This window comes from Sulfitobacter sp. TCYB15, assembly GCF_040435955.1.
GTDB classification, from domain to species: Bacteria; Pseudomonadota; Alphaproteobacteria; order Rhodobacterales; family Rhodobacteraceae; genus Sulfitobacter; species Sulfitobacter pontiacus.
In genome coordinates this window covers 2,899,775-2,956,329 of the sequence record NZ_CP159193.1, presented here as the reverse complement: position 1 = coordinate 2,956,329, position 56,555 = coordinate 2,899,775, and the positions used below count along the sequence as shown (strand labels likewise).

Genomic DNA, 56,555 nt, shown 5'->3' with positions numbered 1-56,555 from the left:
CGGCAAATGCCACGACGACATATTCGTTGTGCGCTCCGCTCCGAATCTGACAGATTTTACGCCCGGGCCAGGGTCGCAGAGATACCGGCGCGAGGGAGAGACGCTGCTTGGGTATGTCGGCGTGATCGGACAGCAGGAGGGAATGGATCTGTTGCTTTCCGCGGCGCATCACCTTGTGACCTCGGGCACGCGCGATATCCACTTTTTGATTATCGGCTTTGGTCCCTCATTGCCTGACATGAAACGTCAGGTCGGCGACCTTGGGCTGACGGGTTACTTTACGTTCACCGGCGCACTTTATGGCCGCGCTTTGGTGGACGCTTTGAACACGATAGACATGGGGCTTGCGCCAGATCCCTGCAATGCGATGAACGACATATCATCAATGAACAAGGTGGTTGAATACATGGCGCTGGGCAAACCTGTCGTTCAGTTCGACCTGACCGAAGGACGGCGCACCGCCGAAACGGCCTCCCTCTACGCGGCTTCAAATGATCCGATCCGATTTGCCGATTGCATTAAACAGCTCATCGACGACCCGTCATTAAGAGCGGCGATGGGGAAGGCCGGGCGCGAGAGGGTCGTGAATGCGCTGGCATGGTCTTCGTCAGAGCCGCATCTCTTGGCGGCATATACGCGACTTTGCGACGAGCGCCTGCGCTGAGTGGCCGGCGCAAACCATAATTTACCCTAAATTACATCATGCAGTGGAACGGGTTCATAGCCGTCTTCGTGGTTGGAACGCGTCATGATGAACGGCTTTTCTACACAGTCATTCAAATTGGATGTTTTTCCTTAACCCCGTAGTAAGCCTGTCCCCATAACCATTGATGCATCGACCTTTCCCCGGGCCTGAGCCGAAGAAGGAGTTTCCGGTGCATCATACAAATGTCTTTAAACGCCAAGCCCATCCACGCGTGAACACCCTGCGGCGAAGCGATCTGCATCGGGAGCTTTATCGTCTATATGGGAAGCGCTGTTTTGACATCGTCTTTTGCATTTTATCTGCACCGATCGTGGTTCTCGTGATCTGCCTTCTTGCCTGTCTTGTGTCAGCAACTGGGCAGTCTCCGTTCTTCAGCCAAGAACGCGTCGGCAAAGATGGGCGGGTCTTCAAGATGTGGAAGCTGCGAACAATGCATCCCCATGATCCGCACTCGTTAAGAGACTATTTAGCACAAAATCCAAAGGCCAGGGATGAATGGCGACAAAACCAGAAGCTGCGCCACGATCCCCGTGTCACAACGGTGGGCCGGTTCTTGCGGTGCACGTCACTGGATGAACTGCCCCAGTTCGTCAACGTGCTGAGAGGAGAGATGAGTCTCGTCGGGCCCCGACCCATGTTGGTGTCTCAAAGGGGGCTTTATCAGGGTGACCACTACGAAAGAATGCGGCCGGGGATCAGTGGGAACTGGCAGGTTTCATCCCGGAACAGAGCAAGGTTTTCAGAGCGCGCAGAGTTCGACACGCACTACTTCAGCGTCCTGTCACTGTCCGAGGATCTGCGAATACTAAAGGCAACCGTGGGTGTCGTGTTGCGGGCGACGGGGTGCTGAAGCTGGCGACGGTTGATTGCGGGGCTGCCCTTAGTGTCGTGATCGTCAGCTACAACACGCGGGACTTGACGCTTAGGGCGATAGAAACGCTGTATGAACATACGCAGTTGACTCAATTTGAGTGTATTGTTTGGGATAACGCCTCCTCTGACGGTTCGGCTGACGCGATAGCTGCTGCGTTTCCGCAGGTCCGGCTGGTCCGCTCGGCGCAGAATTTGGGCTTCGCGCGCGCGAATAATCTTGCCGCGCAGCAGTGTTGTTCCGATTATCTACTGTTGCTGAACCCTGATACCGAACTTCATACCGATGCGGTCGATCAACTCATCGCCTTTGCGCGCGAAAATCCGCAGGCGGGGATATGGGGTGGGCGCACCATTTTTGCTGACGGGTCGCTTAATATCGCGTCTTGTTGGGCGCGGCCCACCGTGGCCAGCCTGTTGTTCAAAGCGATCGGGCTCAGCACTGCTTTTCCGCGCAGCGCGGTGTTTAACCCCGAAGCCTACGGGCGCTGGCCGCGGAATTCTGTGCGCCCTGTCGATATCGTTGTGGGGTGTTTTCTGTTGATCGACCGTTCCTTGTGGCATCAACTGGGCGGCTTTTCGGAGAAATATTTCATGTATGGCGAGGATGCCGATCTTTGCCTGCGCGCGATTCACTTAGGGTATCAGCCGCTGATCACGCCGAAGGCGCAGATCGTGCATCATGTCGGGGCCTCTACCGCGGTGACAGAGGCAAAGGCGATCGCGGTGATGACATCGCGTGCGTCATTGGTCCGCGATCACTGGCCGGCGTGGCAACAGGGGGCGGGGGTCTTTCTGATGTGGCTTTGGTCGGCGCTTCGGTATTTGGCCACGCGGCCGTTCGTGGCTTCGCGCAAGGCGCAAAGACGGGCGCGGGCGGCGCATTGGGCGGCGGTCTGGGCCGCCCGCAAAACATGGTTGCGGGGGTATGATCAAGCATAGCGTTGCAACAGTTCCTTCGCCCAAAGCGTCGGAGAATACCGTTCGACATCGTGGATACGCGCAGGGGCAAAACGCCCCAGGTAGCCAGAGGTGACAGAGAAGGTCGAGCGGCGGGAATAGATCAGGTGATCACAACGCGACAATTGCCACATGTCGATCAGGGCATTTTCCGCCTCTTGCAGCGGGTTGCATGTTGTATCCGGCCCATGCAAACGCGCGCCGGCAGGGCCTAGCCGTTTGGGATGGGTTATGACCTTGTCGAACGCACGCTTCAAACGATCCTCTATCTCGGCACTGTCCGTCGCAAGAAAGATGGTCGCGGTCGGATGGCGGGCCTTTAGCTGCTCCAGGGTCTTTAGCACCGGGCGGAGTGGGATTTTTCGATCGGTGAACCTGATATGAACCCCGATGCTGGGCAGTTTTGCCGTGGGGCGCATGTGCGATAGCGCATGGCGGACCCGTGCGTTGGGGGTAAAATAGCGGCCGAGATAATCGGCGAAAATCTCGCGCTCCCCCCGTTTAGCAAAGCGTGCATCCCGGCGCAGGTGTTGTCGCATGCGGCCCAGCTTTGGCAGGTAAGACCAATAGACCGCCACCGCCTGAGACTGGTCCAACCGCTTGAGATCCACGCAAAGCCGCCGATAGCCCCACGGGTTTGAGTGTGACCGCGGCATATAGGTGTCGATCATGTCTTGGGGCTGGCGATGCAGATTGCCAGCCCAGATCGCGGGGCAAACATCGGCCCCGTCATCCATTGTGGCACCCCCAATCGCTTCGTCCCCGATCGGAGACTGGAACAGCAGCGGATAAGCGTTTTCACCAAGCGGCGCATAGCTGCCGTCGCGCCAGTCGATCACGGGCTTGCGGTCGGAGAGATCAGCGTAAACCAGACCCGAGATCGCAGACAGGATGCGGTTGCCCAATCCGCCCTTTCCCTTGATCACCAGTGTTTTTGATTGCATCCGTCGATACACACCCTCCGCTCATCGTTTGACGCTCACCATCCCGCAGATATCTTTCCAAAGTCTTAACCGGCCTAAGGCAGACACCGGAATCCGCATCGAAATCGAATAAAATCCATATCACCGCTTGACCTTCCATTAACTGGAAGCCCTATCTGAGGGGCAAGACACCCCAAGGAGACGACTGATGGGCGATGTAGTTGCGATAAATTTTGGAATTGGCGGTATGAATTGCGCCTCTTGCGTGGGGCGGGTCGAGACCGCGCTTGGACGCGTGGAGGGTGTGCAGGACGCCCGCGTGAACCTCGCCTCGGAAACGGCGTCGCTGCAGGTGGCATCGGGTTTCGACCCCAAGGATGCCGTCGCCGCACTTGCGACCGCAGGCTACCCCGCCACCGTACAAACGCGGCGCTATGCCATTGAAAACATGTCCTGTGCATCCTGCGTCGGGCGGGTCGAACGCGCCTTGGCGGCCGTGCCGGGTGTGGTCGATGTCAGCGTCAACCTCGCCCGGGAAGAGGCCGTGGTGCAGTCGCTTACCGCAGAGCCGGATGCCGCCATTGTGCAGGCTGCGCAAGCCGCGGGCTACCCCGCCACCCCTGTGACGGACACCGCATCTTCCCCCGCACCGGACCGCAAGGTTGAAGAAGCCGCGCATCTTAAACGTATGACGCTGCTCGCCGCGGCGCTGACCCTGCCGGTGTTTGTGCTCGAGATGGGCGGCCATATGATCCCCGCGTTCCATCATTGGGTGATGTCGACGCTGGGGCAGCAGCTGAGCTGGTCGATCCAGTTCGTACTGACCACCATCGTTCTGGCATGGCCCGGGCGGCGCTTTTTTGTCACCGGCGTGCCAGCGCTGTTGAAACGCACGCCTGACATGAACTCTCTGGTGTTTCTGGGGGCCACGGCGGCATGGGGCTTTTCCACCGTGGCGCTGTTCTTGCCACAGTTGCTGCCCGCCGGTGCGCAAGCGGTCTATTTCGAAGCCGCCGCGATGATCGTCACGCTAATCCTGCTGGGGCGCACGCTAGAGGCGCGGGCCAAGGGCCAAACCGGGCAAGCGATCCGCAAACTGGTCGGGCTGCGCCCTAAAACCGCGCGGGTAGAGCGAGACGGCAACGTGTCAGAGGTTGCGATCGACGCGATCACCGTCGGCGATCTGATCCATGCGCGCCCCGGTGAAAAGATCGCCGTAGACGGGACCGTGACACGTGGCAGTTCCTATGTCGATGAAAGCATGATCACCGGCGAACCCGTGCCCGTCGAAAAGCTGCCCGACACGCGTGTGGTCGGGGGGACGGTGAATGGCACCGGTGCGCTGGTTTACCGCGCGACCCATGTGGGCGCGGACACGACCCTGTCGCAGATCGTGCGCATGGTCGAGGACGCCCAAGGCGCCAAGCTGCCGGTGCAGGATATGGTCAACCGCATCACCATGTGGTTCGTGCCCGTCGTCATGGCGATTGCCGCGGCCACCTTCCTTGTCTGGCTGGCGTTCGGTCCGCAGCCGTCCTTGGGGCACGCTCTGGTGGCAAGCGTCGCGGTGCTGATCATCGCCTGCCCCTGTGCGATGGGGCTGGCCACGCCGACCTCTATCATGGTGGGCACGGGGCGAGGGGCCGAGATGGGCGTGCTGTTCCGCAAGGGGGACGCGCTGCAGGTCTTGGCCGAGGTCGATACCATCGCGCTTGATAAAACCGGCACGCTGACCGCCGGGCGGCCCGAGGTGACGGATCTGGATGTCTTCAACGGCTGGTCGCAGGCCGATGCGTTGCGGCTCGTTGCGTCGGTCGAGGCACAGTCAGAGCACCCGATTGCCAGCGCCATCCTGCGCCATGCCGAAACACAGGGGCTGTCGCTGGCAGCGGTAACCTCTTTTGCCTCGCAAACCGGCCACGGTGTACGCGCCGAAGTCGAAGGGCATCGCGTGCTTGTCGGGGCGGACCGTTTCATGCAGGCCGAAGGGGTCTCTCTCGCCGCGGCAGAGGGGCGGTCGGCAGCATGGGGGGCAGAGGGCAAGACACCGCTTTTCGCCGCCGTGGATGGGGCGCTTGTCGCGATGATCGGCGTCGCCGACCCGATCAAGGAAACGACGCCCCAAGCGTTGGAGGCACTGCACGAAGCGGGGCTGAAAATCGCGATGATCACCGGTGACAACAAGGCGACGGCACACGCGATTGCCGACCGTTTGGGGATCGATACCGTGGTCGCCGAAGTGCTGCCCGACGGCAAGGTCGCCGCGCTGGAGGACCTGCAACAGGCGGGCCACAAGGTCGCCTTTGTCGGGGACGGGATCAATGATGCGCCCGCGCTGGCGGGGGTCGACGTGGGTATCGCCATCGGTACCGGAACGGATGTCGCCATCGAAGCGGCCGACGTGGTGTTGATGTCGGGCGATCTGCAAGGGGTGGTGAACGCCCTGCACATCAGCCAGCACACCATGCGCAATATCCGGCAGAACCTCTTCTGGGCCTTTGGCTATAACGCGCTGCTGATCCCCGTTGCAGCCGGTGTGCTCTATCCGCTGTTCGGCGTGCTGCTGTCGCCCGTGCTTGCCGCCGCCGCCATGGCATTGTCGAGCGTCTTTGTCCTGTTCAACGCCCTGCGCCTGCGGTGGATCGCCGCCGCAGCAACCGCCTAATTCAACGAAAGGAGACGTCTATGAACATCGGTGACGTGTCGAAAAGCGCAGGTCTGCCTGCCAAGACCATCCGCTACTACGAAGACATCGGTCTGATCACGCCCGCGCGTGACACCAACGGGTATCGCAGCTTTTGCGACAGCGACGTGCACAAGCTGACGTTTCTGGGCCGTGCGCGGGCCTTGGGCTTCACGATCGAGAATTGCCGCGACCTGCTGGCGCTTTGGGATGATCAGGATCGCGCCAGCGCCGATGTCCGTGCCATCGCCCAGCAACATTTGGCGCAGATCGAAAGCAAGATCGCGGACCTGCAAGATATTCGTCAGACCTTGACCCATCTGGTGCATGAATGCGCTGGCGATGACCGCCCCGACTGCCCGATCTTGCAACGGCTCGAAAAGCTGTAGTGCGCGTGTCTACCGGCGCAGCAGGTAGATATCCATGATCCAGCCATGGGCGGCGCGGGCCTCTGCCCGTGTTGCGATGATGCGGTCGCAGACCTGATCCAGCGGGCCTGCGATGCGACGCTCGTTCGGCATGCCGGCATAGGCGGTCCACCAGATGTGTATGTCGCTGTGCTGCCGCAACACCTCGAAGGCGCAGGTGCCGTCCAGCATGACGGCAATCGTATCCACACCCTGCGGCCAACCATGATCGCGCAGCTGCCGTCCGGTGGTGATCGTGACGGGATTGCCGATGGTGTTCAGCGGGATCGCATGGCCCGCCGTCAGTACCTGAAGCGAGGTAATCCCCGGCACGACATCGACGGTGAGTGTGACGACCTTTTGCAACCGCTCCGCAATGCGCAGGGTGCTGTCATACAGCGATGGATCCCCCCAAACGAGAAAGCCGACACGGCCGCCTTGGGGCAGGGTGCGCTGCATCTCGGCCAGCCAGACCTGTGCAATGGCATCATGCCAATCGTGGACGCCCGCGTGATAATCAGGGTTGGCGGCGTCGCGTTTGGGCAGGGTGAATTCGTGAATTTCAGGCCCGTCCGACCGCAGCACCTGGGCGCAAATCTCGTGCCGCAGGCCAGCCAGATCATCCTTGCCCGCGCCCTTGGACGGGATCAGGATCACATCGCAGGCATTCAGCGCGTCGATGGCTTGTAATGTCAGGTGTTTGGGATTGCCGGACCCGATGCCGATCAGTGAAAGCGTAAACATCTTGAGGCTCCGGCAGGGGGTGACGCGGCCCGCAGAGTAGGGGGCCGCGTCGGGTCTTGGATTATTCAGCGGCAGTCTGTGTCAGACGTTTGGTGAACAGCGCGCTGCCTGCGAAATCGCGCAGGGTTTTCGCGGCGGCGAGCACGGCCAGATCCACCAGCGGCTCGATCAGGATGACCATCATATAGGCCCCGCCAAAGCTGGCTACAGCGGCGATGTTGCTGGCGGCAAAGCCCTGACCGTAGATGGCCCAGAACGCCACCCAGCCCACAACGCCCGCCTGAAACGCGGTCGACAGCTTGAGCGCTTGAACATAGGTCAGATCAACATAGGCGGTGTTGGGCGCAATGATGCGTTTGGCCAGCGCCGAGACCATGAACAAGGGCACCAGCAGCGTGGTGACGTTCATCGTGTATTGCGGCAGGTCGATGGGGGCAAAGAACACGCCCTGCGCCAGCAGACCAAGCGCCAGACCGGCAGCCGCAGGGGCCACGCCGAACAGCAGGAACAGGGTCGACCCTAGGATCAGGTGCACTTCGCTCACGCCCACGGGGAAATGCGGGAAGACCTGAAAAAAGACAAAGGTCAGCGCGGTGGCCACCATGGCCCCGCCAGCAAAAGGCACGACGCCTTTCTCACGGACAGAGTCCATTGCGGTTTTCGCGGTATAGGCCGCAGCACCGGCGGCGGTGCCATAGGACAGGACCAGCTTGGCGCCGGTCACGACTTCGGGTTCGATATGCATATTCAGGTCTCCTTACCGTCTTCCCCGACGGCATAATGTGAAAGCCGCCCCGGGGGGGCAGCCAGTTGGATCGGGGATCATCCCCATGACGGCAGGTCTCCTGACTTTGTGCGTCCATGCGTGCCGCGCCTTCCCAGGCGGTCTGGCCCAGTGGCAATGCGGGTTGCTCTTCACTTACAGGTGCGGGGGCAGTTCCGGATTTGGCACCTTTGCTTTGGCACCGCACCGTATTCCCTTTTCACCCCGATTGCCCGAAGGCGCACGGGGAACCGTCCGGAATAGGTGGTCATTTTCGGGCCGGTTTTGTCAAGTCATCTATTCGGTCAAAGGCCCGTAAAGGATCAGCGCAGGCGCTGACGTTGCGGGATCTAGCGGCAGATGGGCAAGGCTTTCCACGGTGTGGCGGCTCAGCTTTTGATCGGGGGTCGATACCGCCTCTGCCAGCAGGGCAGGGGTCGAGGGGGGCAAGCCCGCCTCGATCAGCCGCGCGGCGAAATCCGCAAAGGTGCGCCGCCCCATGTAGACGACCGTGGTCGCCGTAGGGTCGGCCAGCGCCGCCATATTCAGATCTTCGGGCAAGGCACCCGATTCGCCGTGGCCGGTGATGAATTGCACCCGCCGCGCGGTCAGCCGCCGGGTCAGCGGGATCATCGCCGCCGCCGCCGCCGAAGACGCCGCCGTGACGCCGGGGATGATCTCGAAGGCGACGCCTGCCGCTTTCAGCGCGGTCAGCTCTTCTTCAAGCCGGCCAAACACGCCCGCGTCCCCGCTTTTGAGCCGCACCACCCGCGCGCCGGTCAATGCGTGTTCGACCAGCAGGCGGCTCACGTGATCCTGCTTCGGAGACAGCCGTCCGGCGCGTTTGCCCACCCCGATCAGATCCGCCTCGGGCGAGACATGTTCAAGGATAGGACCCGCCGACAGATCGTCGAACAGCACGACTTCGGCCTCTTGCAACCGCTTTACCGCCTTCACGGTCAGCAGTTCAGGATCACCTGGACCGGAGGATACGAAAGAGACAAAACCGCTCATGACGCCCCCGCAATCAGGTGAAAGAACGTGCCGGTGGCATGGCCGCGGCGCGAGCCTGTCTCGGGCACTTCGGCCCCATTGGCATCGACCACCCGCGCCAGCGGCGTATCTGGTTGCGACAGGATCGTAGAATAGTGGAATTCATGCCCGCGCAACCGCGCGCCCGCGTCATAGCCGGGGCCGGGTTCGTTCAGCGTGGCAAGCCGGTAGCCCAGATGCATCTTGCGCTTCTCATAGCTGGTTTCCAGCCCCAGCAGCCCCGCCATCTGGTGCCGCACGCCTTCCTTGTCGACCAACCCGGCCCCCATCGCCATATAGCCCCCGCATTCCCCATGCACCGGGCGCGTCGTGGCGAACTGTTGCAGGCTGTCGCGGAACTGCGCGGCAGCGGCAAGGCGTCCGGCATGCAGCTCGGGATAGCCACCGGGCAGCCAGCAGATGTCGGCGCTGTCGTCCGGTGCCTCATCCGCCAGCGGCGAGAAGGGCAACACCTGCGCACCCGCGGCGATCCAGTGGTCCAGCAAATGCGGATAGATGAACGAAAACGCGGCGTCCTTGGCCAAAGCGATCCGTTGACCGGGGGGCGGGGGCAACACATCTGGCCCGTCGGGGATACTGCGCCCTTGGGCGGCAGAGACGATCAGATCAAGATCGATATGCTGCGCGATGAAGTCACCTGCCGCATCCAGCAGCTTCATCAGCTCGGGCTGTTCCTCGGCCTGCACCAGACCCAAGTGACGTTCCGGCAGCGTGACCGATCCCTGTCGGGGCAGCGCGCCCAGAACGGGGATGCCGACCTGCTCCATCCCCAGACGCAGCAGCGCCTCGTGGCGGGGGCTGGCGACCTTGTTCAGCACCACACCCGCGACATGCACATCCGGGCGCATCGTCTTGAACCCAAGGGCGGTGGCCGCAGCCGATTGCGCCTGACCCGATACATCCAGCAGCAACACCACCGGCCAGCCCGTCATGGCAGAGATATCCGCGCTCGCCCCGTTCGAGGTTTCCCCCGGTTGCGCCACACCATCGAACAGCCCCATTGACCCTTCGATCAGGGCCAGATCGCCGCCATGGGCGGTGCCGATCAGATTGCACAACACGCCCGAGCCCATGGCCCAGCTATCGATATTATAGGACGACCGCCCGCAGGCCGCGCGGTGGAAACCGGGGTCGATGTAATCCGGCCCGCTCTTGAACGGGCGCACGTCGACGCCGCGACGGCTGAGCGCGTTGAGCAGGCCCAGCATCAAGGTGGTCTTGCCCGTGCCCGACGCCGGGGCCGAGATCATCAGGCCCTTGGGCAGTTGCGTTGTCTCGATCATTCTGTGCCCTCTGGAAAGCGCGGCTCTGTGCCCACGGGGCGGAAACGGCGGTCGTAATCGCCAGCGTACAGACAGCTTTCGCGGAACTCCTCTGCCGTCAGCGCGCGGCCGACAAGGATCAGCGCCGTGCGCCCGCGTTCGCCGTCGGTGGCGTCAATCACGCTGCCCAAGGTCGCCCGCACCACCCGTTGATCCGGCCAGCTTGCGCGCCAGACGATGGCGACGGGGCAGTCTTCTCCGTAATGAGGGGTGAGCCGCGCGACCACATCATCCAGCACATGTACCGACAGGTGGATCGCCAGCGTGGCACCCGTGGCGGCGAAATTCTCGAGCGTTTCACCCTCGGGCATGGCCGAGGCCCGCCCCGAGGTCCGCGTCAACACCAGCGACTGCGCCACACCGGGCAGCGTCAGCTCGTTCCCCAAAGCGGCGGCGGCAGCGGCAAAGGCGGGCACGCCGGGGGTGATGTCATAGTCGATGTCCAACTCGCGCAAGCGGCGCAGCTGCTCGCCCATGGCGGACCAGACCGACAGATCACCCGAATGAAGCCGCGCCACATCCTGCCCCGCATCATCGGCGGCCTTGATCTCTGCCATGATCTCGTCCAGCGACAGCGACGCGGTGTTCACGATCTTCGCATCCGCAGGGCAGTAGGACAGCAGCTCAGACGGGATCAGCGATCCGGCATACAGACACACAGGGCAGGCCGCGATCAGGTCGCGCCCCCGCAGGGTCAGCAGATCAGGGGCACCGGGGCCCGCGCCGATAAAGTGAACAGTCATGGGGCAATTCCTTCCGCGATAGCTACGGTGGCCATGCCATTGGGGCTGGTCACACGCAAGGTCGTCAATTTGGCACCGCGACCGGCAACGCGCAATGCGGCGGCCTCGGCAAGTGATCCGGTCCCGAACCGCGCCTGCACGCGCGGCGACACGGTACGCGTCGGGATGTCTGCGATATCGGCTTCCGACAGTTCGATCAGCGGCAATCCCAGACTGTCGGCAAAGCGCCGTAGCGCCGGCGTCACCTTGATCGCGAGGGTCGCGAGCGTGTCCGGCCTGCGCCGTGTCAGCGCAAGGGCCGCGCGTAAATCCACCTCGGTCGCTTCAGCGCGCAATCCTATGCCCGCGACGATCATCGGGTCACGCTCCATTGCAGTTGCGGGCGGCTGGGGTGCCAGCCCTGCATGGTCCCCAAGGGGGCCGCCTGTGCCAGATCGATCCGCAGCAATTGCCCGCCGTGGATCCCTTGCCAGCGGATCAGCAAGGCTTGGGTTTCAAGCGCCACCGCATTCGCCACCAGCCGCGTGCCCGGCGTGATCCTGTCCCAGATCGCCTGCAAGACATCCTCTGACGCGCCACCCCCCAGAAAGACCGCAGCGGGCAGGGGCAGATCGGCCAGCGCATCGGGCGCCGTGCCCTGCACGCAGCGCATCCGACCCCCCAGCCCAAAGCGGCGGGCGTTCTCGGTGATATTATCGCAGCGGCTTTCGCGCGGCTCGATTGCGATGGACTGCGCGTGCGGCGCGGCCAGACACCATTCAACAGAGACAGAGCCCGACCCGCCCCCCACATCCCACAGCAGCTCCCCCGCGCGGGGGGCCAGCGCGGCCAGCGTCAACGCGCGCATCGGGGATTTGGTGATCTGGCTGTCATGGGCAAAAAGCGCCTCGGGCCGTCCGGGCGCGTGGCTGATCCCAGCCCCCCCCGACACCGCAATCGCCACCACCACAGGGGCGGCGACGCCGTCCAGGTCAAACGTCGCAGCATCGGCCGCGCGCGCGATTTCACGCGGACCGCCAAGCGCCTCCATCACCGTCAGGCGGGACGCGCCGAAACCCTGCGCGGTCAGATAGTCTGCCAGCGCCGCAGGGGCCGCACCATCGCGCAACGTGCAGATCAGCCGCGCACCGTCGGCCAGATGGGGCAACAACACCTCGAACGGGGCAGCATGCAGGCCAAGGGTCGTGACCTCCTCCAACCGCCAGCCAAGCCGCGCAGCGGCGAGCGTCATGCAGGACGGCGCGGGAAAGCAGCGCCATTCCGACGGGTCCAGCACCTGCGCCAGCGTACCGCCCACGCCGTGCCAGAACGGATCACCCGATGCGAGCACCACAACCGCACGCCCGCGATGTTCCAACACCGGCGCTACACTGAACGGCAGCGGCCATTCCCGCCCCCGCGCGCCCGCGTCACAAAGCGCCAGATGCCGCGCTCCGCCAAAGATCACATCGGCCTCTGCCAGCGCCTTTCGGCTTGCATCGGTCAGCCCAGCAAGGCCATCTTCGCCCAGACCGATCAGGGTCACCCAGGCAGCAACAGGATCAGCCATGACGCGCACCCTCATTCTTGGCGGCACGACAGAGGCGTCGAACCTCGCACGCGCGCTGGCCGACCGTGGCGATGATGCGCTGTTCAGCTATGCCGGACGCACGGCCGCCCCCGTGGCGCAGCCGCTGCCCACCCGCGTGGGTGGCTTTGGCGGCGTGGCCGGATTGCTCGATTTCATCGCACAAAATAACATCACCCGCGTGATCGACGCGACCCATCCCTTCGCCGCGCAGATGAGCCGTAACGCCCATGCCGCCAGCACGCAGGCAGGCATCCCGCTGGCCGCGTTTGAACGTGCCCCGTGGGCCGAGACTGCCGCCGACAATTGGACCCATCTGCCAAGTATCGAAGCCGCCGCCGCATCCCTGCCGCAGGTGCCGACGCGGGTCTTTCTGGCCATCGGCAAGCAGGCGCTGTCCGTCTTTGCCAACCATCCGCAGCACCATTATCTGCTGCGGCTGGTGGACCAGCCCGACGCGCCGCTGCCCTTGCCGCATACGACCGTGACCCTCGCCCGCGGACCCTTCGACGTGGCCGGAGACATCGCCCTGCTGCGTGACCACGGGACCAAGCTGATCATCGCCAAGAACGCCGGCGGCACGGGGGCCGAGGCCAAGCTTATCGCCGCGCGCGAACTGGGGCTGCGCGTGCTGATGATCCAGCGCCCCGCGGTGCCCCCTCGCACCACATTTGCGCGGCTCGACGATATCCTGGCGTGGCTTGATCATACGACGGACCGTGGCGTGTAGATATGTGTCCCGACGCGGCGGGTATCGGCGTTACCGACGATCACGACCGTGCGCATATCGGCCATCTCCGGCGTCGCTTCGGCCAGCGTGACGGTGCGCAATGTCTCGTCCGGGTGGCTGACGTTGCGCGCGAAAGAGATCAAGGTCTCCGGCCCGCAGGCCTCGCGCAGAATATCAAGCGCGGTGGCGAACTGATGCGGCCGCGAGGCCGAGCGCGGGTTGTAGAACGCCATGGCAAACCCCGCTTCCCCCGCCAGCCGCAGTCGTTTTTCGATCAGCGACCAGGGCTTCAGATTGTCCGACAGGTTGATCGCGCAGAAATCATGCCCCAACGGTGCCCCCAACCGCGCCGCCGCCGCGAGCATCGCGGTGATGCCGGGCAGGACGCGAATATCGATTGCCAGCCAGTCGTTCGGGCCTTTCTCCAACGCCTCGAACAGGGCAGAGGCCATGGCAAAAACCCCCGGATCGCCCGAAGACACCACCACAACGCGCCGCCCCGCCGCCGCCATTTCAAGCGCATGTGCGGCGCGGTCCAGCTCTACCCGGTTGTCGCTTTCATGCAGGGTCAGCCCGTCGCGCGGGGCAATCCGGCGCACATAAGGGATGTAGCCGACAATATCGGTCGCCGCGTCCACGGTGGCGCGCACCTCTGGCGTGACCAGCGCCTCGTCTCCGGGGCCAAGGCCGACAACGCGCACCCAGCCGGTCATGGCCGCCGTCCCTGACCATGCACGATCGCGATCGAGAAATAGGGCACGTCGGCCGGGACTTCCGTCAGCTTTTGCACCGTCTGCCCCGCCATCGTGCCTTTCTCCACCAGCCATGCGTCCTGCAAACGGCCCGCCTTGGTCAAAGCGCGCTTCAACTTATCGAGGTTGCGCCCGATCTTCATCACCACTAGCGCATCGGTATTGGCGGCCCGCGTGGCCAGCTCTTCCTCGTCCAGCGTGGCCATGAGCACGGTCAGCACATCATCGCCCCAGGTGATCGGATGCCCTGTCGCGGTCCAGCAGCCCGACATGCCGGTGATGCCGGGCACGATCTCGACCTCGGCGCGGCCCTGAAGGCGGCTGTGCAGATGCATGAACGACCCGTAAAAGAACGGATCCCCTTCACAAAGCACGATCACATCTTCGGTCTGGGCAAGGTCGGTCAAACGGTCAGCCCAATCGTCGTAGAAGGTCGACAGCAGACGGTTGTACTCAGGATCGCTGAAGTGGATCTCTGTCGTGACGGGGTATTCCATCGCATGTTCCACCGTCGTCTCGGCCATGATGCCGTCCACGATGGTGCGGGCCTGTCCGCGCCGTCCGGGTTTGCGGAAAAACGCGACGTGCTGCGCGCCAGTTAGCAGGCGATGCGCCTTGACGCTCATCAATTCGGGATCGCCGGGGCCAAGCCCGATGCAAATGACCTTGCCCATCGTTATTCCTTCCACGTGGCCAGCGCGTTCACCGCCGCCACTGTAATCGCCGAACCGCCCAAACGCCCCTGCACGATCATCGACGGCACGGGCAAATCCTGCATCAACGCCTCTTTCGATTCCGCCGCGCCGACAAAGCCGACGGGGCAGCCGATGATCGCCGCAGGGCGCGGGCAGTCGGGATCTTCGAGCATATTGAGCAGGTGGAACAGCGCCGTTGGCGCGTTGCCGATGGCCACCAAAGCCCCCGCCAGATGTGGCCGCCACAGTTCGAGCGCCGCGGCAGAGCGTGTGTTGCCCATCTGCTGCGCCAGCTCTGGCACCTTGGGGTCGCGCAGGGTGCAGATGATCTGGTTGTCAGCGGGCAAGCGCGTGCGGGTGATCCCTTCGGACACCATATGCGCATCACATAAGATCGGCGCACCGTCCGCCAGCGCCGCCCGTGCAATCTGCGCCATGTTTTCAGAAAACTGTACGTGCTTTTCCAACCCGACCAGACCGGCGGCGTGGATCATCCGAACGGCGACACGTTCCTCATCGGGGGTGAACCGCGCCAGATCGGCCTCGGCGCGGATGGTGGCAAAGCTTTCCAGATAGATCGCGGCACCGTTGGTCTCGTAGGTGTGGGGCACTCAAAGCCTCCTGTCTTGAATTTGGGTCACTGTCAGCGGCGCGCTTTGCGGCGGATCGCCTGCGCGCCCGTGGCGGATAAGGGTGAAATGCCCGTCATAGCTGGCGGTCAGCGTGACGGGGGCAGGGGCGGGATGGGCGCAGCCTTTGGCACAGCCCGAGATATGGATCGTGTCGTCGCTGTCTGGCGAGAGATGCGCGGCAATGGCGCGGGCGGCATCGCGTGTGTCCGACAAAGCCTGACGACAGCCGGGGGCACCGGTGCAGACCTGCACACGGCGGCGCGGATCGCGGGCGTCGGTGATGAAATCGGGCAGCGGAGCCGAGGGGGCGGCCCCTTCGATCAACACCATGCGCCAAGGAGTCAGCCGCAGGGCACCAAGCTCCGCCAGCTGTGCAAAGCTTTCCGCCGTGGTCTGGCCAAAGGCAAACCCGAGAAGCGTGCCTTGCGGGGTCACACCCGGCTCGGGGACGGGCGCAGTGGGCAGGGGGGCGGTATCAGAGCCAACAGGAGCCCCCCGCGTCGCGATATGCGCCGCCGTGCGCCCCCGCCCGTCGGTCACGCCACCGGTGTCCAGAAACCAGCGGGCCAGCGTCAGTGCGGCATCTGCGGCAGTCTCAACGCGCACCGACTGCCCCACCTCTGCCCCGTCCGCCCGGCAGATCAGGCCAGCGGCGCTGCGTTCGATCCGGATGTCGGCAGAGGTGCGCGTCAGCACAGGCCGCGCCCCGCAATCGATCGCAAAGCCAAACTTGCTGGGCAGGTCGGGTGCGCCATCATCGGAAAGCGCATGGGCCAGAGCTTGCGCCACGCGGTGGCTGTCGTCCCCATCCTGCCAGAACGGCGTCACGGTGATATTGCGCCGCGCCTCTGCCGCCAGATCGGCATCGACAAGGCCAATCTCGCGCAGCCCGTCGACCAATGCGGCATGGCTATCCGTTGTCACCCCGCGCAGCTGCAGGTTCGCGCGGGCCGACAGGTCGATCATCCCGTTGCCATGGGTGCGCGCCAGCGTGGCAACGCGGCGGATTTGGACAGGGCTCAGCCGCCCCATCGGCACACGCAGCCGCACCACCAGCCCGTCGCCCGACATCATCGGCCGCAGCGCACCGGGGCACCAGCCAAAGACCTGCGGCGCGCTCATGCGGGGGTGCCCAATTCGGCAAGGACAGAGTTGCGGCGCGACGTCCAAAGCCCCGCCCGGTGCAGCGCATCAAACCGCGCGCGCAACGCAGCAAGTGCTTGCGGGTTGGCGTCCTGCATAAAGTCGACCAGATCATCGCGCCCCAACGTGGCATCGAACATGGCGTCGAACAGATGGTCCGGCACGACGCCCGCCAGATGCGCAAAGGCGGCAAGGTGATCCAGCGTCGCGGCAATCTCGGCGGCACCGCGGAAACCATGCGCCATCATGCCAGTGGCCCAATCGGGGTTGGCGGCACGGGCGCGCACCACACGGGCGAGCTCCTCGGTCAGGGTGCGGGCACGGGGCTGGTCGGGGCGGGTGGCATCCAGATGGTACAGCGCGGCAGCCCCGCCCTTGCCCAAACGCTGCATCGCGGCGGCAAAGCCGGCCTCATGGGCGGCGTAATCCTCTGCCATCAGCAGATCGGTCTCGGGCAGGTCTTGCAGGTGCACGAAACTATCGGCCCGCGTCAGCTGCGTCTCAAGCGCGTCGCGGGCATAGGTGATCTCTCCGCGCGCGTCTATCGCGTAGGACGACGCAGCCAGCCACGCCTCGCCCGCCGCTGTGCGCGCCTCGTCGGAATAGTCGTCCATCGCGGTGCCGATGCCCAAACCATAGGATCCCGGGCGCGGGCCAAAGACACGGGGGGTCTGCACCAGATAGGGGTTATCAGCAGCCGTTTCGGGACGCTCGGCCAGCTTGGCGATTGCCGTCTCGAACAGCTGCGCCAGACCGGGGAACATATCGCGGAACAGGCCCGACACCCGCAGGGTCACATCAATGCGCGGACGGTTCAACAGCGCAAGCGGCAGAATGTCGAACCCGCTTACGCGGTCGCTGCCGTCATCCCAGCGGGGGGACAGACCCGCCAGATGCAGCGCCATGGCAAACTCTTCCCCCGCCGTGCGGATGGTGGCAGAGCCCCACATGTCCATGACCAACCCCTTGGGCCAGTCGCCGTGATCCTGCAAATGCTTGCGCAACAATTCTTCGGCCAGCTTCACCCCTTGGGTATAGGCCGCACGCGAGGGCACGGCCCGTGGATCGGTGGTAAACAGGTTGCGCCCCGTGGGCCGCACATCGCTGCGCCCGCGATAGGGGGACCCCGACGGGCCGGGGGGCACAAACCGCGCAGACAGCGCCGCGATCAGCCCGTCGATCTCGCCCGTCCCATGATCGCCTGCGCCAAAGACATGCAGCCCGTCGCCATATTGCGTTTCCTTGATGTCGCAGACAAAACGGTCAATGCGGGTCAGCGCCTCTGCCGCGCTGGCGCTGGCATCAAGGCCGAGGTCCTGTTCAACCCCGCGGCCCTGCGCCTCGGCTCGGATGTCCGCGATCAGCCGGTCGCGCCGCGCAGGGTCCAGCCCGTCCGCGGTCGAGTATTCATCCAGCAGCCGTTCCAACCGTCCGAATGCATCGGGCAGTTTCGATGTCACCAACGGGGGAGGCATATGGCCCACGGTCACGGCCCCGATACGGCGTTTGGCCTGCGCGGCCTCACCGGGGTCATTGACGATAAAGGGATAGATCACCGGCATCGGGCCGATCAACGCCTCGGGCCAGCAGGCGTCAGACAGGGCGACGGATTTGCCCGGCAGCCATTCCAGCGTGCCATGGGCCCCGACATGCACCATCGCATCCGCCTGCTGTTGCAGCCACAGATAGAACGCGACATAGCCCGGGCGCGGCGTGCGGCTCAGGTCGTGATAGTCATCGTCCCGTTCGGCCAGCGCCCCGCGTTCGGGTTGCAACGCGACCAGCAGCTTGCCACTGCGCAGCGCCGGAAAACAGAACGCCCCGTCGTGAAACAGCGGATCATCCTGCGGCGCGCCCCAGCTTTCGGTCAGGTCATCGCGCAACGCCTGTGGCAGCTTTGCAAGCGCGACCTCATACTCTGCCAGCGGCCAGCGGAGCGTTTCGGTGCCAAGACGGCCGGCAACCGTTTGCGTATCGGTAAAGTCCTGCGCAGCCACGTCATAGCCCTTCGCCGCCAGCTGCGCCGTCATCTCCCGCAACGAAGCCAGCGCATCCAGCCCCAGCGCATGGGCCATGTTCCAGTCTTTGCCGGGGTAGGTGGACAGCACCACCCCCACAGACTTTGCCGCGTTGTCCTGCACCCGTAGCTGGTGCAAGCGCTGCACGCGAGCGGCGATGAAATCCACGCGGTTCGCGTCGGCGCGATGGGCGAAACGGCTGTATTGCAGCGCCTCGTCCCGTTTGCCGGGCTGCTTAAAGCTGACGACACCGCCGAACAGACGGCCATCCACCTCGGGCAACACGACATGCATTGCCAGATCGGTAGGCGACAGCCCGCGCTCTGATCCGGCCCAATCGCGCCGACGCGCGGTCGATAGGGCGACCTGCACCACGGGGCAATCCGATGCGCCCAGAACGGAGGGTTCATCCGGCCCGCGCTGGGCGGAGAAAGCGGTGGCGTTCACGATCACCGCCGGATCAAGCCGGGCGATCTGCTGCGCGATCCACGGCGCGGTGTCTCCCTTGAGGCTGGGCGCGAAGAGCCCCACGGCGTCAAAGCCACGCGCGTCGAGCGCGGTGATCAGCGCATCCACAGGATCGGTATCGGCAGCCGTCAGATAGGACCGGTAGAAGGTCACAATCGCGCGCGGCTTGTCGGAGGGGTCCGGCGCGGGGATCACGCCGGTGTGGGGGCGGTAGAACCCCGCCTCGGGCACGGTCTTGGCCCCTTTGGCCGGCCCCGCGTAAAGCCCCGCGGCCAGCGACAGCTGCGCCAGTGCCGCCTGCGCAGCCACCGCGCCGCCCGTATCGCACAGATGTTGCAAGCGTCTTAACGTCGAATGCGGCAGCGTCGACAGCGCGTCGAGCCGCGGGTCGGGTTGCCCGTCCGCAGGCAGCACCGCCAGCGCGATCTGCTGTTTGCGCGCCATATCCTGCAAGGTCGCCAGCCCGTAAGGCCAATAGCTTTCCCCCCCGATCAGCCGCACCAATACCGCCTTGGCCCCCGCAAGGGTCTGTTCGGCATAGGTATCGACCGACAACGGATGTTTCAGCGCGACCAGATTGGCCAGCCGCAACGACGGCAAGCCCCCTTCCGCACGATGCCAGCCTGCCGCGAAAGCCCCCAGATCACTGTCCGAAAAGGACAGCACCACCAGATCCGCCGGCGTCTGCCCCAGGTCTTGGGGCAGATCGCTTTGGTCCAGTCCGTGGCTTTCGCGAAAGACGACATGCATGGCGGCTTAGCCCTCCAGCACCGCGCGGATCGCGGCTTCGTTCACGTGATCATGCTCCGCGATCACAACCAGCTGGCTGCGGCGCGGCATGTCCCCCCAAGGGCGGTCGAACTGGCTGCGCACACGCTCGCCCACGGCCTGCACCAGCAGACGCATCGGTTTGTCCTGCACCGCGATATAGCCTTTGACGCGCAGGATTTTCTGCTCGCGCGCCAAGCGCAACACGGCGGCCTCAAGCGTGGCGACATCGGCGACTTCGCCCATGTCGATCACCACGCTTTCAAAGTCGTCATGTTCGTGATCGTCATGCCCGTCGTGGTGGCTGGGGCGCGCGTCGATGTCATCTTCGGCGGCGGCTTCCAGACCCAGCACAACGCGGGGGTCGATCACGCCTTCGGTCATCGGAATGATCGGCAGCTTGCGCGGCGCATGCGCCTCGATCACCTTGCGCGCGGCCTCGACGCCGTCGGGGCCTGCCAGATCGGCCTTGGACAGCAGCACGATGTCGGCGCAGGCGATCTGGTCTTCAAACACCTCGGACAAAGGCGTTTCGTGGTCCAGACTGTCGTCAGCATCGCGTTGCGCGGCCACGGCCTCCAGATCGGGGGCGAACTGCCCGCTGACCACGGCTTCGGCATCGGCCAGCGTAATCACGCCGTCCACGGTGATGCGCGACCGGATCGCTGGCCAGTCAAACGCCTTGAGCAAGGGCTTTGGCAGCGCTAGCCCCGACGTCTCGATCAGGATATGATCAGGCGTTTCAGGCAGGGCCATCAGCGCTTCGATGGTGGGGATGAAGTCATCGGCCACGGTGCAGCAGATACAGCCGTTTGCCAGCTCGACGATGTTCTCGGCGGGGCAATTGTCAATCGCGCAGGATTTCAGGATGTCGCCATCCACACCGGCAGTGCCGAATTCATTGACCAGCACGGCCAGACGCTTGGAGCCCGCGTTCTCCATCAGGTGACGGATAAAGGTGGTTTTGCCAGCGCCCAGAAAGCCGGTGATCACGGTAACGGGGATTTTGGTAAGGTTGGTCATTCGGTAGGCTCCTGTGGGGGAATGCGGGCGATGGATTGTTTGCGGAAGACCACGGGGCGTTCGCGCCAGGGCACCACGCCATCAGAGGTCTGGGCATAGGCAGAGACGCCCTTCACGATATCGGACAAATGCGCGTCCGTGTCGAGATCGCCGTACACATAGGTCCAGCGCGACGGGCCACCCGACAGGACCATCGAACAGCCCCGCGAACAGGCCGACAGACATTCGGCTCCGCGCAGCTGCACACCGTCGGGCAGATGCCCCGACAGCGCGTCAAACAGCTGTTGCCCGGGGCGCGGCGCGTCCTCGGCGGTGATCTGACCTGCGCGACAGGTGGTGCAGATGGTGACGGTGACCGGTTGATCCGTGGTGGTCATATCTTGCCTCATACGTCGATGGGCCAAGGGGGATCGCCAGCAGCGAACGACATGCGAACAGCGTTCTAGGCCAGTCGCGAAACACCCCGTTCGCCCGTTACAAACTATGCTGGCAGGTCTCCCGGCTTGCGGATCTAAGGCAGCTTGCCTTGCGAACCTTCACCTTCCCAGCCTGCGGGCCAGTGGTTGAAAGTTCTCTCCGGTCACGGTCGCGGGGGCGGCTGCGCTTGGCGCTGACCCAAGGCTGGATCAATGCGTATCGCGTTCCCTCTTCGCCTGTCTAGGACAGGAACCAACATACGCCCTGCATTGGTCATTTGCCCGCCCCTGTCAAGCTGCGCCTGTCATAACGCAGGGGCCAAACCCGCTTTGCGCCGATTTTCCCGCGGGCGACCAATGCGCAGGGCCGCGCGCGGATGCTTGACGGGATCACCGCAGGCTGACACCAAGGGCTGCACAAAAAACACGAGGTCCCGCCATGCCCACCCGCGCCATCATGATCCAGGGCACCGGATCGAATGTGGGGAAATCCATGCTGGTGGCGGGCCTGTGCCGCGCGGCGACGCGTCGGGGGCTTTCCGTCGCGCCGTTCAAGCCGCAGAACATGTCGAACAACGCCGCCGTCACCGAGGACGGCGGAGAGATCGGCCGCGCCCAAGCTCTGCAAGCGATCGCCTGCGGGCGGCCCCTGTCGGTGCATATGAACCCCATCCTGCTGAAGCCCGAAACCGACAGCGGATCGCAGGTGATCGTGCAAGGGCAGCGCCATAGCACCCTGCAAGCGCGTGACTTCAGCAAGGCCCGCGCAGGGCTGATGACCCCCGTGCTTCAAAGCTTCGGAATCCTCGGGCAAAGCGCCGATCTGATCATCGTCGAAGGCGCCGGCAGCCCGGCAGAGGTAAACCTACGCCAGAACGACCTTGCCAATATGGGCTTTGCCCGCGCCGCAGGTGTACCCGTTGTTTTGGCCGGAGACATCAACCGTGGCGGCGTCATCGCCCAGATCGTGGGCACCCAAGTGGTAATGGACCCGGAAGACGCGGCGATGATCACCGGCTTTCTAGTCAACAAGTTCCGCGGCGATGTCAGCCTTTTTGACGACGGCTACCGCGAGATTGAACGCCGCACCGGCTGGACGGGGTTCGGCACATTGCCGTGGTTTGCCAACGCGCATCTGCTGCCCGCCGAAGACGCGGTGGACCTGTCGCGCGCCCCCTCCGACGGCGGGTTCCACATCGTCTGCCCCATGCTCTCGCGCATCTCGAACTTCGACGACCTCGACCCGCTGGCGGCGGAGCCGTCGGTGCGGCTGACCATGGTCCCCCCCGGCACGCCGCTGCCCGCGGACGCCGATCTGGTGATCCTGCCGGGCACGAAATCCACCCGCGGCGATCTGGCTTTTCTGCGCGCCCAAGGCTGGGACATCGACCTTTATGCTCATGTGCGGCGCGGCGGCGCGGTGCTGGGAATTTGCGGCGGCTACCAGATGCTGGGACGGTTTATCGAGGATCCGCAGGGCTTCGAGGGCCCCGCGGGCCGCGAAGAGGGGCTGGGCCTGCTGGATGTCGAAACCCGCATGGCCCCGGACAAGACCCTGACCCGCGTCACCGCCGACCATGCCGCCACGGGCACGCAGATCGACGGCTATGAAATCCACATCGGTCAGACGGTGGGGGCCGATTGCGCCACGCCCTTTGCGCATATCAACGGCACCCCCGACGGGGCAGGGTCGCGCGATGGCAAGATCACCGGCACCTATCTGCACGGGCTCTTTACCAACGATAGTTTCCGCAGTGCCTGGTTGGCGCAACTGGGGCTGGGGGCAGGGCCGACCTCCTACAGTCAGACCGTGGAAGATACGCTCGACGCGCTGGCCGACCATATGGAAACCCATCTGGACGTGTCCGCCCTGCTGGCCTGTGCCGCACCGGTTGCATAACACCCGCGCTGACCTTTGGTCACGATCACGACGCTTGCTTAATTTTGTGATCGCGGGGATACATGCCGTCAAATTTACGCAAAGGACCCTTTGTTATGGAACGTAACCTGACCCTCGTTGCGCTGTTCGCTGCCCTGATTGCAGCACTTGCGTTGATCCCGAAATTCTCGCTTGGCTTTGGCGTGCCGATCACGGCGCAAAGCTTGGGCATCATGCTTTGCGGGACCGTGCTGGGGGCCAAACGCGGCGCGCTGGCCGTGCTGCTCTTCTTGCTGCTGGTCGCTTTGGGGCTGCCGCTTCTGGCCGGTGGCAACGGGGGGCTGGGTGCCTTCATGCTGCCGTCCTCGGGCTTCCTGATCGGCTTCCCCGTGGCGGCTTTTGTCACCGGCCTGATCGTCGAAAAATGGTACGGGCCCTCGCTGACCATCGTTGCGGCGGTTGCTTCGGTCATCGGCGGGATCGTCGTGCTCTATATCTTCGGGATCATCGGCCTGTCGATCGCGCTGGATAAATCGCTGCTGGAATCCGCCGCGCTGGTGACCGTGTTCATCCCCGGTGACCTGATCAAAGCGGTGCTTGCAGGCTTTATTACCAGCGGTCTGGCCAAAGCGCGCCCCGCCAGCGTCCTGTCGCGCAGCTGATCCGACGCAAAGCCTGAAACAGCGAAAGCGCCCCTAGAGGGGGGCGCTTTTTTCGTTGCCAAGGCAGACGAAGCCTTACCCCCGCGCATAGACATCCTCGTAGCGGATAATATCATCTTCGCCAAAATAGCTGCCGGTCTGCACCTCGATCAGCACCATAGGCAGTTTGCCGGGGTTCTCCATCCGGTGCACGGAGCCAAGCGGGATGTAGACTGACTGGTTCTCGCTGATCAGTTTCACGGTGTCATCCACGGTCACTTTCGCGGTGCCTTCGACCACAATCCAATGTTCCGACCGGTGGTGATGGCTTTGCAGGCTCAGGGCAGCACCGGGGTTCACCACGATGCGTTTCACCTGAAACCGCCCGCCGATCACAAGGCTTTCATACCACCCCCACGGGCGGTAATCGCGCGGCAGTTGGACCGCTTGGCTGGCATCCCGTTGCTTAAGCGCATCAACCGCTTCCTTCACCCGCTGCGCTTGCGATTTATCCGCCACCAGCACCGCGTCCCCCATGGCGACGGCGATGATATTGTCCAGCCCGATGCCGACCAGTTGCAACCCGTCGGTTTCCGACCGCAGCAGCGTGCCCGCACAATCAATCGCCGTGGCATTGTCGGAACAGACATTTCCCGCCGCGTCAGGCCCGCTTTCCAGCCAGACCGCATCCCAACCGCCCAGATCGGACCATCCGGCGGCGAACGGCATCACCGCGAGGTTATCCGCCTTCTCCATGATCGCATAATCGATAGAGATATCATCGGCTTGCCCCCAAGCCTCGGGCGCGAGACGGGTCAACCCCAGATCAGAGGTCGCCCCGTCAAGCGATGCGCGCACCGCGCGCACCATCTCGGGCGCGTGGGTCTGATAGGCGTCAATAATCGTCTGCGCGGTGAACAGGAAGATCCCGGCATTCCACAGAAAATTCCCCGCCTGCAACATCCCCTGCGCCTGTGCGCGATCCGGCTTTTCGACAAAGCGCGCAAGGGGTTGCGGGGTTTTGGCGCTCGCATCCGCCCCCTCGGCCAGCTCAAGATAGCCATAGCCCGTTTCGGCCCGCGTAGGCGTGATGCCAAAGGTCACCAGATCACCGGCCTGCGCGCGCGGCACCGCGGCTTGAACGGTCTGGACAAAAGCATCGCAGTCGGGAATCACATGGTCCGACGGGGCGACCAGCATCAGCGCTTGCGCGTCACTGCGCGCAATATACAGCGCCGCGGCAAGGATCGCAGGGGCGGTATTGCGTCCCTCGGGTTCGATCAGGATCGCCTGCGCCGCCCGTTCTACCTGCGCCAGTTGTTCGGTCACGATGAACCGGAACGGGTCGCCCGTCACCACAATCGGAGGGGCGAATCCGGGGCCGGTCAGACGCTTTGCCGAAATCTGGAACAGGCTTTCATCCCCCATCAGCTTGGCAAACTGTTTGGGGTAGCATTTGCGCGACAGGGGCCAAAGACGCGTCCCCGACCCGCCGCAAAGGAGAATAGCGTGCATCATGAGAGGCAGTTAATCTGAAAAATTCTAACGAGAGATTAATCAAATGCGAGAGATTTAGCTGCGCAGGCGATCCTGTCGCAAAAACCAATCATACGTCTCGCGCAGCCCGTCTTTCAGATCGATCCGCGCGCGCCACCCCATATCCGCCAGACGCGAGACATCCATCAGCTTGCGCATCGTCCCGTCTGGCTTCGACGTGTCGAACACCAGCCGCCCTTTGAACCCCGTCACCTCCGCCACCATCCCCGCCAGCGCCGCGATGCTGATGTCGCGGCCCGTGCCGACATTGATATGGCTTTGCATCGGGTGCGTCTGCGCAGCGTAGGCATCACGCGGCAGGTCGAGCACAAACAGCGACGCTTCCGCCAAATCGTCCACATGCAGGAATTCCCGCATCGGTTTGCCGCTGCCCCAAATCACAACCTCCGCCGCCCCGTCGCGCGTGGCCGCGTGGAAACGGCGGATCAGGGCGGGCAAAACATGGCTGTTCTGCGGATGAAAATTATCCCCCGGCCCATAGAGATTCGTTGGCATCACACTGCGATAATCCACGCCATATTGCCGATTATAACTTTCGCAAAGTTTAATGCCCGCGATCTTGGCGATGGCGTAGGGCTCGTTCGTGGGCTCAAGTAGGCCGGTCAGCAGGGCATCTTCCGCCATCGGCTGCGCCGCGTCGCGCGGATAGATGCAAGAGCTGCCCAGTTGTAGCAGCTGTTGAACCCCCGCCGCGAACGCCTGATGGATCACATTACATTCGATCATCAGGTTTTCGTAAATGAACTCAGCGGGATATGTGTTGTTCGCCATGATCCCGCCAACCTTGGCTGCGGCGAGGATCACCACATCCGGCACCTCAGAACGCATAAATTCGCGCACCGCCGCTTGATCGGTCAGGTCCAGTTCTGCACGGGTCCGCGTCACCAGTTCCAACGCCTCCCCAGCATCCTGTCGCGCCTGCAACTGCCGCAAGATCGCCCCGCCGACCATGCCACGATGCCCAGCGATATAGATCTTCCGCATGGGCCTATCCGTTCTCGAGCGGGATCGGCAGATCCAGCCCGTGCTCTTTCAACAACGCATGCCGCCGCGCGACCTTGAGGTCATTCGCCACCATCTCTGCACACATCTCTTGCGCGGTGATCTGCGGTTCCCACCCGAGTTTCTTCTTCGCCTTGGCGGGCGACCCCAGCAGCGTCTCCACCTCGGCGGGGCGGAAATACTGGGGGTCAATGCGCATCACCACATCGCCGGGGCTGACCGCGGGGGCATCCTCCCCAACAACGCTATCGACAACAGCATATTCATCCACGCCCGTCCCTTCGAACCGCAGGGTGATCCCGAGCTCTGCCGCCGACCACGTGATGAATTGGCGCACGGAATACTGTACGCCGGTGGCGATCACGAAATCCTCCGCCACGTCCTGCTGCAGCATCATCCACTGCATGCGCACGTAATCCTTGGCGTGCCCCCAATCGCGCAGCGCGTCGATATTGCCCATATAAAGACACCCCTCCAACCCCTGCGCGATATTGGCCAAGCCGCGCGTGATCTTGCGCGTGACAAAGGTTTCCCCACGGCGGGCGCTTTCGTGGTTAAAAAGGATGCCGTTGCAGGCATAGATCCCATAGGCCTCGCGATAATTAACCGTGATCCAATAGGCGTACATCTTGGCAACCGCATAGGGGCTGCGCGGGTGAAAGGGTGTTTCCTCCGTCTGTGGTGTCTCTTGGACCAAGCCATACAGCTCAGAAGTTGATGCTTGGTAAAAGCGGGTCTTTTTTTCCAACCCCAGAAACCGGATCGCCTCTAACAACCGTAGGGCCCCGTTGGCGTTCACCTCTGTCGTATATTCGGGCGTCTCGAAACTGACCGCGACATGGCTTTGCGCGCCAAGGTTATAGACCTCGTCCGGCTGCACCTCGCGCATGATCCGCGTCAGGTTCGAACTGTCGGTAAGATCGCCATAATGCAGGATCAGATCGGGGTTATCCTCGTGAGGGTCTTGATAAATATGATCAATCCGCTGCGTATTAAGAGATGACGACCGCCGCTTGATCCCGTGCACCTCGTATCCTTTGTCCAGCAACAACTCCGCCAAATAGGACCCGTCTTGACCGGTGATACCGGTGATCAGCGCGCGTTTTACCATCAGGGCCCCTAAACGAAAAATGTGCCTGCCCGAGGGGGCAGACACATCAACATTTACTCAACTTAGAGGATTCTGGCGAGTCTTGATGCAATCAGAAGGTTTGGTCGTAGTCGCCAACCTCCGGCTCTGTCCGGATCACCGCGTCCAGATCGGCGAAGATCGCGCGCAATTCTTCCTCGGATTCAGAGCTTTCGCAGACCACCACAAGGTTCGGCGTGTTCGAAGAGGCGCGCACCAGCCCCCAGCTGCCGTTGTCCAGGATCACCCGCGCGCCATTCACGGCCACGACCTCTTTCACGGGGCGGCCGCCCAACTCGGTCACGTCTTTCAACTTGGCGACGATCCGGTCGAGGATATCGTATTTGTCCTCGTCCGACGCATAGGGCGACATGGTGGGGGTGGAATATGTGTGGGGCAGGGCGCGGCGCAGGTCCGACATCTTCATGTCGGGGTTGCGGTCCATCAGTTTACAGACTTCGACCGCGACGCGCATGCCGCAGTCATAGCCACGCCCGATGGGTTCAGCCAGGAAGTAGTGGCCCGACTTCTCGAACCCCGCCAGCGCGCCCAACTGTTTGACCCGCCGTTTCATGTGGCTGTGGCCGGTTTTCCAATAGTCCGCCGTAACCCCATTGGCCTGCAAAACAGGGTCAGAGGCATAAAGCCCGGTCGATTTCACATCCGCGACAAAGGTGCTGTTGGGGTAAATCGCGGACAGATCGCGCGCCATGATGACGCCCATCTTGTCGGCGAAAATCTCTTCGCCCTCGTCATCCACCACGCCGCAGCGGTCGCCGTCGCCGTCAAACCCAAGCGCGAAATCCGCGCCCGAGGCTTTTACGCTGTCGGACATATCATGCAGCATTTCCATCGCTTCGGGGTTCGGGTTGTAATGCGGGAACGTGTAATCCAGCGTGTTGTGGCTATCGACCACCTCGACCCCGAGACGGCGGAACAGTTCGGGCGCAAAGGCGGCCGCGGTGCCGTTCCCCGTGGCGCAGACGACCTTGAGCTTACGGGTCATTTTGAAGTCACCCACCAGATCATCCAGATAGGCTTCGCGCACACCGTCGACGAATTCATACTTGCCGCCGTCGCGCTGTTCGCCACGCCCTTCCAGAACGATATCGCGCAGCTCTGCCATCTCGTCGGGGCCGTGGGTCAGCGGGCGTTCAAAGCCCATCTTCACGCCGGTCCAGCCATTGGGGTTATGCGACGCGGTGACCATCGCCACCGCTGGCGCATCCAGATGGAATTGCGCGAAATAGGCCATGGGCGACAGACAGGGGCCGATATCCTTAACGTGAATACCCGCCTGCATCAGGCCCAAAATCAGCGCATTTTTAATCGATAGGGAATAGTCGCGGTAATCATTGCCCACAGCGATAACGGGCTCGATCCCGCGCTGTTGCATCTGCGTGCCCAGACCAAGCCCAAGCGCGGTGATGCCCGGCAGGTTGATCGCCTCGGGGTACTGCCAGCGCGCGTCATATTCGCGAAAACCGGTGGGGGCGATCATGGGGTCGCGCAGAAATTCCCATGTGTTCGGCGTGACTTTGGGCAACGGCTTGGTCATGAAATATCCTGATCTATCAGCGTTAAAATACTGCCCTCTTCGATAGAAGGAATGCGTGCAGGGATCAACTGACAGCAAGGGCGCGGGACGGTTTGTTGCCGACGGGGCGGCAAGGTGCCGGTCAAACAACCGGCAGTGCCTGCGAATGGTTCCCAAAGAAAACGCCCCGCCCTTTTGCAAAAGGACGGGGCGGATAGGTCGCGATGCTGTGGTGCCTTAGCCGATGATGGCGTTCAACGTGGCCGAGGGGCGCATCACCGCTTCGGTCTTGGCGGGGTCCGAATGGAAGTACCCGCCCAGATCGACAGGCTTGCCCTGAACCTCTGCCAGCTCGGCCATGATCTTGTCCTCATTCGCCGCCAGTTTTTCGGCGATGGGGGCAAAATGTTCGGCCAATGCGGCGTCGTCGCTCTGGCTGGCCAGCGCCTGCGCCCAGTAAAGGGCAAAGTAATAGTGGCTGGCGCGGTTGTCCGGCTCGCCCACTTTACGCGATGGCGACTTGTTGTTGTCCAGAATGCCTTGGGTCGCGGCATCTACGGCTTTGCCCAGGACGGCGGCCTTGGCATTGTCCTTCTGGTCCGCGAGGAACTTGAGGCTCTCCCCAAGCGCACAGAACTCGCCCAGGCTGTCCCACCGCAGGTGGTTTTCTTCAACCAGCTGCTGCACGTGCTTGGGGGCAGACCCGCCCGCGCCGGTTTCAAACAGGCCACCGCCCTGCATCAGCTTGACGATCGACAACATCTTGGCCGAAGTGCCCAGTTCCAGAATGGGGAACAGGTCGGTCAGATAGTCGCGCAGCACGTTGCCGGTGATCGCGATCGAATTCTCGCCCTTACGGATTGTCTCCAGCGTCTGGCGCGTGGCCTTGGCGGGGGACATGATCTGGAACTTGTCGGCCACGCCCTTGGCTTCAAGGATCGGCTTTACGTAGGCGATCAGCTCTGCGTCATGGGCGCGGTTCTCGTCCAGCCAGAAGATCGCCTCGCAGCCTTCGGCTTTCTGACGGTCGATGGCCAGCTGCACCCAGTCCTCGATCGGGGCCTTGCGGGCCGAGGCCGCGCGCCAGATGTCGTTCGCTTCGACGCTGTGCTCGGAAATCACGTCGCCATTGGCGGCGATCATTTTCACGGTGCCGTCCGCGGGGATCTCGAAGGTGGTGGGGTGCGACCCGTATTCCTCGGCCTTCTGCGCCATCAAACCGATGTTCTGCACTGTGCCCGAGGTCGTCGGGTCCAGCGCGCCGGTTTCCTTGAAGTAATTAATGCTTTCTTCATAGACCGGAGCATATGAGTTGTCGGGGATCACGCAGTTGGTGTCGTGTTCCTTGTTGTCGGGGCCCCAGCCCTTGCCGCCAGCGCGGATCAGCGCGGGCATGGACGCGTCGATGATCACGTCGGATGGCACGTGCAGGTTGGTGATCCCTTTGTCGGAATTCACCATATACATCGGCGGGCGTGCATCCATCGCGTCTTTGACGGCTTGGGTGATTTCGGCATTGTCCTTGATCCGCTCCATCATGTCGCCGATGCCTGCGTTCGGGTTCACACCGGCCGCTTTCAACGCGTCACCGTATTTGTCGAAGACGGGCTTCAGATATTCCCGCACCGCGTGGCCAAAGATGATCGGGTCCGATACTTTCATCATCGTCGCTTTCATGTGCAACGAGAACAGCGTGCCGTCTTTCTTGGTCTCTTCGATCTGCTCGGCCAGGAATTTGTCCAGCGCCTTGGCAGACATGAAGGTGGTGTCGACCACAGTGCCCGCGGGGAAAGAAACGCCATCCTTCAACACGGTCTCGGTCCCGTCGGCGGCAACATGCACGATTTTGGCGGCACCAGCCTGCGCCTCGGTCAGCGTCAAGGATTTCTCGTTCGAGAAGAAATCACCGCCCGACATCGACGATACTTTGGTTTTGCTGTCCTTGGACCATGTGCCCATCGAATGGGGGTTCGCCATCGCGTATTTCTTGACCGCATTGGCCGCGCGACGGTCCGAATTGCCTTCGCGCAGAACGGGGTTCACCGCAGAGCCCTTGATCGCGTCATAGGCCGCGCGGGCTTTCTTTTCCGCGTCGGTGCTTGGCGCTTCGGGATAGTCGGGCAGCGCATAGCCCTGACCCTGCAATTCCTTGATCGCGGCCACCAGCTGCGGCACCGAGGCAGAGATATTCGGCAGCTTGATCACATTGGCGTCGGGCGTTTTCACCAGATCGCCCAGGATCGCTAGATCGTCGGACTGTTTTTGCGCCTCGGTCAGCGCGTCGGGGAAGGCCGCCAGAATACGCCCCGACAAAGAGATATCACGGGTGCCCACAGAAACCCCTGCCGCATCGGCAAAGCTGCGGATGATCGGCAGCAGCGAATAGCTTGCCAGTTCGGGGGCCTCATCGACCTGCGTGTAAATGATGTCGGGTGTCTGTGTCTCAGCCATGGTATCCAGCCTTTCCTGAAGTTTGGTATGCGATAGTACACTTAGTTTGAAATATCCACCTCCCCCGCGTCGCGAAGGCAGCGAAACTGCGACCAGCGGCGGCGAAACGCGCAGGGCGATGCCCAAGCCACGACATAGCGCCCCCCGCAGCATTGCAAAACGAATCACTCACCTCTCCTTGGGCCGAGCGGGGTTGATGCCGTTAACGCTCACACACGCGGTAAGTGCAGGCAATGAACCCATACCGTGTCACGCTGCCTATTTGTTCAACCATCAGGGGGATGTGCCCTCTGGTAACAGGTGATTCGGTGCAATTCTTGGTCGCAAACCAAAGCCGATGTCGCTAAGCGCACCCAAATCCCGAGGCAACGAACTGGTTTACTTTGATTTTTGATAAAGTTTGTAAAAAATGCTGAAGCGCCGCAATAATAACAGTCGCGGGGCATGTGTGACCACTGCCGGACCGCGCAACGCGCAGGTCATGCACCTTGATGGCCTGATCAGAGGGACCGGGGTGTCATGACGGACCGAAAGGAAGACGGCACAAGCAAGGATGGTCGCGTCGCCCGCGGCGAGATCACCCGCGAACGCGTGCTCGACGCGGCAGAGCGGTGCTTCGCCGAGCTTGGCTTTGATGCGGTCAGCATCCGCCGGATCGCGCGCGAGGCCGAAGTCACGCTGGGTGTGGTCGGCTTTCACGGTGGTACAAAGCAAGAGCTTTTCGTGACCGTGCTGAAACGGCGGGTCGAAACGCTCAACGCCATGCGGATGGCGCGGCTCGATGCGCTCAAATCGACAGAGCGGCTTACGCTGGAAACGCTGATCGACGCCTATGTCACCCCGTATCTCGAAATCGCCTCGCGCGGGGATCCGCAATGGCGGGCCTATGCGCAGCTGGTGGCGCGGATCATGTCTGACGAACGCTATTACCGCGAAGCAGGGCCGCTTTATGATCGCGTCGCCTCTATCTACCTTGATGAAATGGCGCGTCTGCGTCCTGATGCCGACCGTGAACAGCTTGCCGCGGTGCTGTCGCTGACCGTGTCCTCGATGGTGTCTATCGTCGCAAGTGGCATCCGCATTGCGGGCCTGTCGCAAAGTGATCGGCGCGAAAGCCCTATGGTGTATCGCCCGCTCTTGCTTGATTTTTGTGTGGGTGGCGTTCTGCGCGCGCTTGAGCCAAAGTGCTAGGCAACTCAACGCGATAAAAGGCCCCACGTCATGAAATCCTATCCCAAAGTCTGGTTCCTGCGGCACGGTGAAACCGAATGGAACGCAGAAGGGAGGGTGCAGGGCCAGACCGAATCCGTGCTCTCCGAACGGGGCAGGGTCCATGCGCAGCAGCAGGCCGAGCTGATGGCCCCTATCCTTGCGGATAACCCGCCCTGCATCGTGTCGCCGCTCAAACGCACGCGCCAGACCGCGGATATCGCCCTTGGCGGGCGGGACTACCAGACCGACGATCGTCTGAAAGAGATTTTCGCCGGCGATTGGGAAGGCCACCTGCGCGCCGATATCTTCAAGAACCTGCCCGAAGGCATCACGGCGCAAAGCCCGCATATGGAATTCTATTGCGCCGCCCCCGGTGGCGAAGGCTTTGACGTGTTTCAGGCGCGGGTGAATGCCTTTGTCGACACGCTGACCGAACCCACCGTCGTGGTTGCTCACGGGCTTAGCGGCCAGCTTTTGCGCGGTGCGCTCTGCGGGTTGAGCCGCGCCGAGCTGGGCCAGTTGTCAAACCGGCAGGGCTGCGTCTATGTGCTTGAAAACGGGCAGGAAACGGTGCTGTCGGTTGACTGACACGACCTCGATGATGCCCCCCTGCACCGTGGCCGTCATCGGCTGCGGGTTGATCGGTGCAAGCTGGGCCGCGCTGTTCCAGCACGCAGGCCACACCGTCCGCGCGTGGGACCCTGACACAGGTGCCCGCGACGGTTTCGCCGCCCGCGTCGCGGGCCCCTTGGCGCAACTGCAAGAAATCTCGGCAGGGGCGGCCCCCCAAGGCGCGCTTTCAACCCACGAGAGTTTGCAAGACGCCCTGCAAGACGTGGTGCTGATCCAGGAAAACGCGCCCGAGAACGTGCCGCTCAAACACCAGCTTTACGCACAGATCGAAGGCATCGTCGCGCCGGATGTGATCATTGCCTCCAGCACTTCGGCGCACCCGTGGTCGGATCTTGTGCCGGGGATGCAGCACCCCGACAGGCTGATCACCGCACATCCCTTCAATCCGCCCCATCTGGTGCCGCTGGTCGAAGTCTACGGCCCCGATCCTCAGGTGCTCGACTGGGCCGAAAGGTTCTACCGCAGCCTCGGCTCCGCGCCCGTGCGGCTGAAAAAAGATGCGGTGGGGCATATCGCCAACCGGCTGTCCTCGGCGCTCTGGCGCGAGGCGGTGCATATCGTCGCCGAGGGCATCGCCGATGTCGACGCGGTGGATCAGGCGCTGGTCAACGGCCCGGGGCTGCGCTGGTCGGTGCTGGGGGCGCATATGGCCTATCACCTTGGCGGGGGTGCCGGAGGCATGGCGGGCTATCTGGCCCATCTCGGGCCAAGCCAGCAGAAACGTTGGGATAATCTCGGCGCGCCTACGCTCGACGCCGATACCTGCGCACGTCTGGTCGACGGGGTAAGCATTGAGGCCGCAGGCCGCAGCATCGCCCAGCTAGAGGCCGAACGCGACGCCGCCCTGATCGAACTTGCACAGATGCGCAAACGGCTGGCGGATCGGAAAGCCTGAGGCCACGCGACCCTAGATCGATTTGCGCGCGCGCATCGCGGCAGTGATCGTCCCATCGTCCAGGTAATCAAGTTCCCCGCCGATCGGCACACCCTGGGCCAGAGAGGTCAACCGCACCTGACCCTCAAGCTGGTCCGCGATATAATGCGCCGTGGTCTGCCCGTCGATGGTGGCGTTCAGCGCCAGAATAACCTCCGACACGGCCTCGTCGCGCACACGGTCCATCAGTCGGGGGATGCGCAATTCCTGCGGGCCGATGGCATCCAGCGCCGACAGCGTGCCACCCAGCACATGATAACGCCCCTTGAACACGCCCGACCGTTCCATCGCCCACAGATCGGCAACATCCTCGACCACGCAGATCTCGCCATTGGCGCGTTTCTCCGACGTGCAGATGTCGCAGATATCGGCGGTCCCCACATTGCCGCAGTTGATACATTCGCGCGCCGTCGCCGCCACGGTCTGCATCATATCGGCCAAAGGCGTCAGCAACAGCGCGCGCTTGCGGATCAGATGCAGCACCGCCCGGCGGGCCGAGCGTGGCCCCAATCCGGGCAGCCGCGCCATCAGGTCGATGAGCGCATCAATGTCGCGTGTGCTGCTCATCTGTGGACCCCCATGGCGTTGGTGTGAAAGAGTTTAATGCCTTCGGCGAGGATTTAACCCCATTTGGAAGGATCAGAACGGCAGCTTCATGTCCGCAGGCAGACCCATGCCTTCGGTCAGCTTGCTCATCTCTGACTGGGCGCGGTCGGTGGCTTTGGTCTGCGCGTCCTTGATCGCGGCGAGGATCAGGTCCTCGACGACTTCTTTCTCGTCGCCGTTGAAGATCGACGGATCGATATCCAGCGACTTCAGCTCGCCCTTGGCGGTGCAGGTCGCCTTGACCAGACCGGCACCGGATTCCCCTTCGACGATGATATTGTGCATGTCTTCTTGCAGCTGCGCCATTTTGCCCTGCATCTGCTGTGCCGTTTTCATCATCTTGGCCATGTCACCCATGGCACCCAAACCTTTAAGCATGTGGTCGTCTCCTGTAGCTTTATTTGCTTACGTATATGCGGTCTTTGCCGCCCCCCGACAAGGGGTGCCCCGGCGTGGACAGGTCGCGGGCAGAGCAGGGGCAGGCGGGGTCAGTCGTCCTCGAAAGGGTCCCATTCATCCTCGACCTCGGGCAGCGCTTCGGACACGGCGGCGGCGGCGATTTCCTCGGGCGTGCGGATCGACAGGATCTTGGCCCCCGGAAAGCTCGCCATGACGGCCTGCATCAGCGGGTGGTTTTCCGCCTGCGATTTCAGCGCGTTTTCCTTGGCGTCGCGGACCTCGGCGATGGTTTTGGCGCTGCTGTCGCCCACGATGGTCACGGCCCAGCGGTTGCCGGTCCACAGTTGCAGCCGCGTGCCAAGGCGCTGCGCCAGATCGCGGGGGGCGCTGTCGGTGGGGGTGAATTCGATCCGCCCCGGTTGATAGGCCGCCAGCCGGACCGAGGTCTCGACCTCCACCAACAGTTTCACGTCGCGGTTGCTGCGGATCAGCTCGACCACATGTTCAAACGTCGGGTAATGCGCCAAAGCCTGCGCCACCGCCGGGGCAAGTGCCGCCATCGTCGCGCCCCCCGCTGGCCCGCCCGACATCTGCTGGCTGCCCATAGCGCTGGTCGATCCACCCCCGGCGGGCACGGCGGCCCCGCCCCCCGGACCCTGCGGCGGAGCGGGAGGAGGCGTGGTATTGGCCAGCTTGCGGGCAAGCTCTTCAGGGCTGGGCAGATCGGCGACATGGGTCAGGCGGATCACGGCCATCTCGGCGGCCATCATCGCATTGGGCGCGCTTGCCACCTCGTCCAGCGCTTTCAGCAACATCTGCCACAGACGGGTCAGCACCCGCATCGGCAGGGTTTCCGCCATGGTGACGCCACGGCTGCGTTCCTCGGGCGAGACGGTGGGATCTTCGGCGGCATCGGGGGTGATCTTGACCACCGATACCCAATGGGTGATCTCGGCCAGATCGCGCAGCACGGCCATCGGGTCGGCCCCGTCGGAATACTGGTTGCCCAGCTCGTCCAGCGCGCCGGCCGCATCGCCGCGCAGGATCATATCGAACAGGTCCAGCACCCGCCCGCGATCCGCCAGCCCCAGCATCGCACGCACCTGCACCGCCGTCGTTTCGCCCGCCCCGTGGCTGATCGCCTGATCCAGCAAGGACGTGGCATCGCGCGCCGACCCTTCGGCGGCACGGGTGATCAGCGCCAGCGCATCCTCCGCAATCTCGGCCCCTTCGGCGGTGGCGATCTTGCGCATCAGCGCGATCATCACCTCGGGTTCGATCCGGCGCAAATCAAAGCGTTGGCAGCGCGACAGAACGGTCACGGGCACCTTGCGGATCTCGGTCGTGGCGAAGATGAATTTGACGTGCTCTGGCGGTTCCTCAAGCGTCTTGAGCAGCGCGTTGAACGCGCCGGTCGACAGCATGTGCACCTCGTCGATGATATAGACTTTGTACCGGGCCGAGGCCGCGCGGTAATGCACGCTGTCGATAATCTCGCGGATATTGCCGACACCGGTGTTCGATGCGGCGTCCATCTCCATCACGTCGACATGACGGCCCTCCATGATGGCGACGCAATTTTCGCAGACCCCGCAGGGTTCCGTCGTCGGCCCGCCATTGCCGTCCGGCCCGATGCAGTTCATCCCCTTGGCAATGATCCGCGCCGTCGTCGTTTTACCGGTCCCGCGGATGCCGGTCATGATAAACGCCTGCGCAATGCGGTCCGCCTCGAACGCGTTTTTCAGCGTGCGCACCATCGCGTCCTGCCCGACCAGATCGGCAAAGGTTTCAGGCCGGTATTTGCGGGCCAATACGCGATAGGCAGAGGGTGCTGTCATGACGATCCTGCAAGATTCGATTGAAGCCCTGAACCTAGAGCATCCAAAGGATGCCGCCAACCGCAACCGAGGCAAAGCTGAAAATCACCGCCAGCGTCTTCATCCGCGCATTGGGTTGCGCATTGGCATGGTGGTCGTTCAGCCGGTCCAGCGTCTTGGTCGCCGCATCATGGGCCGCCCAGAAAATATAGACCGCCGCGACGACAAAGATCGTCGCCACGCTTTTCGCGGCCCATGTCGGATCAAAATCACCGAACACCGCCTTAAGCCCGATCGCCACCGCAAGCGACGCCATCCCCGTGCGCATCCATCCTGCAAAGGTGCGCTCGTTCGCCAAAATCGTGCGGTCTTCGGCCCAGTCGGTGCGGTTCTCGGCCAGCTCATTGCTTTTATTCATTGAACTATTGTGCGCGTCGCGCGTTACGCTGACAATAATATTTGACATAACGGGGACAGATTTATGCGGTTGCGCGGCATCAGAAGAAGCAAAAACGTAGAGGTCCGTCGCGGCGGGCGCGGGGGCGGTGCCGGGCGTGCGGGCGGTCTGGGGATCGTCGGCGTTTTGGCGGTGCTGGCGATCGGCTATTTCACCGGCATCGACGTATCGCCCTTGCTGAACGGGGGCGGCGCGCCGCAAACCCAGCAGGGTGCGCCGGTCTCTGACTCTGACGCGCAGGCCACGCAGTTCACCGCCCAGGTGCTGGCCACGACCGAAGATGTCTGGGGCGAGATTTTCCCGCAGCAGTTGGGTCGTGAATATGTGCCGCCAAAGCTCGTTGTCTTTTCCAACGTCACGCAAAGTGCCTGTGGCGGGGCCTCTGGCGCGACGGGGCCGTTCTACTGCCCTGCGGATGAAAAGGCTTATATCGACACGCAATTCTTTGATCTTCTGGCGCAGCGCATGGGGGCAGGCGGGGATTTCGCCGCCGCCTATGTGATTGCCCACGAGGTCGCCCACCACGTCCAGAACGAACTGGGCATCCTGCCCAAGGTCGACGCGCTGCGCCGCCAATCCTCTACCGCCGAGGCGAACGCCCTGACCGTGCGGCTCGAGCTGATGGCCGATTGTTTCTCGGGCATCTGGGCCAAGAACGTCAAAGGTCTGATGGAGCGGGGCGATCTGGACGAGGCATTGAACGCCGCACGCAAGATCGGCGATGATCACCTGCAACGTCAGGCCGGTCGCGTCCCCCAGCCCCACACCTTTACCCACGGCACGTCCGAGCAGCGCTCCAGCTGGTTCCAGCGCGGGTTCGATAGCGGTCAGGTCGGCCAATGCGACACATTCGCGGCAGAGCAGCTGTAACAGCGTTCGATGCCATAACGGAAAAATAATGAGTATAAACAACAGGTTAAGTTACCCATGGGTAACCTGACCTGTTGCCTGTGGCCGTGCCGAAATGCCGATAGCCAACCGCATCGGGGCGCTGCGGGGCAGGGACAACAAGCAATCTATATTATGGCAGGGTGGGGTGCCCCTCTTGGGCCATCCTTTGGATGACCCTGGGGGGCGACGCGTATTTTGCTGCGCAAAATACGCTGGGGTGAGAGGCTGATAACGACCCAAGTGGGTCTCGTTACGGCTGCTTCCTTCCGGATCTGACCGGGTTGGCGAGGCACCTGCCCGCACCAACCTCTCACCGCCCATATAGTATAGGGCCGGATGGGATGCAAGAGAGGCCCAAAGGCGTTTTTTCCTCGGGCGTTTTTAGCGGGCACGGCGCCATGCAGCCTTGGCATCGCGCGGTTTGGCCAATAGGCATGGTGCACGCAAACGGGAGGATACGCATGAAGCACGCCGAAACGGTCACTTTCGGAGGGTCATCGCTTGACCGCGCCGGAGAGGTTCGCGCCGACAAGGAGGCCGTGGCCGCATTGCGCGCCGATGATGCCGCCCGCGCCATTCTGTTCTGGCGGGGCAAGGTCCTGATCAACCCCGCGCGCCCCGCGTCTGTTGTGCGTTTGCCGCTGGATCACCCCGTTCTGGCGGATGCCGGCTCTGCCCCGATCTTGCTGGGGCGCGAAGAGGGGGCCGCGCGGTTTGCCTATGACCTGTCGCCGTGGATGCCCGATGACTTCGACCCGCGCCAGCTGGGGTCTTTCGTCGATCAAAGCGAACAGCGCCACCCGATGTTGCCGCCCGATTATGCTTTCGTCGAAATGCGCCGCGTGATGACGTGGCTCAGCCCGCGTGACGCCGAACTGGCCGCGACCGGCAAGGCCATTCTGGCGTGGCACGAAAATCACGGCTACTGCGCCCGCTGCGGCTTTGAAACCGTGGTGAATGACGCAGGCTGGCAACGCAACTGCCCCGCGTGCCGCGCGTCGCATTTTCCGCGCACCGATCCGGTTGTGATCATGCTGATTACCCACGGCAACTCTGTCCTGATGGGGCGGTCGCCGGGCTGGCCCGAGGGGATGTTCTCGCTTTTGGCGGGGTTTGTCGAACCGGGTGAAACGCTCGAAGCCGCCGTGCGCCGCGAGGTGTTTGAAGAGGCGGGCGTGCAGGTCGGTCAGGTCAGCTATCTTGCCAGTCAGCCTTGGCCGTTTCCCGCATCGCTCATGTTCGGCTGCGCCGGAGAGGCGACAAGCCACGCGATCACCATCGACCCCAAAGAGATCGAAGAGGCCCTTTGGGTGTCGAAAGAGGACATGATGGATGTCTTTGCCGGGCAACACCCCAAGATCAAACCGGCCCGAAAGGGGGCGATTGCGCATTTCCTGCTGGAAAACTGGCTTGCGGATACGCTGGATTAAGGCAACCTTCGGGAAAGACGACGAACAAGGCAGAACATGAAATTTTCCACCAAAGAAGACATCGACGCGCCGATTGATGCGGTATTCGACATGCTGTGCGAATTTGACCAGTTCGAACGCGCCGCCATGCGCCGCGGCGCAGAGGTGCAGCGCGTGGACCGGCTGGCAGAAGCGGGGCCGGGGATGCAGTGGGAAGCTGCCTTTGACATGCGCGGCAAACGACGCGAGCTTCAGGTCGAGATGGACCGTTTTGACCGCCCGACCGAAATGAAGCTGAACACCCGTTCGCAGGGGCTGACCGGCGACATGAGCTTTGATCTCGTCGCCCTGTCACGCAGCCGCACCCGCATCATGGTCGCGCTAGAGCTCAAGCCGCAAAACCTGTCGGCCCGTCTGCTGGTGCAGTCGTTGAAACTGGCCAAGAATTCGCTGACCAAGAAGTTCAAGAAACGCGTCGGCGACTACGCCAAGGACATGGAAGACCGCTACCACAAACCCCGCTAGGGGGTTTGCGGTGATTGCCGCGTTTACTGGCCGTGACGGTCAGGATGCGCGGCGTAGACGCCCAGAATATCGATGAAGTTGGTGAAATGCGCCAACTCCTCCAGCGCGCGGGCGACGGCGGGGTCTTCGGGGTGGCCTTCGATATCGGCATAGAACTGTGTCGCCGTGAACGACCCGCCTGCCATGTAGCTTTCCAGCTTGGTCATGTTGACGCCATTGGTCGCGAAACCGCCCATGGCCTTGTAAAGTGCTGCCGGGATGTTGCGCACCTGAAAGACAAAGGTGGTCAGCATGTTTTCCGCACGGCGGGTCTGGTCCAGCTCGGGCGACATCAGCAAAAAGCGGGTGGTGTTATGGTCCAGATCCTCGATGTCGCGGGCCAGCACCTTGAGCCCGTGAATATCCGCTGCGACCTCGCTTGCCAGCACGCCGATATCGCGTTCCTCCGACACCGCAAGATCCGCCGCAGCCCCTGCGCTGTCCGCCGCTGCCTCTGAGGTGATGCCATGGGCGTCCAGCCAGCTGCGCGCCTGCGGGATCAGCACCATATGCGCGCGCACGTGTTTGATGTCTTCGAGCTTCACGCCGTCATGGGCCATCAGGCTGATGCGCACGCGCACGAAAGCCTCTGCGATGATGCGCAGCCCGCTTTGCGGCAGCAGCCGGTGGATGTCCGCAACCCGCCCGTAGGTCGAGTTTTCGACCGGCAGCATCGCCAGATCGGCGCGGCCTTCGCGCACGGCGCGGATCACCCCTTCGAAGGTCATGCAGGGCACGGGGATCATGTCGGGGCGGGCTTGCAGGCAGGCTTCGTGGCTATAGGCCCCCAAAGCACCTTGAAAAGCGATGCGCGGCGCGGTTTTACTGGTCATCAGGGGCATCCTTCTTCAAGCCGTTGCCAACTATGGCGTTTGGTCGCGGTAACTACACCTTGCCCCGACGAAGGGAAAGCAATAGATACGCCTGCAATACGATGCCCGAATACCAACGATGGACCTTCACGCATGTTCGATACAATGACCGTTACCAAAATCGCTGCCGGCCTGTTTGGCGCTTGGCTTGTCCTTCTGCTTGGCAAATTCGCGGGCGAAGAGCTTTATCATGCCGAAGCGCATGGCGAACAAGGCTATGTCATTGAAGTGGCAGACGCCTCTGGTGGCGGTGAGCCCGCTGAAGAAGTCGATTTCGCTGAAATCATGGCGGCTGCTGATCCGGCCAAGGGTGAAAAGGTTTTCCGCAAATGTTCCGCCTGTCACAAGGTTGAAGATGGTGCGAATGCGGTTGGTCCCTACCTCTACGGTGTTGTCGGGCGTCCGGTTGATTCCGCTGACGGGTATGCGTCCTACTCCGGCGCGCTTGAGAAAGTGGCTGAGACATGGACCCCCGAGAACCTGAACGCCTTCCTGACCAAGCCTGCGGGTTTCGCGCCAGGCACCACGATGGGTTTCGCGGGTCTGCCCAAGATCGAAGACCGGGCGAATGTGATCGCCTATCTCGACAGCCTGGACAACTGATCCACCCCATATCCCGATTGCAAGGCCGCCCCCTCGTGGGCGGCCTTTTGCTGTGAAGTGCCCTGTTTTCAGTCAGGTAACATATTCGCAACTTGTAACTTGGGCGGTCGGGCCGTTAGCGTGTATCCGGCAGTGATCTGCCGCGACGACCCTCGTCTATCGCCTGTTGTTATAAAGGATACGCCCGATGCCCCGGACCCATGCCCGTGCTGACACAAAATCGCAAACCCCCATGCTGCGCGTCGCTGGCGCGGCCTTGCTTGTTTTCGGGGCCGCGATGCTGGGCGGTGCTGCTTGGGGGCAGGATGACGCCGCGCAGGGCAGTGACAAGATCATCACCGCGCATGGCTATTCCTTTTACGGCGATCTGAAATACCCCGCCGATTACACCCATTTCGACTATGTGAACCCCGACGCCCCCAAAGGCGGCGAGATTTCAATCTCTACCCTCGGGACGTTTGATTCGATGAACCCCTATTCGCGCAAGGGTCGTGGCGGCGCGTTGAGCACGGTGATGTATGAAAGCCTGCTCGGCGAGGGCGTCGGCGGAGAGATCGTGCCCGCCGATGTTTACGGCGAAGCCTATTGCCTGCTGTGCGAGAGCCTTGAATACCCCGAGAGCAAGGATTGGGTGGTGTTCCACATGCGCAAGGACGCCAAATTCTCGACCGGCGATCCGGTGACGGCCCATGACATCGCCTTCAGCCACAACCTGCTGCTGGATCAGGGGCTGAAATCCTATGCCGATGCAGTGCGCAAGCTGATCCCCAAGGTCGAGGTGATCGACGATTACACCATCAAGTTCTATTTCAGCCCCGGCGTGTCCCGGCGCAGCCTGATCGAACAGGTCGGCGGCGTGCCCGCGTGGTCGAAGAAATGGTACGAGGAAACCGGCGCGCGGCTCGACGAATCGCGACTGGAAACCTCGCCCGGGTCCGGCCCCTATATGATCGACAGCATCGATGTGAACCGTCGCATCGTCTATAAACGCAACCCCGATTACTGGGGCAAGGACCTGCCGTTCAACGTGGGCCGCAATAATTTCGATAAAATCCGCGTTGAATACTTCGGCGACGAAAATTCCGCGTTCGAGGCCTTCAAGGCGGGTGAATATACCTTCCGCACCGAGGGGAGCTCGAAACAATGGGCGTCGTCCTATGACTTCCCCAAGGTGACCGCAGGGCAGGTGGTCAAAGAGGATATCCCCGACGGGTCGCCCCCCACGCCCTCGGGCATCGTGTTCAACCTTGGCCGCGAGGTCTTGCAGGACAAGCGCGTGCGCGAGGCCGTGGCCCTGGGGTTCAACTTCGAATGGACCAATGAATCGCTGCAATACGGGCTGTTCAAACAGCGGGCGTCGTTTACGCAGGACACGCCCCTGATGGCCACGGGCGCACCCCAAGGGGCGGAACTGGCGCTGCTGGAAAGCCTTGGCGACGTCGTGCCGCCCGAACTGCTGACGGAAGATGCGGTGATGCCGCATACGTCGGATGCGAGCCGCCTGTCGGACCGTCGCAACCTGCGCCGCGCAATGAAGCTGCTGGACGAGGCCGGTTGGGCTGTGGGCGATGATGGAAAACGCTATAATGCGCAGGGCAAACCCTTGCAGTTGCGGTTCTTGCTGAACTCCTCGGGGTCGGCGACGCTGTCGGCGGTGATTGAAAACTTTATGTCGAATTTGCAGAACATGGGCATTGATGCCGTGCTCGAGAAAGTCGACAGTTCCCAATACACGGCCCGCGAACGGGACCGCGATTACGACATGGTCTATGACAGCTATGGGGCGTTTCTGGGCACAGGCACCGGGCTGGAACAACGCTATGGGTCAGAGGCGGCGGCCTATTCGCTGTTCAACCCTGCAGGGCTTGCCAGCCCGCTGGTAGATGCGATTGTGACCGCGTCGCTGGCAGCCGACACGAAAGAGGAAGAGGACGCCAGCCTGATGGCGCTGGATCGGGCACTGCGCTATGAATTTTTCATGATCCCGACCTGGTATAACGACAGTTTCTGGACCGCCTATTACGACCAGTACGAACACCCCGAAACGCAGCCGCCTTACGCTTTGGGCTACCTCGATTTCTGGTGGTACAATGCCGATAAAGCAGACGCCTTGCGCGCTGCGGGCGCACTGAGGTAAACGCCGGCCATGGGCGCATATATTCTTCGACGGCTGTTGCTGATCATACCGACTTTGCTTGGGATCATGCTGATCAACTTTGCACTGGTGCAGTTTGTGCCGGGTGGCCCTGTTGAGCAGGCGATCGCGCGTATTCAGGGCGGTGGTGACGTGTTCGAAGGGTTCTCTGGCGGGGGATCGGATGCGGGGAATGCCGCAGATACCGGCGGCAACGAGAATTACGTTGGTGCACGGGGCCTGCCGCCCGAATTCATCGCAGAGCTTGAGAAAGAGTTCGGCTTTGACAAGCCGCCGGTAGAGCGGTTCGTAAACATGCTGTGGAACTACATGCGGTTCGATTTCGGCGACAGCTACTTCCGGTCGATCAGCGTGATCGAGTTGATTAAGGAAAAGCTGCCGGTGTCCATCACGCTGGGGCTGTGGTCCACGTTGATTGCCTATCTGGTGTCGATCCCCCTTGGCATCCGCAAGGCGGTCAAGGACGGCACGGCCTTTGATACATGGACATCGGGCGCGATTATCGCCGCCTATGCGATCCCGGGCTTTCTGTTCGCGATCCTGCTGCTGGTGCTGTTTGCGGGCGGGTCCTACTGGCAGATATTCCCGCTGCGGGGGCTCACCTCGGATAATTTTGACCAGCTGAGCCCCTTGGGCAAGGTCGCGGATTACTTCTGGCACATCACGCTGCCGGTGCTGGCCTCGACCATCTCGGCCTTTGCGACGCTGACGTTGCTGACCAAGAACAGCTTTCTGGACGAGATCAAGAAGCAATATGTTGTCACGGCGCGGGCCAAGGGGCTATCAGAGCGTAAGGTGTTGTACGGCCACGTATTCCGCAACGCGATGCTGATCGTGATCGCGGGCTTTCCAGCGGTGTTTATCGGTGTGTTCTTTGGCGGCTCGCTGATCATCGAGACGATCTTTAGCCTTGATGGTCTGGGCCGTCTGGGGTTCGAGGCTGCGGTCGCGCGGGATTATCCGATCGTCTTCGGGACGCTGTTCATCTTTGGCCTTATCGGTCTGCTGGTCGGTATCCTGTCTGACCTGATGTATGTGGTCGTCGACCCGCGCATCGACTTTGAGAAACGCGAGGGCTGAACCCGATGGCGCTATCCCCGCTGAACCAACGCCGCTGGCGTAACTTTACCCGTAACCGCCGCGCCTATTGGAGCCTTTGGATTTTCGCGATCCTGTTTGGAATCTCGCTGTTCGCTGAATTTGTGGCCAACGACAAACCGATCCTCGTGAACTATCGCGGCGACTATTACATGCCGATCTTCAAGTTCTACCCCGAGACCGAATTCGGCGGCGATTTCCTGACCGAAGCGGTGTACCGCGACCCCGAAGTGCAATGTCTGATCGCCTCGGGCGGGTTGATCGACTGTCTGGACGACCCCGAGGGGATCATCGAGGACGCGCAGGATGGCGAGGTCGCGGGCGAGCCGATTTCGGCGGGCTGGTCGATCTGGCCGCCCATCCCCTATAGCTTTGACACCGCCGTGGACCGGCCCGGCGCGGCCCCGCTGCCGCCGAACGGGCAGAACCTGCTGGGCACCGATGGCACCAAACGTGACGTGCTGGCGCGGGTCATTCATGGCTTCCGGCTGTCGATCATCTTTACCCTGATTGTGACGGGGGCCGCGTCGTTGATCGGGATCATCGCGGGGGCGGTGCAGGGGTTCTTTGGCGGCTGGACGGATCTGATCTTCCAGCGCGTGATCGAGATCTGGACCTCGACCCCGTCGCTTTATGTGATCATCATCATGTTCGCCATTCTGGGGCGCAGTTTCTGGCTGCTGGTGTTCTTGCTGGTGCTGTTCAGTTGGACATCGCTGGTGGGTGTGGTGCGGGCCGAATTCCTGCGCGCGCGGAACCTTGAATATGTGCGCGCGGCGCGCGCGCTTGGGGTGGGGAATATGACGATCATGTTCCGCCACATGCTGCCCAATGCGATGGTCGCGATGCTGACCATGCTGCCGTTTATCATCACCGGCACGATCAGCACGCTTGCGATCCTTGATTTTCTGGGCTTCGGCCTGCCGTCGTCGGCCCCGTCCCTGGGCGAGCTGACGTTGCAAGCCAAGCAGAACCTGCAAGCGCCCTGGCTGGCGTTCACCGCGTTCTTCACGTTTGCCATCATGCTGTCGCTGCTGATCTTTATCTTTGAAGGGATCCGCGACGCCTTTGACCCGAGAAAGACGTTCTCATGACGCCTTCGACCCAGAACGCCGCGGTGCTGCAAGTGGATGACCTGCGCGTCTCCTTCCGTCAGGAAGGCGCGTTGACCCATGCGGTCAAGGGCGTGAGCTTTGCCGTGCAGCGCGGGGAGACCGTGGCGCTGGTGGGGGAGTCCGGCTCGGGTAAATCCGTATCGGCGCTGAGCACCGTATCGCTGTTGGGCGACAGTGCCGAGGTGTCGGGGTCGGTGCTGTATGACGGGCAGCAGATGGTCGGGGCGAGCGACAAGCTGCTGCGCAAGGTGCGTGGCAATGACATCAGCTTTATCTTTCAAGAGCCGATGACCTCGCTGAACCCGCTGCATACGATCGAAAAGCAGCTGGCGGAATCTCTGGCGCTGCATCAGGGCGTGGCAGGGGCCGAGGCGCGGGCGCGTATCCTTGAACTGCTGGACAAGGTCGGGATCGTGGATGCGGAAAGCCGGTTGGGGGCCTACCCGCATCAGCTGTCGGGTGGGCAACGGCAACGGGTGATGATCGCGATGGCGCTGGCCAACAAGCCCGATGTGCTGATCGCGGATGAACCGACCACGGCCTTGGACGTGACCATTCAAGCGCAGATACTCGACCTGCTGAAAGAGCTGAAAGATAGCGAGGGCATGGGCCTGCTGTTCATCACCCATGATCTGGGCATCGTGCGCCGCATTGCCGATTGCGTCTGCGTGATGAAACAGGGCGAGATTGTCGAACACGGTCCCACGCACGAGATTTTTGACAACCCGCAGCACCCCTATACGATCAAGCTTTTGGGGGCGGAGCCGTCGGGCCGACCGGACCCGGTTGCACCCGATGCCGAGGTGATCGCCAGCACCGATCATCTGAAGGTCTGGTTCCCGATCCAGAAGGGGTTCATGCGCAAGACGGTGGATCACGTGAAGGCGGTAAACGACGCGTCGCTGTCGGTGCGCGCGGGGGAAACCCTTGGTATCGTGGGTGAATCCGGGTCGGGCAAGACGACGCTGGCACTGGCGATCATGCGGTTGATCTCCTCTGAAGGGGGGATCAGCTTTATGGGGCAGGACGTGCGCAGTTGGTCCACGCGGCAGTTACGGCGGTTGCGCAAGGATATGCAGATCGTGTTTCAGGATCCGTTCGGCAGCCTGTCGCCGCGGATGACCTGTATGCAGATCATCGCCGAAGGGCTGAGCGTGCATAAGGTGGACCCCGACCGCAATCAGCGCGAACTGGTACGCGATGTGATGATCGAGGTGGGCTTGGACCCGGCCACGATGGACCGCTATCCGCACGAATTTTCCGGCGGGCAACGTCAGCGGATCGCGATTGCGCGGGCGATGGTGCTGCGGCCCAAGCTGCTGGTGCTGGACGAGCCGACCTCGGCGCTGGATATGACCGTGCAGGTGCAAATCGTGGACCTGCTGCGCAATCTGCAGCGCAAATACGGGCTGGCCTATCTGTTCATCAGCCACGACCTGAAGGTCGTGCGCGCGATGTCGCATAAAGTGATGGTGATGAAGCGGGGGGATGTGGTCGAATACGGCGATGTCGATACGCTGTATGACAATCCGCAGTCCGATTATACGCGCACCTTGCTACAGGCGACGACCTGAGCAGGCCAAGCTTAAGAGCTTGGCCCGATCATAAAGCAGTTCACATTGCGGGCGACCAGACGGCGGCAGGCCAGATCGGCTGTCTCGCGGGTCATGCCAAGGAAGTTGGCGTCGAACCCTTGCGGGCGACGCACGACTTTGCGCAGGCTGCCGTCGAGGGTCGAGATTTCGGACAATGCGGTTTTCAGCAACACTTTCTCGGCGGCATAGCGGCTGGGGTAGCGGCCCACATTCACGCCCCAGTGACGCCCACCAGATGTCGACACGCGTGTGATGACCTCGGGGGCGGGGGGCGCTTTGGGTGTGACCTGTTTGACCGCGGCGGTTTCAACCAGCGATGCGGCAGCCGAGGGGCGCAGCGTGGGCCGGACCGAGACCGAGGCGAGCAGGGTTTCCGCCTCTGCTGCGGGTTCCGGTGTCGGGGCAGGGGCCTCTGCCACGACGGCCGGCGCGGTTTTCTGCGCCTCTTTCAGCGCGGCGGTGATGTCCGAGTTCAGGATCGGCGAGGTCGCTTGGGGCACCTCTGCGGTGGCAACCACGACCTGAGGCTGGTGGCCCGGACGCAATGTGGGACGTTTGGAAGTGGTGACGGCCCCCACGAGGCGGATGACCTTGCCCGCGGCCCCGTCGGATGCGACGGGCGTATCTTCGACATCGGCGTAAGCGGGCTTGGAGGGTTTTTTCAGCGGTGCGCTGGAGGGGGCGCGGCGGAAGCCCAGATCCATCAGCTCGGCCACTTTGGCGTTCCGCGCGCTGGTGGAGGTGCCGCCGAAGACGGTCACGATAATGCGTTCATTGCCCCGTTCGGCCGAGGCGGTGAGGTTGAAGCCAGCGGCGCGGGTGTAGCCGGTCTTGATCCCGTCGGCGCCTTTGTAGGACGACAGGAAGCGACGGTTGGTGTGGCTGACCTTGCGCACGCCCGCATCGGCAGTGATGCGCGAGAACAGGTTGTAGTATTCGGGGTGATCATACAGCAGGTGGCGGCCCATGATGGTCATGTCATGTGCGGTCGACATGTGGCCGGATTCTGTCAGGCCGTGGGCGTTCTTGAAGGTGGTGTTGGTCATGCCAAGCGCCTTGGCGGTGCGGTTCATGCGGCGGGCGAACTTGGCTTCGGACCCTTCGATGGCTTCCCCGATGGCGGTGGCGGCGTCATTGGCAGATTTGACGGCCGCGGCGCGGATCAGGTAGCGCAGGGCGATGGTCTGGCCCGATTTCAGCCCCAATTTGCTGGGCGGTTCGGACGCCGCGTGGCTGGTGATCTTGACCTTGCTGTCGAGCGAGATCTCACCGCGTTTAATCGCCTCGAATGCGATATAAAGTGTCATCATTTTGGTGAGGGAGGCCGGGTGCAGACGGGTATCCGCGTTTCGGGAGTGCAACACTTCGCCGGTTCGGGCGTCGATCACATAGGCGGCATAGGGGGCCGCCATTGCGCTGAGCGGCAGGATCAGCAAGATCCATATAGCCGCAAGAATAAATAGCCCATACCGGGCTGGCTGCACACGCCGCACTCTCATCATAACTGCCTTTGCTCTGCCTCGGCCGTCGATTTTTCAACTGACCATTATTATTAAGGTAAGGTTACCATAGGACGTGTTTTCGATAAAGGCGTTCGATGTGGTGCAGCCCGGAAAAGCGGCGATTTCCGCGCAGCACATTTAGCGTGTGCCCAAAACTCCGCCACTATAGGGGCGATTGTGGCGGGAATGTGGCGAGAGTTGGGCGGCAACGCAGCGAAGGTAAGGCGAGAATACAGCAGCGATCAGGGCAGCAGTTCTGCCACTTCGGACAGGCGCGTGATCTGGTGGAAGCGGGGCGAATCACTCGGGGCGGGTGCATGCTCCAGCGCCCAGGTGACGCCGTGGGGGATATAGACGCCATGCCCGCCCGCGTGGATCATCGGCACCACGTCCGATTTCATGGAGTTCCCGATCATCATGCCGCGGGCCGGGCCGTCGCCGTGGGTATCAAAGATGCGCTGGTAGGTTTGCGGGGTCTTGTCCGACACGATTTCAATCGCGGTGAACATATCACGCAGCCCGGATTCAGCGAGCTTGCGTTCCTGATCCAGCAGATCGCCCTTGGTCACCAGCACCAGCCGATAATCGTCTTGCAGGGTTTCGAGGGTTTCGCGCACATCGGGCAGCAGTTCGACCGGATGGGCCAGCATATCCCGCCCCGCCGCCAGCAGTTCGGAGATGACATCGGCCGGCACGCGGCCCTCGGTGATCTCTATCGCGGTTTCGATCATCGAGAGGGTGAACCCTTTGATGCCAAAGCCGTAGTGGGGGATGTTGCGCCGCTCTGCCTCCAGCAGCCGGTCCATCAGGCTGTCGCGGTCGGTGTAATCGGCAAGAAGTTCCGCGAATTTGACCTGTGTCAAAGCAAAGAAGCGTTCGTTGTGCCATAAAGTGTCATCGGCATCAAAACCGATGGTCGTTAGCGGATTGCCCATCTTTGGCGCGCCCTCTTTTCTAATTCTGCTTTAGGGTTATATAGACGCCTACACGACTCACTTGAAACGACTTCTCAGGCAGGAGCAGCAATGCGCCTTGATGATCTTATGATGGCGGGCAAAGACCGGGACGACGACGAAACCGATCTGTTGACCAAGACCAAACCAAAGACCAAGCGGCCGCCTTTGTACAAGGTGATGCTGTTGAACGACGATTTCACCCCGATGGAATTTGTGGTGATCGTGCTTGAACGCTTCTTCGGGCTGAACCATGCCCAAGCCTTCGAGATCATGTTGACCGTGCATAAAAAAGGGCTGGCGGTCGTGGGCGTGTTCAGCCACGAGATCGCGGAAACCAAAGTCGCGCAGGTGATGGATTTCGCCCGGCGTCACCAGCACCCGCTGCAATGCACCATGGAAAAAGAAGAATAACACGTGATTGATGCACGTCTGCAACTGGCGCTTGACGGCGGTGGTCTTGAGTTGCCAGCTGAAGGGACGATTGCCGTCTTTCAGCCCCCCCGTGACAGTGATTTGCCAGGTCTGGACAAAGACCGCGTGCAGATTATCCATGATTTCAAACCGGATTATGACGCATGGGCCGCGCGCGGCTATGATGTCGTGCGCACCATCAAGGACCGCTATGCGGCCTGTATCGTCTGCCTGCCACGCGCCAAGGCCGAAGCCCGCGCCGTGATCGCCGCCGCCTGCGAGGTATGCGACGGGATCGTTGTGATCGACGGGCAAAAGACCGACGGCGCCGATAGTGTCCTGCGCGAGATGCGCGACCGTGTGACCGTGCAGGGCCCGATCTCGAAGGCTCACGGCAAGATGTTCTGGATCTCGGAACCGGCGGCGGAGTTCTTTTCCGACTGGCGTCAGGGGCCGGAGCTGACCGAAGGCGGGTTCTGGACCGCGCCGGGGGTCTTTTCCGCCGATGGTGTCGATCTGGCCTCGGCGCTGCTGGTGGATGCCTTGCCCGAGAAGCTCGGGTCGGAGGTTGCCGATCTGGGGGCCGGTTGGGGCTTTTTGTCGGCCCACGCGCTGACACGGCCTGACATCAAGAACCTTTACCTTGTTGAAGCGGGACATATGGCGCTGGAATGTGCGCGCCGCAATGTCACCGATGATCGCGCGTCCTTTGCATGGGAGGATGCCACAAGCTGGGAGCCGCCCCACCGCATGGACAGCGTGATCATGAACCCGCCCTTCCACATCGGTCGCGCGGCTGAACCGCAGATCGGCCAGGCGTTTGTTGCCACGGCAGCACGCATCCTGTCGCCGCAAGGCAAGCTGTGGATGGTCGCGAACCGTCATCTGCCCTATGAGGCAGAGCTGAAAACCCGTTTCGCCCATGTCGAGGAAATCGGCGGCGATGCGCGGTTCAAACTGTTTCACGCGGCACGGCCTTTGCGCAAACGCCGATAGGCGGGCCGCGCCTGATTAAGGAACGATTTATGTCATTCTCAATCTCTGGCAAAAGCGTCATCGTCACCGGGGCCGCGAACGGCATCGGCTTGGCGATTGCCCGGCAATTCGCCGACAAGGGCGCAAATGTGATGTGTGCCGACATCGACGAGAAAGCGCTGGTCGAACAGCTGGGCGATGCCAAGGACGACGGCAACATCCGCTTTTTCGCGGGCGATCTGCGGCAACGTCTGACGATTGCGAACCTCGTCTCTGCCACCATTGACGCCTTTGACGAGGTCGACGTGTTGGTCAATGCGTCGCGGCAGTTCCTGCCGACGGATGCGCTGGACAGTGATGATACCAGCGTTGAAACCCTGTGGCAGGAAAACGTGATGACCGCGATGCAGCTGACGCAGCAGGTCGCCAAACGCATGATTAAACAGTCCGAGGGCAAGGAAGACGGCAGCGTGGGCAGCATCGTCAACCTCAGCTCGACCACCTCGCGGCACACACGGCCCGAGTTGATGGCCTATTCCATGGCGGCGGCCGCGCTTGAGCAGATGACGCGGTCGATGGCGCTGACGCTGGCACCGCATCGCATCCGGGTGAACGCGGTCGCCTTCGGGTCGGTGATGAGCGGGTCGCTGAAAGCGTCCTGCGCCGAGAACCGCGAGTGGCGCGACGACATCCGCAACCACACACCGCTGGGGCGCATCGCTTCGCCGTCAGAGCTGGCCGACACGATCCAGTATCTTGCCGCCGACAGCTCCAGTTTCCTGACCGGCGAAGTGATCGTTGTGGACGGGGGGCGGTCCTTGCTGGACGCCGTGGACGCGCCGGCACACTAGAATACGCAGTAACGAAAGGCTTTGCGCATGACCGTTGATTTCGAGGCGGAGAAGACCCGCGCCGCTGAGTGGTTCCGCAGCCTGCGCGACCAGATCGTGGAGGCATTCGAGACGCTGGAGCGTGACCACGCCGAGGGCCCGCTGTCTGATGCCGCGCCCGGCACGTTCGAGGTGACCCCGACCAAACGCAGCAGCGGCGACGGCAGTGACGCGGGCGGCGGTCTGATGAGCGTGATGCGTGGCGGGCGTGTGTTCGAAAAGGTCGGCGTCAACGTCTCTACGGTGTTCGGCACCTTGGGAGAGCGTGCGCAAGTCGCGATGGCGGCGCGCAAGGGCATCCCCGGCATGGCCGAAGACCCGCGGTTCTGGGCGTCGGGCATCAGTCTGGTCGCGCATATGCAGAACCCCCATGCCCCGGCGGTCCATATGAACACCCGCATGTTCTGGACCCCCCATGCCAGCTGGTTCGGGGGCGGGTCCGATCTGAACCCCTGCATCGAATATGACGAAGACACCGCGCATTTCCACGCCGTGCAAAAGGCGCATCTGGACCCTCATGGCAGCGATCTCTACCCGCGGCTTAAGGCCTGGGCGGACGAGTACTTCTATATCCCGCACCGTCATCGCGCGCGCGGGGTCGGCGGTATCTTTATGGATGATCACGCGACAGGCGATTGGGAGGCGGATTTTGCCCTGACGCAGGATATCGGCCGCGCCTTCCTGCCCGCCTATCTGCCGCTGGTGCAAAAGCGGATCACGCAAGACTGGTCAGAGGCGGATAAAGAGGCGCAGTTGGTGCATCGCGGGCTTTATGCGGAATATAACCTTGTCTATGACCGCGGTACGAAATTCGGGCTGGAAACCGGCCATGACGCCAATGCGGTTCTCATGAGCCTGCCGCCTTTGGCGAAGTGGATCTAGGGGGCCAGCCCCCGCCCTGCGGGCTCCCCCGGGATAGCTGCCATTTGGAATGAAAAAGGCCCCCGACCGTGCAGGTCGGGGGCCTTTTCGTCTAAACCGGTATCAGCTTATTGCTTTGGCAGCATCACGCCGTTGATGACGTGGATCACACCGTTGGACTGTTTGACGTCCGCGATCTCAACGAAGGCGGCATTGCCGTTTTCATCCACCAGCTTCATGCGGCCATCATCGGCGTAGGAGGCTTGCAGCGTGCAGCCGCCCAGTGTCGGCACGGGGTGCTCACCGCCGTCGTCCTTGATCATGCCCTGCAGCGCGTCGGACATCACGGCCTTGCCGACCACGTGGCAGGTCAGGATTTCGGTCAGACGTTCTTTGTTCTCGGGCTTGACCAGCATTTCGACGGTGCCTGGCTCAAGACGGTCGAAACCGGCGTTGGTGGGGGCGAACACGGTGAAGGGGCCTTCGCCTGCGAGGGTATCAACCAGACCGGCAGCTTTCACAGCGGCAACCAATGTGGTGTGGTCGGCAGAGTTCACGGCGTTTTCAACGATGTTCTTGTCGGCGAACATTTCAGCACCACCGACCATGGGGTTCTTCATCTCGTCGGCGAAAGCCGCACCAGCAGTCAGGGCCAGAGCTGCGGTTGCGGTCATCATCTTTTTAGCGAAAGTCATGGTGTTCTCCTCGGTTTATATCGTGATCATTTGTTGATCATGCCGAAGCAACGGGGCCATGCTGCGCTTAGTTTCAAACAGAGCGCGAATTTATTTTGGATGTTATCCTTTGACGTGCCAGTCGAAGAAGCCGGGGCCTGCTTGGGCCAGCAGGTCCTGCGCCAGATCGACGCCCATCTGACCGCCTTGCGCAATAGGGCCGCTGCGGTCGCCGGCAATCGCCTCTGACCCGTCGGGGCGCAGGACTTGGCCGCGCAGGTGGAGCGTGTCGCCGTCCAGCGTGGCCAGCCCGGCAATCGGTGTCTCGCAGGATCCGTCAAGCGTGAGCAGAAAGGCGCGTTCGGCGGCCAGACGTTGGCCCGTGGGGGTGTCGTGGATCGCGGCGAGCATGGCTTCGGTATCAAGGTCTCCGGCGCGGCGTTCGATGCCAATGGCCCCTTGCGCGACCGCGGGCAGCATCAGCGTGTCGTCGATCGGCGTGGCGGGGACGTGTTGCATGCCCAAACGGTTCAGACCGGCCACGGCGAGGAAGGTACATTCGGCCACACCATCGGCGAGCTTTTTCAGCCGCGTCTGCACATTGCCGCGGAATTCGACGACCTGCAGGTCGGGACGCTGGTGCAGCAGCTGCGCACGGCGGCGCAGGCTGGAGGTGCCGACGACCGCGCCTTCGGCCAGTTGGTCCAGCGCCGAGAGGGTGGGCGCGACAAAGGCGTCGCGCGGGTCTTCGCGCGGCAGGTAGGTATCGAGCAGCAGGCCCCCCGGCTGGATCGTGGGCATGTCTTTCATCGAATGCACAGCGATGTCGATTTTGCCTGCCAGCAGGTCTTCTTCGATTTCGCGGGTGAACAGGCCCTTGCCGCCGATGTCCTTGAGCGGGCGATCCTGAATGACATCGCCGGTGACTTTGATCACGACGATTTCAAACGCCGCCTGTGGAATTTCAAACGCGGCGGCCAGACGGGCGCGGGTTTCATAGGCCTGGGCCATCGCCAGTGGCGAGCCGCGGGTGCCGATGCGCATGGGGTTTTCGGGGGTGGGCAGGTTCACAGTCATGGCTCTTCTTTAGGGGTGTGGATTTGATCTGACAAGCGGTGCCATTGCCTTGACATCGCGGCGCTACATCTTGACCTAAGACAAAACCATTGAAGAGTAGGAATCCCCGATGCCGCAGACCGACACGCAAAGCAAAACCATTCTGCGTTCATTGGCCGGAGAGACGCTGCCGGTGCCGCCGGTCTGGATGATGCGGCAGGCCGGACGCTATCTGCCCGAGTATAAGGCGACGCGGGCGCAGGCGGGGGATTTCCTGTCTTTGTGCTACAACCCCGAGCTGGCGACCGAGGTCACCTTGCAGCCGATCCGTCGTTACGGGTTTGATGCGGCGATCCTATTTGCGGATATTTTGCTTGTACCGCAGGCGCTTGGCGCTGATCTGTGGTTTGTCACCGGCGAAGGGCCGCGCCTGTCCACGGTCACCACACAGGCGGATTTTGACCAGCTGCGGCCCGTGGGCGATATCCACGAGACGTTGAACCCGATCTATCAGACGGTGCGCAACCTCGCCGGTGAACTGCCGCGCGAGACGACGTTGATCGGCTTTGCCGGTGCGCCCTGGACTGTCGCGACCTATATGATCGCGGGGCAGGGGACCAAGGATCAGGGGCCTGCGCATCTGCTGCGCACCCAGGATAACGCCCTGTTCGAGAAGCTGTTGGACCTGATTACCAAGGCAACCATCGAATATATGTCTGCGCAAATTGACGCAGGCGCCGAGGTGATGAAGATCTTTGACAGCTGGGCGGGGTCGCTGCCGGGCGATGCTTTCGAGAAATACGCGCTGGCCCCTGCGCGCGAGATCACGCAAGAGCTGAAGAAGCGCCACCCCGGTATCCCGATCATCGGTTTCCCGCGCGAGGCCGGCGATAAATACATCGGGTTCGCCAAGGCGACGGGGGTGGATTGTGTGGCGCTGGATAATTCCATCTCGGCGGATTGGGCGGCCAAACATGTGCAGGTGGACGGTTGCGTGCAGGGCAACCTTGCATCGATCCATATGGTCACCGGCGGGCAGGCGCTGGTGGATGAGACGCGCCAGATCGTCAAAGCCTTCTCCAAGGGCCCGCACATCTTTAACCTAGGCCACGGGATCACGCCGGATGCCGACCCTGACAATGTGCAGCGCATGATTGATACGGTGCGCGAGGGCGAATAATCAAATAAGATTGGCTTTGGCTCTTGACGGGGGCCGAAGCCTGTCATACTCGGAGCGCCGATGGCGTTATAGCTCAGTTGGTTAGAGCGAACGACTCATAATCGTTAG

The 56,555-nt window shown here is 62.4% G+C and carries 53 protein-coding genes, 1 tRNA gene, 1 other RNA gene and 2 riboswitches (2 of these 57 running past the window's edge); of the genes, 25 read left to right on the top strand and 30 right to left on the bottom strand.

Annotation, left to right across the window (positions count from 1 at the left end):
- The 3 genes from ABM428_RS14365 to ABM428_RS14355 all read left to right on the top strand — a co-directional run.
- Window positions 1–664: the 3' portion of a glycosyltransferase family 4 protein gene (locus ABM428_RS14365; RefSeq protein WP_353628353.1), read on the top strand. It extends 650 nt beyond the left edge of the window; the window shows 664 of its 1,314 coding nt (coding positions 651–1,314); its start codon lies off the left edge, out of view; it ends in the stop codon at window positions 662–664.
- A 211-nt stretch (window positions 665–875) separates the two neighbouring features.
- On the top strand, window positions 876–1,556 hold the full coding sequence (locus tag ABM428_RS14360; RefSeq protein WP_353628032.1) for a sugar transferase: 681 nt from the start codon (window positions 876–878) through the stop codon (window positions 1,554–1,556).
- On the top strand, window positions 1,550–2,518 hold the full coding sequence (locus ABM428_RS14355) for a glycosyltransferase family 2 protein (protein WP_132998340.1): 969 nt from the start codon (window positions 1,550–1,552) through the stop codon (window positions 2,516–2,518). The genes ABM428_RS14360 and ABM428_RS14355 overlap by 7 nt, the downstream gene beginning before the upstream one ends.
- Here the strand turns inward: ABM428_RS14355 and ABM428_RS14350 are convergent.
- Window positions 2,509–3,480 (bottom strand): NodZ family protein, encoded by a 972-nt coding sequence (locus tag ABM428_RS14350; protein WP_064215855.1) that lies wholly within the window; start codon window positions 3,478–3,480, stop codon window positions 2,509–2,511. The two genes, ABM428_RS14355 and ABM428_RS14350, sit on opposite strands and share 10 nt — an antisense overlap.
- Before the next feature lie 187 nt (window positions 3,481–3,667).
- Here ABM428_RS14350 and ABM428_RS14345 point away from each other — a divergent pair, with 187 nt between their 5' ends.
- Entirely contained in the window at window positions 3,668–6,124 is a 2,457-nt protein-coding gene (locus ABM428_RS14345) for a heavy metal translocating P-type ATPase (RefSeq protein ID WP_353628031.1), read from the top strand.
- Window positions 6,125–6,144: 20 nt separating this feature from the next.
- Entirely contained in the window at window positions 6,145–6,531 is a 387-nt protein-coding gene (cueR, locus tag ABM428_RS14340) for a Cu(I)-responsive transcriptional regulator (protein ID WP_005850098.1), read from the top strand.
- A gap of 9 nt (window positions 6,532–6,540) precedes the next feature.
- On the opposite strand, the gene cobF is transcribed toward cueR, so the two are convergent.
- The 7 genes from cobF to cbiE form a co-directional block, all read right to left on the bottom strand.
- Window positions 6,541–7,293 (bottom strand): precorrin-6A synthase (deacetylating), encoded by a 753-nt coding sequence (gene cobF, locus ABM428_RS14335; RefSeq protein WP_340271242.1) that lies wholly within the window; start codon window positions 7,291–7,293, stop codon window positions 6,541–6,543.
- A 61-nt stretch (window positions 7,294–7,354) separates the two neighbouring features.
- Window positions 7,355–8,038 carry an energy-coupling factor ABC transporter permease gene (locus ABM428_RS14330; RefSeq protein WP_009825407.1) on the bottom strand — a complete coding sequence of 228 codons (684 nt, stop codon included), beginning with the start codon at window positions 8,036–8,038 and terminating at the stop codon, window positions 7,355–7,357.
- 72 nt (window positions 8,039–8,110) lie between these two features.
- A riboswitch (cobalamin riboswitch) is annotated at window positions 8,111–8,327 on the bottom strand.
- Between the two features lie 26 nt (window positions 8,328–8,353).
- Complete coding sequence (gene cobA, locus ABM428_RS14325) at window positions 8,354–9,070, bottom strand: uroporphyrinogen-III C-methyltransferase (RefSeq protein ID WP_132998337.1); 717 nt, start codon at window positions 9,068–9,070, stop codon at window positions 8,354–8,356.
- Window positions 9,067–10,392, bottom strand: a complete 1,326-nt coding sequence (locus tag ABM428_RS14320; RefSeq protein ID WP_009825405.1) for a cobyrinate a,c-diamide synthase — start codon at window positions 10,390–10,392, stop codon at window positions 9,067–9,069. Before ABM428_RS14320 ends, cobA begins: the two co-directional genes overlap by 4 nt.
- Complete coding sequence (cobM, locus tag ABM428_RS14315; protein ID WP_132998336.1) at window positions 10,389–11,174, bottom strand: precorrin-4 C(11)-methyltransferase; 786 nt, start codon at window positions 11,172–11,174, stop codon at window positions 10,389–10,391. The genes ABM428_RS14320 and cobM overlap by 4 nt, the downstream gene beginning before the upstream one ends.
- Entirely contained in the window at window positions 11,171–11,530 is a 360-nt protein-coding gene (locus ABM428_RS14310; RefSeq protein WP_132998348.1) for a cobalamin biosynthesis protein, read from the bottom strand. Before ABM428_RS14310 ends, cobM begins: the two co-directional genes overlap by 4 nt.
- Complete coding sequence (gene cbiE / locus ABM428_RS14305) at window positions 11,527–12,723, bottom strand: precorrin-6y C5,15-methyltransferase (decarboxylating) subunit CbiE (RefSeq protein ID WP_353628030.1); 1,197 nt, start codon at window positions 12,721–12,723, stop codon at window positions 11,527–11,529. The genes ABM428_RS14310 and cbiE overlap by 4 nt, the downstream gene beginning before the upstream one ends.
- Between cbiE and ABM428_RS14300 the strand changes: the two genes are divergently transcribed.
- The gene (locus ABM428_RS14300; protein WP_353628029.1) at window positions 12,722–13,471 is read left to right on the top strand and encodes a cobalt-precorrin-6A reductase; all 750 of its coding nucleotides are present in this window, start codon (window positions 12,722–12,724) and stop codon (window positions 13,469–13,471) included. The two genes, cbiE and ABM428_RS14300, sit on opposite strands and share 2 nt — an antisense overlap.
- On the opposite strand, the gene cobJ is transcribed toward ABM428_RS14300, so the two are convergent.
- Genes cobJ through ABM428_RS14265 form a run of 7 tightly spaced genes read right to left on the bottom strand, consistent with a single transcriptional unit; the run spans window position 13,447 to window position 21,347 of the window.
- Complete coding sequence (gene cobJ / locus ABM428_RS14295) at window positions 13,447–14,184, bottom strand: precorrin-3B C(17)-methyltransferase (RefSeq protein ID WP_348001364.1); 738 nt, start codon at window positions 14,182–14,184, stop codon at window positions 13,447–13,449. The two genes, ABM428_RS14300 and cobJ, sit on opposite strands and share 25 nt — an antisense overlap.
- Window positions 14,181–14,897, bottom strand: coding sequence for a precorrin-2 C(20)-methyltransferase (locus ABM428_RS14290; protein WP_353628028.1), 717 nt, complete (start codon window positions 14,895–14,897; stop codon window positions 14,181–14,183). The genes cobJ and ABM428_RS14290 overlap by 4 nt, the downstream gene beginning before the upstream one ends.
- A gap of 2 nt (window positions 14,898–14,899) precedes the next feature.
- Entirely contained in the window at window positions 14,900–15,529 is a 630-nt protein-coding gene (locus ABM428_RS14285; protein ID WP_005850082.1) for a precorrin-8X methylmutase, read from the bottom strand.
- On the bottom strand, window positions 15,530–16,672 hold the full coding sequence (gene cobG / locus ABM428_RS14280; protein ID WP_353628027.1) for a precorrin-3B synthase: 1,143 nt from the start codon (window positions 16,670–16,672) through the stop codon (window positions 15,530–15,532).
- A complete protein-coding gene (gene cobN, locus ABM428_RS14275) occupies window positions 16,669–19,929 on the bottom strand; it encodes a cobaltochelatase subunit CobN (RefSeq protein ID WP_353628026.1) in 3,261 nt (1,086 codons plus the stop codon). Before cobN ends, cobG begins: the two co-directional genes overlap by 4 nt.
- Window positions 19,930–19,935: 6 nt before the next feature.
- Window positions 19,936–20,970 carry a cobalamin biosynthesis protein CobW gene (gene cobW / locus ABM428_RS14270; protein ID WP_009825395.1) on the bottom strand — a complete coding sequence of 345 codons (1,035 nt, stop codon included), beginning with the start codon at window positions 20,968–20,970 and terminating at the stop codon, window positions 19,936–19,938.
- Window positions 20,967–21,347, bottom strand: coding sequence for a DUF1636 domain-containing protein (locus ABM428_RS14265; protein WP_005850076.1), 381 nt, complete (start codon window positions 21,345–21,347; stop codon window positions 20,967–20,969). Before ABM428_RS14265 ends, cobW begins: the two co-directional genes overlap by 4 nt.
- Window positions 21,348–21,440: 93 nt before the next feature.
- A riboswitch (cobalamin riboswitch) is annotated at window positions 21,441–21,659 on the bottom strand.
- Between the two features lie 166 nt (window positions 21,660–21,825).
- Between ABM428_RS14265 and ABM428_RS14260 the strand changes: the two genes are divergently transcribed.
- Window positions 21,826–23,286, top strand: a complete 1,461-nt coding sequence (locus ABM428_RS14260; RefSeq protein ID WP_353628025.1) for a cobyric acid synthase — start codon at window positions 21,826–21,828, stop codon at window positions 23,284–23,286.
- Between the two features lie 95 nt (window positions 23,287–23,381).
- The gene (locus ABM428_RS14255) at window positions 23,382–23,927 is read left to right on the top strand and encodes a biotin transporter BioY (protein ID WP_009825393.1); all 546 of its coding nucleotides are present in this window, start codon (window positions 23,382–23,384) and stop codon (window positions 23,925–23,927) included.
- A gap of 75 nt (window positions 23,928–24,002) precedes the next feature.
- On the opposite strand, the gene ABM428_RS14250 is transcribed toward ABM428_RS14255, so the two are convergent.
- From ABM428_RS14250 to ABM428_RS14230, 5 genes are all read right to left on the bottom strand, one after another.
- Window positions 24,003–25,424 (bottom strand): mannose-1-phosphate guanylyltransferase/mannose-6-phosphate isomerase, encoded by a 1,422-nt coding sequence (locus ABM428_RS14250; protein ID WP_353628024.1) that lies wholly within the window; start codon window positions 25,422–25,424, stop codon window positions 24,003–24,005.
- A gap of 54 nt (window positions 25,425–25,478) precedes the next feature.
- Window positions 25,479–26,447, bottom strand: coding sequence for a GDP-L-fucose synthase (locus tag ABM428_RS14245; RefSeq protein WP_353628023.1), 969 nt, complete (start codon window positions 26,445–26,447; stop codon window positions 25,479–25,481).
- 4 nt (window positions 26,448–26,451) lie between these two features.
- Window positions 26,452–27,576 (bottom strand): GDP-mannose 4,6-dehydratase, encoded by a 1,125-nt coding sequence (gmd, locus tag ABM428_RS14240; protein WP_132998164.1) that lies wholly within the window; start codon window positions 27,574–27,576, stop codon window positions 26,452–26,454.
- A 91-nt stretch (window positions 27,577–27,667) separates the two neighbouring features.
- Window positions 27,668–29,152 (bottom strand): phosphomannomutase/phosphoglucomutase, encoded by a 1,485-nt coding sequence (locus tag ABM428_RS14235; RefSeq protein WP_132998165.1) that lies wholly within the window; start codon window positions 29,150–29,152, stop codon window positions 27,668–27,670.
- 216 nt (window positions 29,153–29,368) lie between these two features.
- Window positions 29,369–31,582 carry an NADP-dependent isocitrate dehydrogenase gene (locus tag ABM428_RS14230; RefSeq protein ID WP_341205093.1) on the bottom strand — a complete coding sequence of 738 codons (2,214 nt, stop codon included), beginning with the start codon at window positions 31,580–31,582 and terminating at the stop codon, window positions 29,369–29,371.
- 519 nt (window positions 31,583–32,101) lie between these two features.
- On the opposite strand from ABM428_RS14230, the gene ABM428_RS14225 reads away from it, so the two are divergent.
- Genes ABM428_RS14225 through ABM428_RS14215 form a run of 3 tightly spaced genes read left to right on the top strand, consistent with a single transcriptional unit; the run spans window position 32,102 to window position 34,322 of the window.
- Window positions 32,102–32,773, top strand: a complete 672-nt coding sequence (locus ABM428_RS14225) for a TetR/AcrR family transcriptional regulator (protein WP_005850058.1) — start codon at window positions 32,102–32,104, stop codon at window positions 32,771–32,773.
- 30 nt (window positions 32,774–32,803) lie between these two features.
- Window positions 32,804–33,382, top strand: coding sequence for a histidine phosphatase family protein (locus ABM428_RS14220; RefSeq protein WP_005850056.1), 579 nt, complete (start codon window positions 32,804–32,806; stop codon window positions 33,380–33,382).
- Window positions 33,375–34,322, top strand: coding sequence for a 3-hydroxyacyl-CoA dehydrogenase NAD-binding domain-containing protein (locus tag ABM428_RS14215; protein ID WP_353628022.1), 948 nt, complete (start codon window positions 33,375–33,377; stop codon window positions 34,320–34,322). The genes ABM428_RS14220 and ABM428_RS14215 overlap by 8 nt, the downstream gene beginning before the upstream one ends.
- A 12-nt stretch (window positions 34,323–34,334) precedes the next feature.
- Here ABM428_RS14215 and recR read toward each other — a convergent pair whose 3' ends face one another.
- The 4 genes from recR to ABM428_RS14195 all read right to left on the bottom strand — a co-directional run bounded on the left by recR (window position 34,335) and on the right by ABM428_RS14195 (window position 37,601).
- Window positions 34,335–34,928, bottom strand: a complete 594-nt coding sequence (recR, locus tag ABM428_RS14210; protein WP_005850052.1) for a recombination mediator RecR — start codon at window positions 34,926–34,928, stop codon at window positions 34,335–34,337.
- Between the two features lie 72 nt (window positions 34,929–35,000).
- A complete protein-coding gene (locus ABM428_RS14205; protein ID WP_005850050.1) occupies window positions 35,001–35,345 on the bottom strand; it encodes a YbaB/EbfC family nucleoid-associated protein in 345 nt (114 codons plus the stop codon).
- Window positions 35,346–35,455: 110 nt separating this feature from the next.
- The gene (locus ABM428_RS14200; protein WP_353628021.1) at window positions 35,456–37,204 is read right to left on the bottom strand and encodes a DNA polymerase III subunit gamma/tau; all 1,749 of its coding nucleotides are present in this window, start codon (window positions 37,202–37,204) and stop codon (window positions 35,456–35,458) included.
- 34 nt (window positions 37,205–37,238) lie between these two features.
- Entirely contained in the window at window positions 37,239–37,601 is a 363-nt protein-coding gene (locus tag ABM428_RS14195) for a DUF202 domain-containing protein (protein ID WP_037966831.1), read from the bottom strand.
- A gap of 63 nt (window positions 37,602–37,664) precedes the next feature.
- Here ABM428_RS14195 and ABM428_RS14190 point away from each other — a divergent pair, with 63 nt between their 5' ends.
- Window positions 37,665–38,510, top strand: coding sequence for a neutral zinc metallopeptidase (locus ABM428_RS14190; RefSeq protein WP_005850043.1), 846 nt, complete (start codon window positions 37,665–37,667; stop codon window positions 38,508–38,510).
- Window positions 38,511–38,746: 236 nt separating this feature from the next.
- Here the strand turns inward: ABM428_RS14190 and ffs are convergent.
- Window positions 38,747–38,844: signal recognition particle sRNA small type (gene ffs, locus ABM428_RS14185), an RNA gene on the bottom strand.
- Between the two features lie 148 nt (window positions 38,845–38,992).
- Here ffs and nudC point away from each other — a divergent pair.
- Both nudC and ABM428_RS14175 read left to right on the top strand, forming a co-directional pair.
- Window positions 38,993–39,961 carry an NAD(+) diphosphatase gene (gene nudC, locus ABM428_RS14180; protein WP_353628020.1) on the top strand — a complete coding sequence of 323 codons (969 nt, stop codon included), beginning with the start codon at window positions 38,993–38,995 and terminating at the stop codon, window positions 39,959–39,961.
- A gap of 36 nt (window positions 39,962–39,997) precedes the next feature.
- Window positions 39,998–40,465, top strand: a complete 468-nt coding sequence (locus ABM428_RS14175) for an SRPBCC family protein (protein ID WP_005850040.1) — start codon at window positions 39,998–40,000, stop codon at window positions 40,463–40,465.
- A gap of 23 nt (window positions 40,466–40,488) precedes the next feature.
- On the opposite strand, the gene ABM428_RS14170 is transcribed toward ABM428_RS14175, so the two are convergent.
- Entirely contained in the window at window positions 40,489–41,337 is an 849-nt protein-coding gene (locus ABM428_RS14170; protein WP_132998170.1) for a prephenate dehydratase, read from the bottom strand.
- 132 nt (window positions 41,338–41,469) lie between these two features.
- On the opposite strand from ABM428_RS14170, the gene ABM428_RS14165 reads away from it, so the two are divergent.
- The 5 genes from ABM428_RS14165 (at window position 41,470) to ABM428_RS14145 (ending at window position 47,921) form a co-directional block, all read left to right on the top strand.
- Entirely contained in the window at window positions 41,470–41,979 is a 510-nt protein-coding gene (locus ABM428_RS14165; RefSeq protein WP_005850037.1) for a cytochrome c family protein, read from the top strand.
- 187 nt (window positions 41,980–42,166) lie between these two features.
- Window positions 42,167–44,116: an extracellular solute-binding protein gene (locus tag ABM428_RS14160; RefSeq protein ID WP_132998171.1), complete on the top strand. Its 1,950-nt coding sequence runs from the start codon at window positions 42,167–42,169 to the stop codon at window positions 44,114–44,116.
- Window positions 44,117–44,125: 9 nt separating this feature from the next.
- On the top strand, window positions 44,126–45,214 hold the full coding sequence (locus ABM428_RS14155) for a microcin C ABC transporter permease YejB (RefSeq protein ID WP_005850034.1): 1,089 nt from the start codon (window positions 44,126–44,128) through the stop codon (window positions 45,212–45,214).
- 5 nt (window positions 45,215–45,219) lie between these two features.
- A complete protein-coding gene (locus ABM428_RS14150; protein WP_074637256.1) occupies window positions 45,220–46,326 on the top strand; it encodes an ABC transporter permease in 1,107 nt (368 codons plus the stop codon).
- Entirely contained in the window at window positions 46,323–47,921 is a 1,599-nt protein-coding gene (locus ABM428_RS14145) for an ABC transporter ATP-binding protein (RefSeq protein WP_353628019.1), read from the top strand. Before ABM428_RS14150 ends, ABM428_RS14145 begins: the two co-directional genes overlap by 4 nt.
- An 11-nt stretch (window positions 47,922–47,932) precedes the next feature.
- Here ABM428_RS14145 and ABM428_RS14140 read toward each other — a convergent pair whose 3' ends face one another.
- Window positions 47,933–49,441 (bottom strand): D-alanyl-D-alanine carboxypeptidase family protein, encoded by a 1,509-nt coding sequence (locus tag ABM428_RS14140; RefSeq protein WP_289091072.1) that lies wholly within the window; start codon window positions 49,439–49,441, stop codon window positions 47,933–47,935.
- A gap of 245 nt (window positions 49,442–49,686) precedes the next feature.
- On the bottom strand, window positions 49,687–50,379 hold the full coding sequence (locus ABM428_RS14135; protein ID WP_132998173.1) for an HAD family hydrolase: 693 nt from the start codon (window positions 50,377–50,379) through the stop codon (window positions 49,687–49,689).
- A gap of 90 nt (window positions 50,380–50,469) precedes the next feature.
- Between ABM428_RS14135 and clpS the strand changes: the two genes are divergently transcribed.
- Genes clpS through hemF form a run of 4 tightly spaced genes read left to right on the top strand, consistent with a single transcriptional unit; the run spans window position 50,470 to window position 53,558 of the window.
- Entirely contained in the window at window positions 50,470–50,811 is a 342-nt protein-coding gene (gene clpS, locus ABM428_RS14130) for an ATP-dependent Clp protease adapter ClpS (protein WP_005850026.1), read from the top strand.
- A 3-nt stretch (window positions 50,812–50,814) separates the two neighbouring features.
- Complete coding sequence (locus ABM428_RS14125; protein ID WP_005850024.1) at window positions 50,815–51,807, top strand: class I SAM-dependent methyltransferase; 993 nt, start codon at window positions 50,815–50,817, stop codon at window positions 51,805–51,807.
- Window positions 51,808–51,836: 29 nt separating this feature from the next.
- Complete coding sequence (locus ABM428_RS14120) at window positions 51,837–52,637, top strand: SDR family NAD(P)-dependent oxidoreductase (protein ID WP_005850022.1); 801 nt, start codon at window positions 51,837–51,839, stop codon at window positions 52,635–52,637.
- 27 nt (window positions 52,638–52,664) lie between these two features.
- Window positions 52,665–53,558: an oxygen-dependent coproporphyrinogen oxidase gene (gene hemF / locus ABM428_RS14115; RefSeq protein WP_132998174.1), complete on the top strand. Its 894-nt coding sequence runs from the start codon at window positions 52,665–52,667 to the stop codon at window positions 53,556–53,558.
- A 107-nt stretch (window positions 53,559–53,665) separates the two neighbouring features.
- On the opposite strand, the gene ABM428_RS14110 is transcribed toward hemF, so the two are convergent.
- Together ABM428_RS14110 and hemC are read right to left on the bottom strand one after the other, a co-directional pair.
- A complete protein-coding gene (locus ABM428_RS14110) occupies window positions 53,666–54,232 on the bottom strand; it encodes a fasciclin domain-containing protein (protein WP_037941218.1) in 567 nt (188 codons plus the stop codon).
- Window positions 54,233–54,334: 102 nt separating this feature from the next.
- Window positions 54,335–55,288, bottom strand: coding sequence for a hydroxymethylbilane synthase (gene hemC, locus ABM428_RS14105; RefSeq protein ID WP_005850014.1), 954 nt, complete (start codon window positions 55,286–55,288; stop codon window positions 54,335–54,337).
- A gap of 109 nt (window positions 55,289–55,397) precedes the next feature.
- Here hemC and hemE point away from each other — a divergent pair, with 109 nt between their 5' ends.
- Complete coding sequence (gene hemE, locus ABM428_RS14100) at window positions 55,398–56,447, top strand: uroporphyrinogen decarboxylase (protein ID WP_353628018.1); 1,050 nt, start codon at window positions 55,398–55,400, stop codon at window positions 56,445–56,447.
- Window positions 56,448–56,509: 62 nt separating this feature from the next.
- A tRNA-Met gene (locus tag ABM428_RS14095) sits at window positions 56,510–56,555 on the top strand; it runs 31 nt beyond the window's last position.

Bases quoted from the DNA above. Each gene is read 5' to 3' on its own strand.
- ABM428_RS14350 (WP_064215855.1), bottom strand. From the start codon at position 3,480: ATGCAATCAAAAACACTGGTGATCAAGGGAAAGGGCGGATTGGGCAAC.
- ABM428_RS14345 (WP_353628031.1), top strand. From the start codon at position 3,668: ATGGGCGATGTAGTTGCGATAAATTTTGGAATTGGCGGTATGAATTGC.
- cueR (WP_005850098.1), top strand. From the start codon at position 6,145: ATGAACATCGGTGACGTGTCGAAAAGCGCAGGTCTGCCTGCCAAGACC.
- cobF (WP_340271242.1), bottom strand. From the start codon at position 7,293: ATGTTTACGCTTTCACTGATCGGCATCGGGTCCGGCAATCCCAAACAC.
- ABM428_RS14330 (WP_009825407.1), bottom strand. From the start codon at position 8,038: ATGCATATCGAACCCGAAGTCGTGACCGGCGCCAAGCTGGTCCTGTCC.
- cobA (WP_132998337.1), bottom strand. From the start codon at position 9,070: ATGAGCGGTTTTGTCTCTTTCGTATCCTCCGGTCCAGGTGATCCTGAA.
- ABM428_RS14320 (WP_009825405.1), bottom strand. From the start codon at position 10,392: ATGATCGAGACAACGCAACTGCCCAAGGGCCTGATGATCTCGGCCCCG.
- cobM (WP_132998336.1), bottom strand. From the start codon at position 11,174: ATGACTGTTCACTTTATCGGCGCGGGCCCCGGTGCCCCTGATCTGCTG.
- ABM428_RS14310 (WP_132998348.1), bottom strand. From the start codon at position 11,530: ATGATCGTCGCGGGCATAGGATTGCGCGCTGAAGCGACCGAGGTGGAT.
- ABM428_RS14300 (WP_353628029.1), top strand. From the start codon at position 12,722: ATGACGCGCACCCTCATTCTTGGCGGCACGACAGAGGCGTCGAACCTC.
- cbiE (WP_353628030.1), bottom strand. From the start codon at position 12,723: ATGGCTGATCCTGTTGCTGCCTGGGTGACCCTGATCGGTCTGGGCGAA.
- cobJ (WP_348001364.1), bottom strand. From the start codon at position 14,184: ATGACCGGCTGGGTGCGCGTTGTCGGCCTTGGCCCCGGAGACGAGGCG.
- ABM428_RS14290 (WP_353628028.1), bottom strand. From the start codon at position 14,897: ATGGGCAAGGTCATTTGCATCGGGCTTGGCCCCGGCGATCCCGAATTG.
- cobG (WP_353628027.1), bottom strand. From the start codon at position 16,672: ATGAGCGCGCCGCAGGTCTTTGGCTGGTGCCCCGGTGCGCTGCGGCCG.
- cobN (WP_353628026.1), bottom strand. From the start codon at position 19,929: ATGCATGTCGTCTTTCGCGAAAGCCACGGACTGGACCAAAGCGATCTG.
- cobW (WP_009825395.1), bottom strand. From the start codon at position 20,970: ATGACCAACCTTACCAAAATCCCCGTTACCGTGATCACCGGCTTTCTG.
- ABM428_RS14265 (WP_005850076.1), bottom strand. From the start codon at position 21,347: ATGACCACCACGGATCAACCGGTCACCGTCACCATCTGCACCACCTGT.
- ABM428_RS14260 (WP_353628025.1), top strand. From the start codon at position 21,826: ATGCCCACCCGCGCCATCATGATCCAGGGCACCGGATCGAATGTGGGG.
- ABM428_RS14255 (WP_009825393.1), top strand. From the start codon at position 23,382: ATGGAACGTAACCTGACCCTCGTTGCGCTGTTCGCTGCCCTGATTGCA.
- ABM428_RS14250 (WP_353628024.1), bottom strand. From the start codon at position 25,424: ATGATGCACGCTATTCTCCTTTGCGGCGGGTCGGGGACGCGTCTTTGG.
- ABM428_RS14245 (WP_353628023.1), bottom strand. From the start codon at position 26,447: ATGCGGAAGATCTATATCGCTGGGCATCGTGGCATGGTCGGCGGGGCG.
- gmd (WP_132998164.1), bottom strand. From the start codon at position 27,576: ATGGTAAAACGCGCGCTGATCACCGGTATCACCGGTCAAGACGGGTCC.
- ABM428_RS14235 (WP_132998165.1), bottom strand. From the start codon at position 29,152: ATGACCAAGCCGTTGCCCAAAGTCACGCCGAACACATGGGAATTTCTG.
- ABM428_RS14230 (WP_341205093.1), bottom strand. From the start codon at position 31,582: ATGGCTGAGACACAGACACCCGACATCATTTACACGCAGGTCGATGAG.
- ABM428_RS14225 (WP_005850058.1), top strand. From the start codon at position 32,102: ATGACGGACCGAAAGGAAGACGGCACAAGCAAGGATGGTCGCGTCGCC.
- ABM428_RS14220 (WP_005850056.1), top strand. From the start codon at position 32,804: ATGAAATCCTATCCCAAAGTCTGGTTCCTGCGGCACGGTGAAACCGAA.
- recR (WP_005850052.1), bottom strand. From the start codon at position 34,928: ATGAGCAGCACACGCGACATTGATGCGCTCATCGACCTGATGGCGCGG.
- ABM428_RS14205 (WP_005850050.1), bottom strand. From the start codon at position 35,345: ATGCTTAAAGGTTTGGGTGCCATGGGTGACATGGCCAAGATGATGAAA.
- ABM428_RS14200 (WP_353628021.1), bottom strand. From the start codon at position 37,204: ATGACAGCACCCTCTGCCTATCGCGTATTGGCCCGCAAATACCGGCCT.
- ABM428_RS14195 (WP_037966831.1), bottom strand. From the start codon at position 37,601: ATGAATAAAAGCAATGAGCTGGCCGAGAACCGCACCGACTGGGCCGAA.
- ABM428_RS14190 (WP_005850043.1), top strand. From the start codon at position 37,665: ATGCGGTTGCGCGGCATCAGAAGAAGCAAAAACGTAGAGGTCCGTCGC.
- nudC (WP_353628020.1), top strand. From the start codon at position 38,993: ATGAAGCACGCCGAAACGGTCACTTTCGGAGGGTCATCGCTTGACCGC.
- ABM428_RS14175 (WP_005850040.1), top strand. From the start codon at position 39,998: ATGAAATTTTCCACCAAAGAAGACATCGACGCGCCGATTGATGCGGTA.
- ABM428_RS14170 (WP_132998170.1), bottom strand. From the start codon at position 41,337: ATGACCAGTAAAACCGCGCCGCGCATCGCTTTTCAAGGTGCTTTGGGG.
- ABM428_RS14165 (WP_005850037.1), top strand. From the start codon at position 41,470: ATGTTCGATACAATGACCGTTACCAAAATCGCTGCCGGCCTGTTTGGC.
- ABM428_RS14160 (WP_132998171.1), top strand. From the start codon at position 42,167: ATGCCCCGGACCCATGCCCGTGCTGACACAAAATCGCAAACCCCCATG.
- ABM428_RS14155 (WP_005850034.1), top strand. From the start codon at position 44,126: ATGGGCGCATATATTCTTCGACGGCTGTTGCTGATCATACCGACTTTG.
- ABM428_RS14150 (WP_074637256.1), top strand. From the start codon at position 45,220: ATGGCGCTATCCCCGCTGAACCAACGCCGCTGGCGTAACTTTACCCGT.
- ABM428_RS14145 (WP_353628019.1), top strand. From the start codon at position 46,323: ATGACGCCTTCGACCCAGAACGCCGCGGTGCTGCAAGTGGATGACCTG.
- ABM428_RS14140 (WP_289091072.1), bottom strand. From the start codon at position 49,441: ATGAGAGTGCGGCGTGTGCAGCCAGCCCGGTATGGGCTATTTATTCTT.
- ABM428_RS14135 (WP_132998173.1), bottom strand. From the start codon at position 50,379: ATGGGCAATCCGCTAACGACCATCGGTTTTGATGCCGATGACACTTTA.
- clpS (WP_005850026.1), top strand. From the start codon at position 50,470: ATGCGCCTTGATGATCTTATGATGGCGGGCAAAGACCGGGACGACGAC.
- ABM428_RS14120 (WP_005850022.1), top strand. From the start codon at position 51,837: ATGTCATTCTCAATCTCTGGCAAAAGCGTCATCGTCACCGGGGCCGCG.
- hemF (WP_132998174.1), top strand. From the start codon at position 52,665: ATGACCGTTGATTTCGAGGCGGAGAAGACCCGCGCCGCTGAGTGGTTC.
- ABM428_RS14110 (WP_037941218.1), bottom strand. From the start codon at position 54,232: ATGACTTTCGCTAAAAAGATGATGACCGCAACCGCAGCTCTGGCCCTG.
- hemC (WP_005850014.1), bottom strand. From the start codon at position 55,288: ATGACTGTGAACCTGCCCACCCCCGAAAACCCCATGCGCATCGGCACC.
- hemE (WP_353628018.1), top strand. From the start codon at position 55,398: ATGCCGCAGACCGACACGCAAAGCAAAACCATTCTGCGTTCATTGGCC.